Annotated in this window: 53 protein-coding genes, 1 pseudogene and 1 riboswitch (1 of these 55 running past the window's edge); of the genes and pseudogenes, 26 read left to right on the forward strand and 28 right to left on the reverse strand. The window is 73.2% G+C overall.

Features of this window, described 5'->3' with window-relative positions:
- Window positions 1-94: 94 nt before the first annotated feature.
- The 3 genes from PV342_RS11620 to PV342_RS11630 all read right to left on the reverse strand — a co-directional run bounded on the left by PV342_RS11620 (window position 95) and on the right by PV342_RS11630 (window position 3,967).
- On the reverse strand, window positions 95-640 hold the full coding sequence (locus PV342_RS11620) for a cupin domain-containing protein (RefSeq protein WP_400804063.1): 546 nt from the start codon (window positions 638-640) through the stop codon (window positions 95-97).
- Window positions 641-1,323: 683 nt separating this feature from the next.
- Window positions 1,324-2,784 (reverse strand): alpha,alpha-trehalose-phosphate synthase (UDP-forming), encoded by a 1,461-nt coding sequence (locus tag PV342_RS11625; RefSeq protein WP_400804061.1) that lies wholly within the window; start codon window positions 2,782-2,784, stop codon window positions 1,324-1,326.
- A gap of 211 nt (window positions 2,785-2,995) precedes the next feature.
- A complete protein-coding gene (locus tag PV342_RS11630) occupies window positions 2,996-3,967 on the reverse strand; it encodes a glucosyl-3-phosphoglycerate synthase (RefSeq protein WP_329191140.1) in 972 nt (323 codons plus the stop codon).
- Window positions 3,968-4,124: 157 nt separating this feature from the next.
- Window positions 4,125-4,252, forward strand: a riboswitch (SAM riboswitch).
- Between the two features lie 18 nt (window positions 4,253-4,270).
- On the opposite strand from PV342_RS11630, the gene thrC reads away from it, so the two are divergent.
- From thrC to groL, 4 genes are all read left to right on the forward strand, one after another.
- A complete protein-coding gene (thrC, locus tag PV342_RS11635; protein ID WP_361001550.1) occupies window positions 4,271-5,557 on the forward strand; it encodes a threonine synthase in 1,287 nt (428 codons plus the stop codon).
- A 44-nt stretch (window positions 5,558-5,601) separates the two neighbouring features.
- A complete protein-coding gene (locus PV342_RS11640; RefSeq protein WP_018560042.1) occupies window positions 5,602-5,880 on the forward strand; it encodes a ubiquitin-like small modifier protein 1 in 279 nt (92 codons plus the stop codon).
- A gap of 425 nt (window positions 5,881-6,305) precedes the next feature.
- The gene (locus tag PV342_RS11645) at window positions 6,306-6,512 is read left to right on the forward strand and encodes a cold-shock protein (protein ID WP_005486335.1); all 207 of its coding nucleotides are present in this window, start codon (window positions 6,306-6,308) and stop codon (window positions 6,510-6,512) included.
- A gap of 360 nt (window positions 6,513-6,872) precedes the next feature.
- Entirely contained in the window at window positions 6,873-8,495 is a 1,623-nt protein-coding gene (groL, locus tag PV342_RS11650) for a chaperonin GroEL (RefSeq protein ID WP_018560041.1), read from the forward strand.
- 93 nt (window positions 8,496-8,588) lie between these two features.
- Here groL and PV342_RS11655 read toward each other — a convergent pair whose 3' ends face one another.
- On the reverse strand, window positions 8,589-9,290 hold the full coding sequence (locus PV342_RS11655; RefSeq protein ID WP_361001544.1) for a copper homeostasis protein CutC: 702 nt from the start codon (window positions 9,288-9,290) through the stop codon (window positions 8,589-8,591).
- Window positions 9,291-9,342: 52 nt separating this feature from the next.
- On the opposite strand from PV342_RS11655, the gene PV342_RS11660 reads away from it, so the two are divergent.
- Together PV342_RS11660 and PV342_RS11665 are read left to right on the forward strand one after the other, a co-directional pair.
- Window positions 9,343-10,041: an HD domain-containing protein gene (locus PV342_RS11660; protein ID WP_500317146.1), complete on the forward strand. Its 699-nt coding sequence runs from the start codon at window positions 9,343-9,345 to the stop codon at window positions 10,039-10,041.
- Window positions 10,042-10,114: 73 nt separating this feature from the next.
- Window positions 10,115-10,726 (forward strand): maleylpyruvate isomerase family mycothiol-dependent enzyme, encoded by a 612-nt coding sequence (locus PV342_RS11665; RefSeq protein WP_500316873.1) that lies wholly within the window; start codon window positions 10,115-10,117, stop codon window positions 10,724-10,726.
- Window positions 10,727-10,761: 35 nt separating this feature from the next.
- On the opposite strand, the gene PV342_RS11670 is transcribed toward PV342_RS11665, so the two are convergent.
- From PV342_RS11670 to PV342_RS11680, 3 genes are all read right to left on the reverse strand, one after another.
- Window positions 10,762-11,175: a VOC family protein gene (locus PV342_RS11670; RefSeq protein ID WP_026251175.1), complete on the reverse strand. Its 414-nt coding sequence runs from the start codon at window positions 11,173-11,175 to the stop codon at window positions 10,762-10,764.
- Between the two features lie 73 nt (window positions 11,176-11,248).
- Window positions 11,249-11,521 (reverse strand): DUF4031 domain-containing protein, encoded by a 273-nt coding sequence (locus tag PV342_RS11675; RefSeq protein ID WP_386988034.1) that lies wholly within the window; start codon window positions 11,519-11,521, stop codon window positions 11,249-11,251.
- A 1-nt stretch (window position 11,522) separates the two neighbouring features.
- Window positions 11,523-11,909 (reverse strand): DUF8819 family protein, encoded by a 387-nt coding sequence (locus PV342_RS11680; protein WP_361001535.1) that lies wholly within the window; start codon window positions 11,907-11,909, stop codon window positions 11,523-11,525.
- 84 nt (window positions 11,910-11,993) lie between these two features.
- On the opposite strand from PV342_RS11680, the gene PV342_RS11685 reads away from it, so the two are divergent.
- Together PV342_RS11685 and murQ are read left to right on the forward strand one after the other, a co-directional pair.
- A complete protein-coding gene (locus PV342_RS11685; RefSeq protein ID WP_400804181.1) occupies window positions 11,994-12,890 on the forward strand; it encodes a MurR/RpiR family transcriptional regulator in 897 nt (298 codons plus the stop codon).
- Window positions 12,887-13,822: an N-acetylmuramic acid 6-phosphate etherase gene (murQ, locus tag PV342_RS11690; RefSeq protein WP_400804045.1), complete on the forward strand. Its 936-nt coding sequence runs from the start codon at window positions 12,887-12,889 to the stop codon at window positions 13,820-13,822. Before PV342_RS11685 ends, murQ begins: the two co-directional genes overlap by 4 nt.
- 54 nt (window positions 13,823-13,876) lie before the next feature.
- On the opposite strand, the gene PV342_RS11695 is transcribed toward murQ, so the two are convergent.
- From PV342_RS11695 to PV342_RS11705, 3 genes are read right to left on the reverse strand one after another with little or no spacing between them, the layout of a single operon-like run.
- Window positions 13,877-14,296: a PIN domain nuclease gene (locus tag PV342_RS11695; protein ID WP_391576574.1), complete on the reverse strand. Its 420-nt coding sequence runs from the start codon at window positions 14,294-14,296 to the stop codon at window positions 13,877-13,879.
- Window positions 14,287-14,490: a type II toxin-antitoxin system VapB family antitoxin gene (locus PV342_RS11700; protein WP_391576573.1), complete on the reverse strand. Its 204-nt coding sequence runs from the start codon at window positions 14,488-14,490 to the stop codon at window positions 14,287-14,289. The genes PV342_RS11695 and PV342_RS11700 overlap by 10 nt, the downstream gene beginning before the upstream one ends.
- Window positions 14,491-14,531: 41 nt before the next feature.
- On the reverse strand, window positions 14,532-16,619 hold the full coding sequence (locus tag PV342_RS11705; protein WP_400804039.1) for a HelD family protein: 2,088 nt from the start codon (window positions 16,617-16,619) through the stop codon (window positions 14,532-14,534).
- A gap of 261 nt (window positions 16,620-16,880) precedes the next feature.
- Between PV342_RS11705 and PV342_RS11710 the strand changes: the two genes are divergently transcribed.
- Both PV342_RS11710 and PV342_RS11715 read left to right on the forward strand, forming a co-directional pair.
- Window positions 16,881-17,054, forward strand: a complete 174-nt coding sequence (locus PV342_RS11710; RefSeq protein WP_386988043.1) for a hypothetical protein — start codon at window positions 16,881-16,883, stop codon at window positions 17,052-17,054.
- Window positions 17,055-17,358: 304 nt separating this feature from the next.
- Window positions 17,359-17,916 (forward strand): hypothetical protein, encoded by a 558-nt coding sequence (locus PV342_RS11715; protein ID WP_400804035.1) that lies wholly within the window; start codon window positions 17,359-17,361, stop codon window positions 17,914-17,916.
- Between the two features lie 57 nt (window positions 17,917-17,973).
- Here PV342_RS11715 and PV342_RS11720 read toward each other — a convergent pair whose 3' ends face one another.
- Both PV342_RS11720 and PV342_RS11725 read right to left on the reverse strand, forming a co-directional pair.
- On the reverse strand, window positions 17,974-19,605 hold the full coding sequence (locus PV342_RS11720) for a DNA repair helicase XPB (RefSeq protein WP_361001513.1): 1,632 nt from the start codon (window positions 19,603-19,605) through the stop codon (window positions 17,974-17,976).
- Window positions 19,606-19,756: 151 nt separating this feature from the next.
- Window positions 19,757-22,183 carry a helicase-associated domain-containing protein gene (locus PV342_RS11725; protein ID WP_500316877.1) on the reverse strand — a complete coding sequence of 809 codons (2,427 nt, stop codon included), beginning with the start codon at window positions 22,181-22,183 and terminating at the stop codon, window positions 19,757-19,759.
- Between the two features lie 707 nt (window positions 22,184-22,890).
- Here PV342_RS11725 and PV342_RS11730 point away from each other — a divergent pair.
- Both PV342_RS11730 and PV342_RS11735 read left to right on the forward strand, forming a co-directional pair.
- Window positions 22,891-23,736, forward strand: coding sequence for an HAAS signaling domain-containing protein (locus PV342_RS11730; RefSeq protein ID WP_500316879.1), 846 nt, complete (start codon window positions 22,891-22,893; stop codon window positions 23,734-23,736).
- A gap of 10 nt (window positions 23,737-23,746) precedes the next feature.
- Complete coding sequence (locus PV342_RS11735) at window positions 23,747-24,391, forward strand: HAD family hydrolase (RefSeq protein ID WP_386988053.1); 645 nt, start codon at window positions 23,747-23,749, stop codon at window positions 24,389-24,391.
- On the opposite strand, the gene PV342_RS11740 is transcribed toward PV342_RS11735, so the two are convergent.
- Window positions 24,361-24,606 (reverse strand): hypothetical protein, encoded by a 246-nt coding sequence (locus PV342_RS11740; RefSeq protein ID WP_026251172.1) that lies wholly within the window; start codon window positions 24,604-24,606, stop codon window positions 24,361-24,363. The genes PV342_RS11735 and PV342_RS11740 overlap by 31 nt on opposite strands.
- Before the next feature lie 183 nt (window positions 24,607-24,789).
- On the opposite strand from PV342_RS11740, the gene PV342_RS11745 reads away from it, so the two are divergent.
- Window positions 24,790-25,173 carry a cold-shock protein gene (locus PV342_RS11745; RefSeq protein ID WP_018560023.1) on the forward strand — a complete coding sequence of 128 codons (384 nt, stop codon included), beginning with the start codon at window positions 24,790-24,792 and terminating at the stop codon, window positions 25,171-25,173.
- A gap of 19 nt (window positions 25,174-25,192) precedes the next feature.
- Here the strand turns inward: PV342_RS11745 and PV342_RS11750 are convergent, their stop codons facing one another.
- From PV342_RS11750 to PV342_RS11765, 4 genes are all read right to left on the reverse strand, one after another.
- Window positions 25,193-26,053 carry a 1,4-dihydroxy-6-naphtoate synthase gene (locus PV342_RS11750; protein ID WP_400804028.1) on the reverse strand — a complete coding sequence of 287 codons (861 nt, stop codon included), beginning with the start codon at window positions 26,051-26,053 and terminating at the stop codon, window positions 25,193-25,195.
- Window positions 26,050-26,751 carry a futalosine hydrolase gene (locus PV342_RS11755; protein WP_400804025.1) on the reverse strand — a complete coding sequence of 234 codons (702 nt, stop codon included), beginning with the start codon at window positions 26,749-26,751 and terminating at the stop codon, window positions 26,050-26,052. The genes PV342_RS11750 and PV342_RS11755 overlap by 4 nt, the downstream gene beginning before the upstream one ends.
- A 20-nt stretch (window positions 26,752-26,771) precedes the next feature.
- Window positions 26,772-27,242 carry a hypothetical protein gene (locus PV342_RS11760; RefSeq protein ID WP_018560020.1) on the reverse strand — a complete coding sequence of 157 codons (471 nt, stop codon included), beginning with the start codon at window positions 27,240-27,242 and terminating at the stop codon, window positions 26,772-26,774.
- A 72-nt stretch (window positions 27,243-27,314) separates the two neighbouring features.
- The gene (locus PV342_RS11765) at window positions 27,315-28,694 is read right to left on the reverse strand and encodes an MFS transporter (RefSeq protein ID WP_400804023.1); all 1,380 of its coding nucleotides are present in this window, start codon (window positions 28,692-28,694) and stop codon (window positions 27,315-27,317) included.
- 214 nt (window positions 28,695-28,908) lie between these two features.
- Between PV342_RS11765 and PV342_RS11770 the strand changes: the two genes are divergently transcribed.
- The 3 genes from PV342_RS11770 to PV342_RS11780 all read left to right on the forward strand — a co-directional run bounded on the left by PV342_RS11770 (window position 28,909) and on the right by PV342_RS11780 (window position 34,327).
- The gene (locus PV342_RS11770) at window positions 28,909-29,811 is read left to right on the forward strand and encodes a DUF3027 domain-containing protein (protein ID WP_018560018.1); all 903 of its coding nucleotides are present in this window, start codon (window positions 28,909-28,911) and stop codon (window positions 29,809-29,811) included.
- Window positions 29,812-30,171: 360 nt separating this feature from the next.
- The gene (locus tag PV342_RS11775; RefSeq protein ID WP_500317148.1) at window positions 30,172-33,327 is read left to right on the forward strand and encodes a sacsin N-terminal ATP-binding-like domain-containing protein; all 3,156 of its coding nucleotides are present in this window, start codon (window positions 30,172-30,174) and stop codon (window positions 33,325-33,327) included.
- Window positions 33,328-33,481: 154 nt separating this feature from the next.
- Entirely contained in the window at window positions 33,482-34,327 is an 846-nt protein-coding gene (locus PV342_RS11780) for a calcium-binding protein (protein WP_400804020.1), read from the forward strand.
- A 33-nt stretch (window positions 34,328-34,360) separates the two neighbouring features.
- Here PV342_RS11780 and PV342_RS11785 read toward each other — a convergent pair whose 3' ends face one another.
- Entirely contained in the window at window positions 34,361-36,787 is a 2,427-nt protein-coding gene (locus PV342_RS11785; RefSeq protein ID WP_500316884.1) for an HAD-IC family P-type ATPase, read from the reverse strand.
- Between the two features lie 176 nt (window positions 36,788-36,963).
- On the reverse strand, window positions 36,964-37,248 hold the full coding sequence (locus PV342_RS11790; RefSeq protein WP_386988072.1) for a DUF2530 domain-containing protein: 285 nt from the start codon (window positions 37,246-37,248) through the stop codon (window positions 36,964-36,966).
- Between the two features lie 145 nt (window positions 37,249-37,393).
- Here PV342_RS11790 and PV342_RS11795 point away from each other — a divergent pair, with 145 nt between their 5' ends.
- Entirely contained in the window at window positions 37,394-38,854 is a 1,461-nt protein-coding gene (locus PV342_RS11795; RefSeq protein WP_500316885.1) for an NCS2 family permease, read from the forward strand.
- On the opposite strand, the gene PV342_RS11800 is transcribed toward PV342_RS11795, so the two are convergent.
- Window positions 38,824-39,033, reverse strand: coding sequence for a hypothetical protein (locus PV342_RS11800; RefSeq protein ID WP_018560012.1), 210 nt, complete (start codon window positions 39,031-39,033; stop codon window positions 38,824-38,826). The genes PV342_RS11795 and PV342_RS11800 overlap by 31 nt on opposite strands.
- Window positions 39,034-39,176: 143 nt before the next feature.
- Here PV342_RS11800 and PV342_RS11805 point away from each other — a divergent pair, with 143 nt between their 5' ends.
- On the forward strand, window positions 39,177-39,632 hold the full coding sequence (locus tag PV342_RS11805) for a MarR family winged helix-turn-helix transcriptional regulator (protein WP_018560011.1): 456 nt from the start codon (window positions 39,177-39,179) through the stop codon (window positions 39,630-39,632).
- 18 nt (window positions 39,633-39,650) lie between these two features.
- On the forward strand, window positions 39,651-41,117 hold the full coding sequence (locus PV342_RS11810) for an MFS transporter (RefSeq protein WP_400804005.1): 1,467 nt from the start codon (window positions 39,651-39,653) through the stop codon (window positions 41,115-41,117).
- Between the two features lie 33 nt (window positions 41,118-41,150).
- Here the strand turns inward: PV342_RS11810 and PV342_RS11815 are convergent, their stop codons facing one another.
- From PV342_RS11815 to PV342_RS11825, 3 genes and pseudogenes are all read right to left on the reverse strand, one after another.
- Entirely contained in the window at window positions 41,151-41,573 is a 423-nt protein-coding gene (locus PV342_RS11815) for a hypothetical protein (protein ID WP_386988079.1), read from the reverse strand.
- Between the two features lie 113 nt (window positions 41,574-41,686).
- Window positions 41,687-41,941, reverse strand: a pseudogene (locus PV342_RS11820) (winged helix-turn-helix transcriptional regulator); the annotation flags it as partial.
- Window positions 41,914-42,300, reverse strand: a complete 387-nt coding sequence (locus tag PV342_RS11825) for a hypothetical protein (RefSeq protein WP_500317156.1) — start codon at window positions 42,298-42,300, stop codon at window positions 41,914-41,916. The gene PV342_RS11825 and the pseudogene PV342_RS11820, both read right to left, overlap by 28 nt.
- Window positions 42,301-42,508: 208 nt before the next feature.
- Between PV342_RS11825 and PV342_RS11830 the strand changes: the two genes are divergently transcribed.
- Entirely contained in the window at window positions 42,509-43,087 is a 579-nt protein-coding gene (locus PV342_RS11830; RefSeq protein ID WP_400804000.1) for a Uma2 family endonuclease, read from the forward strand.
- Between the two features lie 27 nt (window positions 43,088-43,114).
- Here PV342_RS11830 and PV342_RS11835 read toward each other — a convergent pair whose 3' ends face one another.
- The gene (locus PV342_RS11835; RefSeq protein WP_500316888.1) at window positions 43,115-45,886 is read right to left on the reverse strand and encodes an FAD-binding and (Fe-S)-binding domain-containing protein; all 2,772 of its coding nucleotides are present in this window, start codon (window positions 45,884-45,886) and stop codon (window positions 43,115-43,117) included.
- A gap of 86 nt (window positions 45,887-45,972) precedes the next feature.
- Between PV342_RS11835 and serC the strand changes: the two genes are divergently transcribed.
- Window positions 45,973-47,091, forward strand: a complete 1,119-nt coding sequence (gene serC, locus PV342_RS11840) for a phosphoserine transaminase (protein WP_018560004.1) — start codon at window positions 45,973-45,975, stop codon at window positions 47,089-47,091.
- Window positions 47,092-47,166: 75 nt separating this feature from the next.
- Here serC and PV342_RS11845 read toward each other — a convergent pair whose 3' ends face one another.
- Entirely contained in the window at window positions 47,167-48,183 is a 1,017-nt protein-coding gene (locus tag PV342_RS11845; RefSeq protein WP_018560003.1) for a hypothetical protein, read from the reverse strand.
- Between the two features lie 25 nt (window positions 48,184-48,208).
- A complete protein-coding gene (locus PV342_RS11850) occupies window positions 48,209-48,814 on the reverse strand; it encodes a mycothiol-dependent nitroreductase Rv2466c family protein (RefSeq protein WP_400803992.1) in 606 nt (201 codons plus the stop codon).
- A gap of 242 nt (window positions 48,815-49,056) precedes the next feature.
- Between PV342_RS11850 and PV342_RS11855 the strand changes: the two genes are divergently transcribed.
- The 3 genes from PV342_RS11855 (at window position 49,057) to PV342_RS11865 (ending at window position 51,267) form a co-directional block, all read left to right on the forward strand.
- Window positions 49,057-49,749 carry a GDSL-type esterase/lipase family protein gene (locus PV342_RS11855; protein ID WP_500317150.1) on the forward strand — a complete coding sequence of 231 codons (693 nt, stop codon included), beginning with the start codon at window positions 49,057-49,059 and terminating at the stop codon, window positions 49,747-49,749.
- Window positions 49,750-49,783: 34 nt separating this feature from the next.
- Complete coding sequence (locus PV342_RS11860; protein WP_329187246.1) at window positions 49,784-50,779, forward strand: aldo/keto reductase; 996 nt, start codon at window positions 49,784-49,786, stop codon at window positions 50,777-50,779.
- 68 nt (window positions 50,780-50,847) lie between these two features.
- Window positions 50,848-51,267 carry a CBS domain-containing protein gene (locus tag PV342_RS11865; protein ID WP_018559999.1) on the forward strand — a complete coding sequence of 140 codons (420 nt, stop codon included), beginning with the start codon at window positions 50,848-50,850 and terminating at the stop codon, window positions 51,265-51,267.
- 152 nt (window positions 51,268-51,419) lie between these two features.
- Here PV342_RS11865 and thpR read toward each other — a convergent pair whose 3' ends face one another.
- Complete coding sequence (gene thpR / locus PV342_RS11870; protein ID WP_018559997.1) at window positions 51,420-51,989, reverse strand: RNA 2',3'-cyclic phosphodiesterase; 570 nt, start codon at window positions 51,987-51,989, stop codon at window positions 51,420-51,422.
- Between the two features lie 24 nt (window positions 51,990-52,013).
- Window positions 52,014-53,114 carry a citrate synthase 2 gene (locus tag PV342_RS11875; protein WP_026251166.1) on the reverse strand — a complete coding sequence of 367 codons (1,101 nt, stop codon included), beginning with the start codon at window positions 53,112-53,114 and terminating at the stop codon, window positions 52,014-52,016.
- Between the two features lie 285 nt (window positions 53,115-53,399).
- Here PV342_RS11875 and pdxH point away from each other — a divergent pair, with 285 nt between their 5' ends.
- Both pdxH and PV342_RS11885 read left to right on the forward strand, forming a co-directional pair.
- Window positions 53,400-54,023 (forward strand): pyridoxamine 5'-phosphate oxidase, encoded by a 624-nt coding sequence (gene pdxH / locus PV342_RS11880; RefSeq protein WP_361005030.1) that lies wholly within the window; start codon window positions 53,400-53,402, stop codon window positions 54,021-54,023.
- Window positions 54,024-54,423: 400 nt separating this feature from the next.
- A protein-coding gene (locus tag PV342_RS11885) for a PAS domain-containing protein (protein WP_386988108.1) crosses the window boundary here: on the forward strand, window positions 54,424-55,445 show its 5' portion. The gene runs 295 nt beyond the window's last position; the window shows 1,022 of its 1,317 coding nt (coding positions 1-1,022); the start codon lies at window positions 54,424-54,426; its stop codon lies beyond the right edge, outside the window.

A 55,445-nucleotide genomic window follows, 5' to 3' on the forward strand; every position in this document is an offset into this window, starting at 1 on the left:
CACCCGCTACGACAAGCGCGGCTACGTCTACCTCGGCACCGCCACCGCAGCGACACTCGTCATCTGGCTCCGCACATGATCGGCCGGACAAGTCCTAGTCTTCAGAAGGGAGGTCGCCCGGGAGGATGAATGAGCCGAACCGCTCCATGAGTTCCGGGTTGATGTTCGGGAGGTTGTCCATCATGTGCGGGACGGGTTGGCCGCGTTCGGCCTTGGGCGCTCCGTCGAAGAGGAGCTCTTCGTATCCTCCGGGGAGGAACATGAAGATCATCTTGGCGGCGTGAAGACTCTTGTTGAAGAAACCGTGCCGAGTGTCGCTGGGCACGTAGTAGAAGGAGCCGGGGCCGGCGGTGATGGTGTCGTCACCGTTGACGAAGTCCAGCTCGCCGGAGATCAGGTAGAACGCCTCCTGATGCTTGCTGTGCACGTGCGGGTACGCTCCGGCCCCGGCCGGGACGGTCGCCTCCACGAAGGTGAGCCGTCCGCCCGTTTCCGGGCCGCCGACCTTGAGGGTGTAGGTGTCTCCGACAATCCACCTCGTGTCGCCCTGCCCGGGCGGCACAAAGATGCCGTTCCTCTTCATGTAGCGGGAATCGTCCTGTCCAGCGGGATCGTTCTGGCTCGGCGCGACGATGCTCAAGGCTGCTCCTCGATAGGGCCGCCACCTGATGGGGCGGCAGGTGCAGGGACAGTTAAGTGGCAAATACTTGACGAGTCAAGCATATGTCTCCACTCCTGGGCTTGGCCGTGCAGAGCGCCCCGGGCTCCATGGGCAACCCTCGGGCTGCATTGGTGAGCAGTACGTGGTGCGCCTGGGCCGGTCATACCGTTGGAGGCGCGGCCTCGACGCCCAACGAGGAGTGAAGTGCCGCAACTCCGCGCCTCGACCATCAAGATCTCCGGTGAGCAGTCGCACGGGACGCTCGACTTCGTCCTCGCCACCGTCCCCCCGCCCGGGAAGCGGCCCGATCGCCCACATCCACACCGCCGGTGACGAGGCGTTCTACATCTCCGACGGCGAAATGGAGTTCCTGAACGGCGACGAGGCCGGACCTCCCGTAGAAGCCGTTCGCCGGAGAGGCCCGGGAGGTCACCGACTGGAACACCGCGAAGAAGATCTGCGGAGACCACCCCGAGGTTTTCGACGAGGACATCCGGTCCGCCGCCGCCGCGGGCTACGAACCCCCGAGGCCATCGCCGCCACCATCGAATGGTCTGGACGAGGTCGTGAAGGCCTTCACGACCTGACAACCGCCCCGACGGCAAGGGTGGATGGGGCCGTCGCCGGCCGGTGTGGCTCTGCTCCGGCCGTTCCGGCCGCGGTTACCCCAGCGCGCGCAGCTGGTCCAGGAACCACTGCTGCGGGGGGAGCGCCGTCGAGGCCGCCACGAGTCGTTTGGTGGCCTCGGCGCGCTCCCCGTGCGACACGGACAGCGCCTGGTGGAGGGCGTCGGCCGTGGCCCGGATGTCGTACGGGTTGACCACGAACGCGTCGTCGCCCAGCTCCTCGTACGCCCCCGCCTCGCGGGAGAGCACCAGCGCCACGCCGTCGTCGGAGACGACCGGGATCTCCTTGGCCACCAGGTTCATGCCGTCGCGGATCGGGTTGACCAGCGCGACGTCCGCCAGGCGGTAGGCGGCCAGGGAGCGCGCGAAGTCGTCCTTGACGTGCAGGACCACCGGCTGCCAGCCCGGCGTCGCGAACTCCTCGTTGATCTCCTCGGCCAGGTCGGAGACCTCGTCCGTGTACTCCCGGTAGACGGCCAGGTCGTGGCGGGAGGGGTAGGCGAAGGCGATGTGCACCACGCGCCCCTGCCATTCGGGGTGGTCGCGCAGCAACTGCGCGTACGCGAGCAGGCCGCGCACGATGTTCTTCGACAGCTCGGTGCGGTCCACGCGCACGACGACCTTGCGGTCCGGGCCGCCCACCGCCTCCCGCAGCGCCGCCAGGCGCTCGTCCACGTCCGGTCGGTGCGCCCGCTCCCGCAGGAAGTCGGCGTCCGCGCCGAGGCCGTGCACCCCGATGCGCGTGGTGCGGCCCCCGTGGGTGATCGTCAGGCTGCCCGCGTCGCGGATGACGGAGGCGCCCAGCACGTCCGCGCAGCACGCGGCGAAGGCGTCCGCCCAGCGGCGGGTCAGGAAACAGGCCCGGTCGGCGCCGAGGATGCCGCTCAGCACCTCCGCGGCGACGTCGTCCGGCAGCAGGCGGAAGTAGTCCGGCGGGGCCCACGGGGTGTGCGAGAAGTGGCCGATGCGCAGGTCGGGACGGCGCGAGCGGAGCAGCTGCGGCACCAGCGCCAGGTGGTAGTCCTGCACCAGCACGGCCGCGCCCCGGCCCGCCTCGTCGGCGAGCGCGTCGGCGAAGGCGGCGTTGTACGCCACGTACGCCGCCCACTGGTCCCGGAAGTCCTCGTCGAAGACGGGCTCCAGCGGGGTCTGGAACAGCATGTGGTGGACGAACCACAGGACCGAGTTGGCGATGCCGTTGTAGGCCGACGCGAAGGTGTCCGCCGGGATGTCCAGCATCCGTACGTGCTGCCCGCCGGTGTCGGCGATGGGCAGCCGGCCCGTGCCCCCGGCGCCGCGCAGTACGGCGGCCCGGTCCCCGTCGCCCAGGGCCGCGCAGACCCAGACGGCGTCCGCGTCCGGCCCGATGGCGCTCAGGCCCGACACGAGTCCGCCCCCGCCGCGGCGGGCGGTGAGCGTGCCGTCCTCGCGGAGGCTGTACGACACGGGGCCGCGGTTGGACGCGACCAGAACGCGCGCGGCATGCGATGCGACCATGCGGCCAGCCTAGCCATGCATCCCGGACCGCAAACGTACGAGCTAGCCCAGCCGGGGGTTTTCCGGCCGCGTCCCGTCGCGGGTCGCGCCGGGTACGGCCCGGGGGGTCGCGGGCGGTCGGTCCCTCCTCCGGCCGCCGCTGGGAGGTGCCCCCAGCACGGGGGCACCCCGGTTTCCGGCGAGCCGGCCGACCCGCGACCGGGTCACGGCGTCACGCCACGGCGCGGCGGTGGGCGTACTCGGGGATCGTGCGCATCGGGGGGCGCTCCTCCGTCGCGACCTCGTGGACGTGCGGCTCGAAACCGCCGCCCGGTGCGCGGTCGAACTGCGTGAGGAAGGGCCGCACGAGATGGCCGCGTGCCAGGCGGATCTGCGCCGTCCGGTAGATCGCCGCCGCCATGCGGCCCAGGGCCTGGCCGTCCTGGTGCCGGTGGTGCCGGACGCCGACGTCGACCTGCGCCAGGGCGTCGAGCCCGACCGTGCCCAGCGCGTCCACCAGCAGCCCGAGCTCCACCCCGTACCCCACGGGGAACGGCAGCCGCTCCAGCAGCGAGCGCCGCGCCGCGTACTCCCCGCCGAGAGGCTGGACGAACCCCGCCAGCTGCGGCCAGTGCAGGTTGAGCAGCGGTCGCGCGACCAGCTCCGTCACCCGTCCGCCGCCGGCCGGGACGACCGTCCCGCCGGTCTCCAGGGGCCGGTCGTACATCGCCTTGACCAGCCGCAGATCCGGATCCGTGAGCAGCGGCCCGACGATCCCCGACACGAACCGCGCGTCGAACTCCCGCAGGTCGGAGTCGACGAAGCAGACGATCTCCCCGTGCGTCACGAGCAGCGAGCGCCACAGCACCTCGCCCTTGCCGGGCAGTGCGGGCAGCCGCGGGAGCACCTCGTCCCGGTGCACGACGACCGCGCCCGCGGCCGCCGCGACCTCGGCGGTCCGGTCGGTCGACCCGGAGTCCAGCACGACGAGTTCGTCGACCAGCGGCACCGCCTCGCTCATCAGCTCGCGGCGGATCGTCCCGACGATCTCCCCGACCGTGGCCTCCTCGTCGAGGGCGGGCAGCACGACGCTGACCGTGCCGCGCGCGCCCGCGGCGCGCTTGGCGGCGAGCAGTTGCGGCAGCGGCCTGTGGTCGGCGGTCCAGGACCGTCGTTGCAGCCAGCCGGCCACCTCGTCGAGCACCGGGTTGCTCCGTTTCTGCCCGTCTCGCAGGACGGACGGCCCATGACCAGGTTCGAGGTCGTCGGTTACAGTCGTGAACACGAGGCACGACCATCGTATGTCCACGGTGATCGCGCCCCGTCCGACAAATGCCCGGGCAGTACGCTCGGCGCCATACCGCTCATCCAGAGGGGCAGAGGGAACGGCCCGTTGAAGCCCCGGCAACCCTCCCGCCGACCGCGAGGTCCAGGTGGGGAAGGTGCCAATTCCGTCTCACGGCGAGATGCGTCGTGAGGAAGATGAGGAGAAAGGGCCTCGCCTGACATGGCTGCGCAGACCGTTGCATCCGCGTCCACCGATTCCGCCTTCGGCCCCGCGTCCGCGCTCTCCTGCCGCGAGTGCGGCGAGCGCTTCCCGCTGGAGCCCCTCTTCGCCTGCGAGGCCTGTTTCGGGCCGCTCGAAGTGGCGTACGACCTTCCGAGCGGCGACCCCGAGACCCTCCGCAAGCGGATCGAGTCCGGGCCGAACAACATCTGGCGCTACGCGCCGCTGCTGCCCGTCCCCGCGGACGTGGCCTCCAAGCCCAACCTCAACCCGGGCTTCACCAAGCTGGTCAAGGCCGACAACCTCGCCCGCGAACTGGGCGTCACCGGCGGCCTGCACATCAAGGACGACTCCGGCAACCCGACCCACTCCTTCAAGGACCGGGTCGTCGCTATCGCCCTGGAGGCCGCCCGCACCTTCGGCCTCACCACGCTGTCCTGCTCCTCCACCGGCAACCTGGCCGGCGCCGTGGGCGCCGCGGCCGCCCGGGCCGGCTTCCGCTCCTGCGTGTTCATCCCGCACGACCTGGAGGAGGGCAAGGTCGTCATGGCCGCGGTCTACGGCGGCGAGCTGGTCGGCATCGAGGGCACCTACGACGACGTCAACCGCTTCTGCAGCGAGCTGATCGGCGACCCGATCGGCGAGGGCTGGGGCTTCGTCAACGTCAACCTGCGCCCCTACTACGGCGAGGGCTCCAAGACGCTCGCGTACGAGATCTGCGAGCAGCTGGGCTGGCGCCTGCCGGACAACATCGTCATCCCGATCGCCTCGGGCTCGCAGCTGACGAAGATCGACAAGGGTCTGCGGGAGTTGATCGAGCTCGGTCTGGTGGAGGAGAAGCCCTACCGCGTCTACGGCGCCCAGGCCGAGGGCTGCTCCCCGGTCTCGACCGCCTTCAAGGCCGGCCACGACGTGGTGCGCCCGCAGAAGCCGAACACGATCGCCAAGTCGCTCGCCATCGGCAACCCGGCCGACGGCCCGTACGTGCTGGACATCGCCCGGCGCACGGGCGGCGCCGTCGAGGACGTCACCGACGAGCAGGTGGTGGACGCGATCAAGCTGCTCGCCCGGACCGAGGGCATCTTCGCCGAGACGGCCGGCGGTGTGACCGTCGGCGTGCTGCGCAAGCTCATCGAGACCGGGCAGCTCGACCCGGCCGGCGAGACCGTGGTCCTCAACACCGGCGACGGGCTCAAGACGCTGGACGCCGTCGCCCCGACCTCCCGCCCCACGGCCACCATCCGCCCGAGCCTCGACGCGTTCCGCGCCGCCGGCCTGGCCGGCTGATCCCATCGCACCGGCTGACCCAGACTGAAGGTGAACCCCGCATCATGAGCGCTACCGTCCGCATCCCGACCATCCTCCGCACCTACACCGGCGGCCGGGCCGAGGTCCCCGCCGAGGGCGGCACCCTGGCCGACGTCATCGACTCGCTGGAGCAGAACCACCCGGGCATCTCCGCGCGGGTCCTGGACGACACGGGCAAGCTGCGCCGCTTCGTGAACGTCTACGTGAACGACGACGACGTCCGCTTCTCCCAGGGCCTGCAGACCACGGTGGGCGAGGGCGCGTCCGTCTCGATCATCCCGGCGGTGGCCGGCGGCTGCTGAGCCGCGCGGCCCGCGGAGGCGACAGGGGTGCCGGGGACTTCCCGGCACCCCTGTGTGTTCGAGGGGTAGTTGAAGGCCTGTACAGTTGCCCTGAACGGCTCGCAACCCCCTGCAACGCTCTGCGCGACCCCCTTCCCCGGGGCGGCCTTGTCGGCGATTTATCGCCAAATTCCCGCAGCGATTGTCTTGTTGGCCGCTTATGTCCGGTCCGAGTTGCCCCGGATTATTCGCCGATCAGGCTCTTCTTCCGATTCTTCGTGCCCGGAATTCTCGTCCGATTGACCTGTTGCAGACAGCGTCCGGGCAGATACATTCAGCCGCGGTCGACGCGTTCCGGCGCACGCCCCCTTGGCTGTAGGGGGTGAGGTCTGACCCGGGTCCGCGAGGTGCGGGTCTGCGAAGGGCCAGCAATAGGGGAGTTAGGAATGGCTCAGGGCACCGTCAAGTGGTTCAACGCGGAGAAGGGCTACGGCTTCATCGCGGTCGACGGTGGTGCGGACGTCTTCGTGCACTACAGCGCGATCCAGATGGACGGCTACCGCACCCTCGAGGAAGGTCAGCGGGTCGAGTTCGAGATCTCGCAGGGCCAGAAGGGGCCGCAGGCGGACATGGTCCGTCTCGCAGCCGGCTGACGCGCCGCGCATCGGCCACGGAGCACTTTCGCGTACGGCCGCTCAAACGTACGCGTCGAGGCCCGCCCCGCACAGGGGCGGGCCTTCGTGCTGTCCGGCGGCCCGCCGACCGGGACCTGCGGGTTGTCCACGGCACCGGCCAAGCGGCTTGCACTCTCCTAGGGCGAGTGCTAATCATTGGCGTTAGCACTCTGACGTTGAGAGTGACAAAGGACCGAGTGGGTGAGGCCCGCTCGACCGCCGGAAAGGAACCGGCGGGAGGGCAGGCCGTCCGTCGCGGGCGCCGGCACGGTCCTGGAGTAATCCTTCCCCGCAGCCGTGTGCCGCGGGGGGACCCCAAGTCCGGGAGGACCACTTCACATGGCCAAGATCATCGCGTTCGACGAGGAGGCACGGCGCGGTCTCGAGCGCGGGATGAACCAGCTCGCCGACGCCGTCAAGGTCACCCTCGGCCCCAAGGGCCGCAACGTCGTCCTCGAGAAGAAGTGGGGCGCCCCCACGATCACCAACGATGGTGTGTCCATCGCCAAGGAGATCGAGCTCGAGGACCCGTACGAGAAGATCGGCGCGGAGCTGGTCAAGGAGGTCGCGAAGAAGACGGACGACGTCGCCGGTGACGGCACGACGACCGCGACCGTCCTCGCCCAGGCGCTGGTCCGCGAGGGCCTGCGCAACGTCGCCGCCGGCGCCAACCCGATGGCGCTGAAGCGTGGCATCGAGAAGGCCGTCGAGGCCGTCTCCGCCGCCCTGCTCGAGCAGGCGAAGGACGTGGAGACCAAGGAGCAGATCGCCTCCACCGCCTCCATCTCCGCCGCCGACCCGCAGATCGGCGAGCTCATCGCCGAGGCGATGGACAAGGTCGGCAAGGAAGGCGTCATCACCGTCGAGGAGTCCCAGACCTTCGGTCTGGAGCTGGAGCTCACCGAGGGTATGCGCTTCGACAAGGGCTACATCTCGGCGTACTTCGCCACCGACCTGGAGCGTATGGAGACGTCGTTCGACGACCCGTACATCCTGATCGTCAACTCCAAGATCTCCGCGGTCAAGGACCTGCTCCCGCTGCTGGAGAAGGTCATGCAGTCCGGCAAGCCGCTGCTGATCATCGCCGAGGACGTCGACGGCGAGGCCCTGTCGACCCTGGTCGTCAACAAGATCCGCGGCACCTTCAAGTCCGTCGCGGTCAAGGCCCCGGGCTTCGGCGACCGCCGCAAGGCCATGCTCGGTGACATCGCCATCCTCACCGGTGGCACCGTCGTCTCCGAGGAGGTCGGCCTCAAGCTGGAGAACGCCGGCGTCGACCTGCTCGGCCGCGCCCGCAAGGTCGTCGTCACCAAGGACGAGACCACGATCGTGGACGGCGCCGGCGACCAGGACCAGATCCAGGGCCGCGTCAACCAGATCCGCGCCGAGATCGAGAACAGCGACTCGGACTACGACCGCGAGAAGCTCCAGGAGCGTCTGGCGAAGCTGGCCGGCGGCGTGGCCGTCATCAAGGCCGGTGCCGCCACCGAGGTCGAGCTCAAGGAGCGCAAGCACCGCATCGAGGACGCGGTGCGCAACGCCAAGGCCGCCGTCGAGGAGGGCATCGTCGCCGGTGGTGGCGTGGCCCTGCTCCAGGCGTCCAACGTGTTCGAGAAGCTCGAGCTCGACGGTGACGAGGCCACCGGCGCGTCGATCGTGAAGCTGGCCCTCGAGGCCCCGCTGAAGCAGATCGCCGTCAACGCCGGCCTCGAGGGCGGTGTCGTGGTGGAGAAGGTGCGCAACCTGACCCCGGGCCACGGCCTCAACGCCGCCACGGGCGAGTACGTCGACCTGATCGGTGAGGGCATCATCGACCCGGCCAAGGTCACGCGCTCCGCGCTGCAGAACGCGGCCTCCATCGCCGCGCTCTTCCTCACCACCGAGGCCGTCATCGCGGACAAGCCGGAGAAGGCCGCTGCCCCGGCCGGCGGCGGCATGCCCGGCGGTGACATGGACTTCTGATCCTCCGGGACCAGGACTCCGCACCACGGCAGAAGACCGAGGGCGGTACCCCGCAGGGGGTACCGCCCTCGGGCGTTCGCGGGTGCCGTCCGGTCAGGGGACGGCGACCGGCGCGTCCAGCAGTTCGCGCCAGGTGCGCACGGCCTGCGCGTCGACCGCCCCGGCCCAGCCGCCGGGGCGGACCGCGCCCCCGACGTGGAAGGCGTCGATGCCGGCGGCGAGGAGCCGCGGCAGGTGCTCCGCGCGGAGCCCGCCGCCCACCATGAGCTGCGGCTCGCCGGGACGCCCCGCCTCCGCCAGCAGCCGGCCGAGGCCGTCGTCCACGCCGTGTGCGGAGCCCGCGGTGAGGAAGGTGTCCAGTCCGGGCAGCCCGCGTACCGCAGAGCGCACGGCCTCCCGGTCGGCGGAGTGGTCGAGGGCGCGGTGGAAGGTCCAGCGGGCACCGGGACCGATCGCGTCGACGAGCCGCCGCACGGCCGCCAGGTCCGGCGCGCCCGAGCCGTCGAGGAAACCCAGCACGAACTCGTCGGCGCCCTCGCCGCGCAGCGCCGCCACGGCCGCGCAGAGCGCGTCCGCCTCACGGGCGCCGCCCACGGCGAAGTCGGCGCGGGCCCGCAGCATCACCCGGACCGGGATGTCCACCGCGGCCCGGACGGCGGCGAAGGTCTCCCGGGACGGCGTCAGGCCGTCCGCCGCCATGTCGGTGACCAGTTCGAGGCGGTCCGCGCCGCCCGTGCGGGCCGCGAGGGCGTCGTGGGCGTCGAGCGCGATCACTTCGAAAATTGGTCTAGACATATCTCCAGGGTGTCACATGCGCACGCGTACCCGCGACCCCCCGTACCCCACAATGACCTTCATGGCTGACACCGCACCCGAAACCGGCTCCGCCCTCCTCGCCCGCTGGTGCGACCTGCTGCGCCGCTGCCAGACGGAGTCCGTGGACCCGGTGCCGTACGGCAAGGACCTGATCGCCCGCTGGGCCGAGCCGCACCGCCGCTACCACACCGTCACCCACCTGACCGCGGTCCTCGACCAGGTCGAGGTCCTCGCCGGGCACGCTGAGGACCCGGACGCCGTGCTGCTCGCCGCTTGGTTCCACGACACCGTCTACCGGCCCGACCGCTCGGAGAACGAGGAGCGCAGCGCCCGGCTCGCCGAGCGCGCGCTGCCCGAGGCCGGGGTTCCCGACACGATCACCGCCGAGGTCGCCCGCCTCGTCCGGCTCACCGTCACCCACCACCCCGCCGACGGCGACCGCGACGGCGAGGTGCTCTGCGACGCCGACCTGGCCGTCCTCGCCGGCGACCCCACCGCCTACGCCGAGTACGCGGCGGCCGTCCGCGAGGAGTACGGCTTCGTCCCCGACGACGCCTTTCGCGCCGGCCGCGCCGACGTCCTGCGGCAGCTCCTGCGGCTGCCCCGGCTGTTCCGCACCCCGCAGGGGTACGAGCGCTGGGAGGCCACCGCCCGCCGCAACCTCACCACCGAGCTGGAACTGCTCGCCCCCGGCGACGTGGACGGGACCGCGGACGGTGGCCACCGATGACTTCGGCGCGTGCGGGCGGTCCTTGCCGGTGCGGGCGGCCGCCCGCGGCACCGGACGAAGGGGTACGGCAGCGATGACCGACGACACGCAGGTGCAGGCCGCCGTCGCGGCCGAGTTCCGGGCCCTGGCCGACCTGCTCGACGGGGCGCCCGACGCGTGGTGGGACACCCCCTCGCTCTGCGACGGCTGGCGGGTGCGCGAGGTCGTGGCGCACATGACGATGGCGGCGCGCTACTCGCAGGAGGACTTCATGGCACTCCTCGCCGGGCACGGCTTCGACTTCACCCGACTGTCCGACGCCGTCGCCGGGCGGGACGGCGCACTGCCCACCGGGGAACTGGTCGGCTGTCTGCGCTCCGAGGTGATGGGGCGGTGGCAGCCCCCCGGCGGCGGCGCCCACGGCGCGCTCAACCACGTGGTGATCCACGGGCTGGACGTCACCGTGCCGCTCGGCACGCGGCGCCGCGTGCCGGGGGAGACCCTCGGCATCCTCCTCGACGACCTCACCGCGGGCGGCGGGCACGCGCACTTCGGCGTCGCCGTCGAGGGCCGGCTGCTGCGGGCCACCGATCTGGACTGGTCGTACGGTTCCGGCCCCGAACTGCGGGGCAGCGGCGAGGACCTGGCCCTGACGATGTGCGGTCGCCGGCTCCCCACCGGGCGGCTGGAGGGCGAACCGCTCTGAGCGCGGGGCGCCGGTGCGGTTGGGCTCGGAGCGTCCTACTGGTCGTGCCCGGGCCAGACGATGCCCTGCTCGGTCCACACGACACCCTTGTTGCGGCAGAGGCAGAAGGGGTGGCCGATGGGGTCGGTGTAGACGCGGAAGCCGTAGCCGTCGGGGCCGGTGCAGTCCCGCTGCAGGGTCGCGCCGAGGGCCAGGACGCGGCGCTGTTCGGCCTCGATGTCGTCGACTTCGAAGTCGAGGTGGAACTGCTTGGGGTGCTCGCTGTCGGGCCACTGCGGGGCGCGGTAGTCCTCCACCCGGATGAAGGCCAGTTCGATCTCGCCGAACCGGATACCGGCCCAGTCCTGGTCACTGCCCTCCTTGACCGGGAGGCCCGTCACCCCGGAGTAGAAGGCCGCCAGCTTCATCGTGTCCGGGCAATCGATGATGAAGTCGGTTAGTCGTAGCATCCGGCGATCCTGTCACAAGATCATGAGCCGGACTCCGGAACAGCCCCACGCCCTGGGCCGACACCCTAGCTAGTTAGGCCCCGGAAGGCCTGTGTTTGGGGCGGCGCAGGCCCGCCTCGGTGAGGTGGCGCAGCAGTTCCTTGCTGCCGACCTCGACGGCGCCCGCCGCGACGGCGGAGGCGTAGCGCTCGCTGGGGACGTCGTAGTGGTCGCCGTCGAAGGCGCGGCGGGGCGCGCCGATGACGTCGGCGAAGGTGTGGAGCTCCTCGTACGAGGTGTCGCTCACCATGTGCGACCACATGCGGCCGTGGCCCGGCCAGGTCGGCGGGTCGATGTAGACGGTCACGTCAGCGCGGCCCGCCCAGAGCGGTGGACAGGCCGCCGACGGGGGCGACGGCCTCGCCGAGCGACTCGCACACCCAGTGCGGGTCGGGGCCGAGTTCGGGTTCCACGTCGAGGGCGTGGGGGTCCGCGCAGCGCGGGCAGAGCGGCCAGCGGCCCATCCGTTCCAGCAGGGCGTCCTTGACGTCCTGGGCGACCAGCCCCGCGACGAACCCCGCGCCGTCGGGCCACTGCTCCACCCACCAGCGGCGCTGGGTGACGGCCTCCTCGACGAGCGAGACGACCTCCGCGTCGGCGACGCCGGTCGCGGTCAGGTCGGCGAGGACGAGCGCGCGGGCACCGTGCAGGGCCGCCTCCAGGCCGGCGGAGGAGCCGGGTGCGTCAGGATCCATGGCCCCCATTGTGGACCAACCGCCGCCGCAGGCGTTCTTGACGCCGTCCGGAGCTGAAAATAGCTTTCGTCCGTGGCCGAGAAGATGAAGGAAACCTTCAATGCCGGGGGTCTGGCCGCCAAGGTCAGGACCATGACCCCGTCCATGACCCGGTCGATGCAGCGCGTCGCGGAGGCCGTGGCCGCGGACCCGGCGGGCTGCTCCCGGCTGACCGTGACGGCGCTCGCGGCCCGTACGGGCACGAGCGAGGCCACCGTGGTGCGCACCGCACGGCTGCTGGGCTACCCCGGCTACCGGGACCTGCGGCTCGCGCTGGCCGCGCTGGCGGCTCGCGAGGAGGCGGGGGCCCCGCCCGCCGTCACCCCGGACATCGCGGTCGACGACCCGCTGGCCGACGTGGTCGCCAAGCTCGCACTGGACGAGCAGCGGTGCCTGGCCGACACCGCCGCGCAGCTGGACGTGGTCCAGCTGGAGGCGGCGGTGGGCGCGCTGGCCGCCGCCCGCCGCATCGACGTCTACGGGATAGGGGCGTCCAGCCTGGTCGCCCAGGACCTGGTGCAGAAGCTGCTGCGGATCGGCCGGGTCGCACACGCCCTGGGCGACCCGCACCTCACCCTCACCAACGCGGTCCAGCTGCGGCAGGGCGACGTCGCCGTGGCGATCACGCACTCCGGCCACACCCACGACGTGGTCGAACCGCTGCGGGCCGCCTTCGACCGGGGCGCCACCACGATCGCCGTGACCGGCCGGCCGGACGGCACCGTCACCCACTACGCCGACCACGTGCTGCTCACCTCCAGCGGCCGGGAGAGCGAACTGCGCCCGGCCGCCATGGCCAGCCGCACCAGCCAGCTGCTGGTGGTGGACTGCCTGTTCGTCGGGGTCGCCCAGCGCACGTACGACACCGCCGCCCCGGCCCTGTCCGCCTCGTACGAAGCCCTCGCCCACCGCCACAGCCCGCGAAGGAACCACCCGCAATGACGCACACCGAGCTCCGCCGCGAGCTGGACCACCTCGCCACCGAGGCCTTCCGTGCCGAGCTCGCCGAGGTCGACCGGCTCCCGACGCTCGACATCGCCCGGCTGATGAACGCGGAGGACACCACCGTCCCGGCCGCCGTCGCGGAGCAACTGCCCGCCATCGCCGCCGCCGTCGACAACATCGCCGGGCGCATGGCCCGCGGCGGCCGCCTGGTCTACGCGGGCGCGGGCACCGCCGGACGGCTCGGCGTGCTCGACGCCAGCGAGTGCCCGCCGACCTTCAACACCGCGCCGGGCCAGGTCAGCGGGCTCATCGCGGGCGGCCCCACCGCGATCGTGGACGCCGTCGAGGGCGCCGAGGACAGCCGGGAACTGGCCGCCGCCGACCTCGACGCCCTCGGGATCGGCCCGGACGACACCGTGGTCGGCGTCTCCGCCTCCGGCCGCACCCCGTACGCCGTCGGCGCGGTGGAGCACGCCCGCGCCCTGGGCGCGCTGACCGTCGGGCTGTCCTGCAACCCGGGCTCCGCGCTGGCCGCCGCGGCCGACCACGGCATCGAGGTCGTCACCGGCCCGGAGTTCCTGACCGGCTCCACCCGGCTGAAGGCGGGTACGGCCCAGAAGCTCGTCCTCAACATGCTGTCGACGATCACGATGATCAGGCTGGGCAAGACCTACGGGAACCTGATGGTCGACGTCCGCGCCTCCAACGACAAGCTGCGCGCCCGGTCCCGGCGGATCGTGGCCCTGGCCACCGGAGCGCCCGAGGACGAGATCGAGGCGGCGCTCACCGCCGCCGGCGGCGAGGTCAAGAACGCGGTCCTCGTCATCCTGGGCGGCGTGGACGCCCCGGCGGCCGCCCGGCTCCTGGCGGAGGCGGACGGCCATCTGCGCGCGGCACTGCTCGCGGCCGTCGCCGACGGCCGCGGGTGAGGGCGGGGGCTGTCCGGGTGCCCGGGTGCCCCACGTGATCTCCCGCTCCGTCGGTCAGTCGGCCGAGCCGGGCGGCACGACCCATTGGACCGCCTGGTTCGTCACGGCCGCGATGGTGTCGAAATCCGCGTCGTAGTGCAGGACGGTGGCCCGGTACCGCTCGGCGGTGGCGGCGATCAGCAGATCCGCGATCGAAGCGGCGCGGTGATGCCCTTTCTCGGCCAGCAGTGCCTGGACCTCGATGGCGCGGGCGCCGATCTCGTCGGTGAGCGGCAGCCATTCGAAACCGCTGCGGGCGGAACGGGCGCGGGCATGATCGGTCGCGTTGCGCGTGCTGTAGAGGATCTCCAGGTCGACCACGGCGCACGTGCTGATCAGGCCGCGCTCGAGCAGGGGCAGCAGAGCCGTTCTCACCACTGGTTGCTTCGCGCGCGCCCAGGCGCTCTTGTCGACCAGATACCGGGTCACCGCCACGCGTCTGCCGTCACTTCGGCGTCCGTGAGGTCGTCGAAGGCACCCTCGTCGAGCATCTCGATGAACCGCCGCCGTTTGGCGGCGGCCACGAATTCCGCCAGCGCTCCGTTGACCGTCGCCCGTTTCGTCGTGGTGCCCAGTATGTCCGCAGCCTCTTGGAGCAGTGCGTCATCCACGTCGATCACTGTGCGCATGTTCGCCACCTCCGTGTATCAGGCATGGCCGCATTCGTATATCAGGGTAGCCGAAGGGCCTGCGGGAGGGGCGCCGCGTGGAGGACGGCCAGGCCCGAGACCGCGCGGGTGAGAGCGACGTACAGGCGGCGCAGGCCGGTGCGCTCGTCGGGCTCGCCGTCGACGACCGCGGCGGGCTCGTCCAGGACCACGTAGTCGTACTCCAGGCCCTTCGCCAGGGAGGCCGGGACCAGCGTGAGGCGGACCTCGGAGGTGGTCTCTCCCCCTGGCTCCGCCGGGGGGACCCCCACCCCGAGGGTCCGGTACGGCAGCCCGGCCGCCGCGAGCGCCTCGGCCAGCGCGGGCAGGCGCGCGTCGGCGGCGATCAGGCCGATCGACCCCTCGCGGTCCAGTGCCTGCCGGCAGGCGGCGAGCACGGCCGGGGTCAGCCCGTCCACCGGGACCTCGGTCACCGAGAAGGCGCCCGGGTTCTCCCGGACGGAGGTCGCCTCCTTCAGCCCGGGTGCGATCTCCGGCAGGAGCCGGGAGGCGTAGGCGATGACCTCCAGCGGGACGCGGAAGCCCTGGGTCAGCTCCTCGATCCGCGACCCCGGCTTGCCGAGGTGGGTGAGCGCCTCCTCCCAGGTCCCCGTCGCCCACGGGGTGGTGCCCTGGGCGAGGTCGCCCAGCACGGTCGCGGAGCCGGTGGAGCAGCGGCGGCCCACCGCCCGGTACTGCATGGGCGAGAGGTCCTGGGCCTCGTCGAGCACGACGTGGCCGAGCGAGGCCGTGCGGTGCACCAGGTCGTTGGCCTCGTCGACCAGCACGGCGTCGGCGGCCGACCACTTCGCGGAGGCGACCGAGCGGGCCGGCTTCTCCCAGAGGATCTCCTTCTGCTCCTCCTCCGTCAGCACGCCCTCCGCGCACGAGGCCAGGAACTCCGGGTCGGACAGCAGCCGCAGCACCGTCTTCGCCGGGTCCACCGGCGGCCACAGCTCCTTCACGGCCGCCTTGACCGCCGCGTTGCGCGCGACCGCGTCCTGCACCCGGTCGTCGGGTGCCTCACCGGCCGCCTCCATCCGGACCAGCACGGCGTGCGCGATCCGCCGCGGCAGCGCCTCGCGGGCGGCGCCGTAGCGGATGTCACGCTCCATCAGCTCGCGTACCAGCTCCTCCAGTTCGTACGCCGGGATGCGCCAGCGGCGTGAGCCGCGCACCACGACCACCGGTTCGGTGGGCATCCGGATGCCGGAGCGGACCGCGCGCCGCAGCACCTCGGCCATGCGCGCGTCGCCCTTGACGCCCGCGGCGGTCGCCGGGTCGGTGCCCTTGACCGGGACGTGGGCGACCAGGTCGTCGACCGTGGCCTGCTTGACGCTCAGCTCGCCCAGGGCGGGCAGCACCTGCTCGATGTAGTGCAGGAAGGACGCGTTGGGGCCGATGACGAGGGTGCCCGCGCGGGCCAGCCGCTCGCGGTGCGCGTAGAGCAGGTACGCCACCCGGTGCAGGCCGACGGCGGTCTTCCCGGTGCCGGGCGCCCCCTGCACGCACACGGTGCCGCCGAGCCCGGCTCGGACGATCTCGTCCTGCTCGGGCTGGATGGTGGCGACGATGTCCCGCATCGGGCCGACGCGCGGGCGCTCGATCTCCTGCTGGAGCAGCTTGCTGGAGGTCTGCGCCTCGGCCGGGTCGGTGAGGTGCTCGTCCTCGTAGGCGGTCAGCTCACCGCCCGTGTAGCCGAAGCGGCGGCGCAGTGCGACGTCCTGCGGGTCGGTGCGAGAGGCCCGGTAGAAGGGCTGGGAGACCGGCGCACGCCAGTCGATGACCATGGGGTCGCCGTCGGCGTCGTGGACGTGGCGGCGGCCGATGTAGAAGCGGTGGCCCACCTCCTCACCGCCGAAGGCCTCCCCTTCCTCGTAGTCGAGGCGGCCGAAGAAGAGCGGGGTGTGCACCAGATCGGCGAGCGCCTTGATGCGGGCGTCGATCTCGGACTGCAGCACCGCGGCGTTCACCCAGTTGGCGGTCACGTCCCGGATGTCGAGGGCCTCGACGTCGGCGCGCATCGCGCGCAGGGCGGAACGGGACGCGGCGAGGTGGGAGCGTTCGCGGTCGAGCGGGTTGTCGGCGGTGAGGGACTGTTCCCCTGGCACGGGTTGCCTCCGGCGGCACGTAGGGCATGGCTCAGCCGGCCCCGGACCGGCGCGCACGGCGGCGCGGGGCGGGGCGCTGTCCTGATACGGATCACGACTCGGGCCGACCGGTTTCCGTCCGGTCGGTGGCGCCGCCCCCTTGGGGGGCGGGCGGCAAGACGAGGGATCCTACGCCTCGGCGACGGGCGGCGCTAACCGCTTCTCCGCCCGTCCGTGGCCCCGACCTCTGCCCAAAGCGTCACACATGCGTACATTGGGGTCATGGCACGACCAGCGGACACCCGCGTCCACGGCAGCACCGCCATCGCCGAGGACACCGGGCACCGGCATCCGGTCCACCCCGTCGGGGACGCCCTGCGCGCGGTCCGGGTCTTCGTCGCCACGACCTTCCGGGTCGTGGTGATGGGCCAGGACGGCGCCGCCGCGCGCGACTGACGCGGCGGGCCGGCCGGACGGGCGCGTCGCCCGCCCAGAGCGAGAGCCCAGGCCGTGAAGCCGTGCCTCGGACGAAGGTGCCCAGGGGGTCTTGAGGTCCCGGTTCGCGACCACCGGAAGCGAGGTCCCGGCGTCACGACAGAACCTTCACCGATAAGGAATTCGGGGACGACGCCTCAATGGTGAGGGGCAGGACGAGGGGCTGAGTTTTATGCTGTCTCAATGGGAATCCGCACAGCTTGCGGCATATTGGCAGCCGATGAACAATGGTGGCATCAGAAATCCGTCCCGTGGGAGAGCAGTCGTGGCAGAAAACAGAGAGCCCACGCCGGAAGATAAAATCAAGGATGCGCTCAGCGCCGCCCCGCGCTTCATTGCCGAGACGGCGACGGTTTTGGACTCGGACATGAAGACGGTCCTCAGGGAAGGGTCACCTGACTGGATCTGCATGCCCACTCCGCCCGGCCAACCGGCCCCGGGCCCGATGTGCCTCGACCCGACCTGGATGCAGTTCGCCAAGGAGGTCATGGAGGGCAAGACGCCGACGATCGATCGTATCGGTATCTCCTACATGCTGATGGGTGAAACCGGTGCGGATTTCGATGATCTGATGGCGACGCAGCCTCCGCCAGGAAAGGACTGGTATCGAGCCGGTCCGCATGAAATGTTCTGCTTTCCTCAAGGAGCCGGTCATATCCTGAAAGGCATTGGGCGTGACCCTTCATCGGGGCAACCCTATGTGCGGCCGGTTCCCGGGGCAGAGCCCATGCTCGTCGTTCCCGTCGCCAAGCCGGGCGAATCAGTGTGCGGCTGTCGAAGCGACTGCCCTTGTTGCCGGAATTCGGCTCATTCCTCTGCTTGAGGCGTCCCTGGACGAGAAGCCTCAAGCAGAAGGCATGATGACGTCACGGCCTGGGAGCTAGAGCAGCTCGTCCGCGTCGACGATGCGGTACGCGTAGCCCTGCTCGGCCAGGAAGCGCTGCCGGTGCGCGGCGAAGTCCTGGTCGATCGTGTCGCGGGCGACCACGGAGTAGAAGCGGGCCTCGTGGCCGTCCGCCTTCGGCCGCAGCACCCGGCCGAGCCGCTGCGCCTCCTCCTGACGGGAACCGAAGGTGCCCGAGACCTGGATGGCGACCGTCGCCTCCGGCAGGTCGATCGAGAAGTTGGCGACCTTGGAGACCACGAGCACCGAGATCTCGCCCTGCCGGAAGGCCTCGAAGAGCTTCTCGCGCTGCGCGTTCGTCGTCTCGCCCTTGATCACCGGCGCGCCGAGGTGCTCGCCCAGCTCGTCGAGCTGGTCGATGTACTGGCCGATCACCAGCGTCTGCTGCCCCTTGTGCTTGGCCACCAGCGCCTCGGTGACCTTGCGCTTGGTCGCGGTCGTGGCGCAGTACCGGTACTTCTCCTCCGGCTCGGCGGTCGCGTACGCCAGCCGCTCGGAGTCGGTCAGGTTGACCCGCACCTCCACGCAGTCGGCGGGCGCGATGTACCCCTGCGCCTCGATCTCCTTCCACGGCGCGTCGAAGCGCTTGGGCCCGATCAGCGAGAAGACGTCCGACTCGCGGCCGTCCTCGCGCACCAGCGTCGCCGTCAGACCGAGCCGGCGACGTGCCTGCAGGTCCGCGGTGAACTTGAAGACCGGCGCCGGCAGCAGGTGGACCTCGTCGTAGACGATCAGGCCCCAGTCGCGGGAGTCGAACAGCTCCAGGTGCGAGTAGACGCCCTTCCGCTTGGTCGTCAGCACCTGGTACGTGGCGATGGTGACCGGACGGATCTCCTTGCGGGTGCCGCTGTACTCGCCGATCTCGTCCTCGGTCAGCGAGGTCCGCTTGACCAGCTCGTGCTTCCACTGCCGGGCGGAGACCGTGTTCGTCACCAGGATCAGCGTCGTCGCCTTCGCCTGCGCCATCGCGCCCGCGCCCACCAGCGTCTTGCCGGCGCCGCAGGGCAGCACGACCACGCCCGAGCCGCCGTGCCAGAAGCCCTCCACCGCCTGCTCCTGGTAGGGGCGCAGCTTCCAGCCGTTCTGGGCCAGCTCGATCGGGTGCGCCTCGCCGTCCACGTAACCGGCCAGGTCCTCCGCCGGCCAGCCCAGCTTCAGCAGCACCTGCTTGATCTGGCCGCGCTCGGAGGGGTGGACGACCACCGTGTCGGGGTCGAGCCGGGCCCCCACCAGCGGCGCGACCTTCTTCGAGCGGAGGATCTCCTCCAGCACCGGACGGTCCGTGGTGGTCAGCACCAGGCCGTGCGCCGGGTGCTTGCTCAGCGTCAGCCGGCCGTAGCGGGCCATCGTCTCGGCGACGTCCACCAGCAGCGCGTGCGGCACCGGGTAGCGGGAGTACTGCACGAGCGAGTCCACGACCTGCTCCGCGTCGTGCCCGGCGGCGCGGGCGTTCCACAGCCCGAGCGGGGTGATCCGGTAGGTGTGGATGTGCTCGGGCGCCCGCTCCAGTTCCGCGAAGGGGGCGATGGCCCGCCGGCACTCGTCGGCGAGCTCGTGGTCGACCTCCAGGAGCAGGGTCTTGTCGCTCTGGACGATCAGGCAGGACACACAAACCTCCGCGAAAGGGGCGGGCCGGGACCGGGAAGGGGGCCGGGCTGAACTATCCATGGTCCCGCATCCCGGAAGGGAAACGCCCCGCTCCCCGGGATCGATACCGGGGAGCGGCCCCGCGGCCGCCTCGCGACCGCCCCCGGGAGGGTCAGGCCAGGTCGTCGGCGAGCTCGGCGACACCGGTTATCCGGTGCAGCGCGAAGGTGCGGACCTCGTCGGCGGTGTGGTCGTACGCGGTGACGAAACCGCCCTCCACCCGCATCGGGCCGATCACGCGCTGGCTCGCCGCACCCTCCGCGTTGACGTAGCCGATCCACACGGACTCGCCGGTCAGCACCGCCGCCTGCATCGTCGCCAGGGTCTCGGCCGCCGCCGTGCGCGGAAGCCGGCCGTCGCCGTTGCCACCGCCCCCGCCGGGCCGGTCCGCGGGCTCCCGGCGGACCGCGGTCGAGGCGCGGTCACCGGCACGGATCGCCTTCACCGCCGCCCCGAGCAGGGTCCCGTCCGGGACCGGCGGCCCGTCCACCACGGGCACCGGCGCGCTGCGCGGCGGGGTCCGCCGGGCGTCCGCCCGGGTGATCAGCACGTCGCCCTCGGCGGACTCGGCCGCCGGCGCGTGGCCCAGCGCGCGCAGCCGCTCCAGCAGGGTCGCCGGGTCGCTCTGCGCCGCCAGCACTGTCGGCGCGAGGCGGCGCAGCCCGAGGCCGGCCGTCCGGCGGTCGGCCAGGATCTCGCTCAGCAGCGCGTCGTCGTCGCAGCGCACGTACGCCGAGGCCGCGCCCACGCGCAGCCGGCCGTGCCGGCGGGCGACGTCGTCCACGAGGTAGCTCAGCGGCTGCGGCACGGGAGTGCGGGAATGCGCCGCGAGGAAGGCGTGCAGGTCGGCGGCGGTCCGCCCGGCGTCCAGCGCCCGGCGCACCGACCCCTGGGTGAAGCGGAACACGGTCGCGCCGCCCTTGGACTCCACGTCGGCCAGCACGTGCAGGGTCTCGGCGAGGTGCGGCTGCAGCGGGCCCGGCGCGACCGCCGTCAGGTCGGCCTGGAGCAGCACATGGTCCAGCGGCTCGGGCAGCAGCGGCCCGAGCAGCGCGGCCGCCGCGTCCCCGGAGCGGCGCAGCAGCGCGCGGCCGTGCGCGGACAGCGCGCCGCGGCCGGTGATCCCCAGCAGCTCCGCCTCCGTGACCGTCCAGCGCACCAGGTCGGCGCGGAGCGGGTCCATCGCGGCGCCGCCCCGCAGCGGGCGCTCCCAGCGCAGCCGGACCAGCAGCGCGTCCTGGTCCGCCGAGGCGCCCTCGGGGAGCCCGGCCAGCAGCTCCAGCGTCCGCCGGCGCACCTCGGGGGCGAGCGAACGGTCCAGGTCGGGGCCGAGCGCGGCCAGCGCGCGGCCCTTCACGTCCCGCGTGCCGACGACACCCGGCACGCGGGTCGCGGCCAGCCACGCCGTGGCCAGGGCCGCCCACCGGTCCTCGGCGGGCAGCGACAGCCACCCGTCGGCCGCGGGGGTCGGCGCGTAGGCCTCGTCCACCTCCCCGTCCGCGGCGACCAGGCCGGCGGCGTACGCCACCTCGAGCCAGAACGCGGCCAGCGGCTCCGGCACGTCCAGCGCCGTGGCCACCCGCTTCAGGTCCCGCACGCTCAGCCCGCCCGCGCGCAGCACCGCGGGACCGCCGGTCTCCCACTGCTTCAGCAGTTCCTCGACCGTGCGCACCGCCGTGAAGGCCTGGCCCGCGGCCGTCCTGTCCACAACCTGTGGATCGTGCTCCTTCGGCGCCACGTGCGGCGCGACCGGCTCGGGAGCGCGGTGCGCCCGGCCCTCGCGCAGATGCAGGGCCACCTCGCGGGGGAGCACGACGTTGCGCGCCCCGGCCGGCAGCAGCAGCCCCCGCTCCAGCAGCCAGGCAACCGGCGGCGGCGGCACCGTCACGTCCGCCACCTCCCCGTACGGCGGGCCCCACGTCAGCCTGCGCAGCACCGCCCCTGCCTCCGGGGGCGCCCCGTCGAGCAGCGCCGCCATCCGCGGCCGGTCGGCGAACAGCGCCGTCACCGAGCCCACCGCGCTCACCGGGTCGTGCGTCGGCGGCAGCCCGAGCACGGCGAGGATCTGCTGCAGCCGCGTCGGCGACATGCCGGACGTCGCCTCCGCCACTGTCGGCCCGAGCCCGGTCGGCGACGGACTCCCCGCGGCCGGGGCCAGGATGTCGCGCGCGGTGCGCACCAGGCGCAGCCGGTCGTCGCCGCCCCACAGCAGTGCCTGCGCCCGCAGCGCCGCCACGGCCCCGGGCAGCGCCTCCGCCGCCTCCGGGCCCATCAGCGCGGCGAGCGCGTCGTACGGGGCGCCGTCCGGTGCGACGGCCAGGGCCTCCGCGGCCTGCAGCGTGAACCGGTCCAGGCGCTCCAGGGCGCGGACGACGGAGGCACGGGTGCCGGCGCGGGTCGCGAGTTGCGAGAGGTCGTTCGGGACTGGGTTCAGCAGGTCCGGGCGCGCCCGGAGCAGTGCGGACAGCGCGTCGTCGCCGCGGGCGCGCAGATCCTCCGCGAGCGTGCGCGGCGCCGCCGCGGGGCCGTCAGTGCTCATCTCCCCCACATTAGCCCTGCCCGCCCCCAACCCACCGTGGGCGTCGTCCTGCTTTTCCCCAAGCCGCGGCCGGGCGTGGGTGGGCAGGCCGATGTGCACCGTCGGTGGGCCGGGTGCGTCCACCCTTCCCCGGAGTCGGGCCGGTGGATGCCGGGGAGGGCGGGTGTGACCCCATGTCGGTACCGCACCGGTGCGGTACCCCGGGACGTCCCGGCTGCCCAACGGTCGGGGGCGGGTGTGCCACCCCGATGCCGACACGTCGGCGCGTGCGTGTGCGCCTTTCCGGTGGGTCGGTGCCGTCCACTCTTTACCGGCCTTCGGCCGACGCACCCAATGCCGGGGCACACCTCCCCCTGCGCATGGAGGGCTCGCGGCCCAGTGGGAACCCTCGACGGATGGTCGTGGAGTGTGGGCCGGCAATCCCCCAGGACGGCCGTGGTGCGGGGATTCCCAGGCCAGGCCCTGTACGCAAGGCCGGCCCCCTCACCACCCGGGGTGCACACGCCTGGAGCGTTTCGGCACCCCACAGGTGTGCGGCGCCATCGGGGGCTACGCCACCCCCGCGGACACGGCCCAGGGAGGTGCCCCCCATGCCGACGCTTGACGTGCGCGGATGTGTGCCAGGTCGGATGCCGTCCACCCTCCTCCCCGGGCCGCTCCCCGCAACCCCGCACCGGGGAACGCCCGGAGGGCGGTAGCGTCGGCGTATGGGTGCGGAGGAGAGCGACCGGTTGGTTCTGGACTACCTCAGCAAGGTGGGGGACCTGGCACAGACCGCCCTGCCGGCGGACCGCCGGCGGGACCTCGTGGCGCGCCTGCGCCAGGACATCGACCGGCAGCGGCACGGCAGCGACAGCCCCGCCGCGGTGCGGCGGATCCTGGGCCGGCTGGGCGCACCCGACGCGGTGGTGCAGGAGGCCGCCGCGGTGCCCGCGCCCCGCGCCCCGGAGGCGCCCGCACCGGCGGAGCCGGAGTGGTGGCGGCTGCCCGAGCAGCGCACGCAGGCCCCGTCCCCGTCGCCGGCGCGGAAGCCCCGGCCAGGGGACGAAGTGGATGGGCTGCCCGGCATGACCGGCGGCCTGCTCATCCCCCTCACCCCCGAGGAGGACCCGGAGGCCGCCCCCGACGGCGGTCCGGAGAAACCCGCGCCCGAGCCCGAGGCCCGGCCGGAAGCCGCCCCGGCCGCGGTCAAGCGCCGCAGGCGGTGGCGGGCCGGACTCCTGGAGACCGCCGCCGCGCTCCTGCTGCTCGCCGGCGCCGTCCTCGGCTCCTGGATCGCCCTCCTCGCGGGCTGGGCCGTGGCGTACGGTTCACGCCGCCTGTCCCGCCGCGCGTCCCGGTTCGCGGCGCTGGGCCTGCCGGGGCTGATCGCCGGGGCCGCGCTGGTCTGGATCTGGGGCCGCTTCGCAGGCCGGTGGGGCGAGCCGATACCCGAGGGGGGCCTGGACTCCGCGATAGCCGACGTGCTGCCCACGGTCGTGCGGATCGCGGCGGTCGCCTCCGCCGCCTTCCTGCTGTGGAGGGGGAGCCGGGCCGGCCGGCCGCCTCGTTAGAGTGACTGCCATGCCCGCCTCCCTGCCGACATCCCCGATAACGGTCGGTTTCGACCTCGACATGACCCTGATCGACTCACGACCCGGCATCCGGGCCACGTATGAGCGCCTCAGCGAGGAGACCGGGGTCTTCGTCGACGCCGCGCTCGCGGTCACCCGCCTCGGGCCGCCGCTCGACTGGGAGCTGGCGCACTGGTTCCCCGCGGAGGACATTCCCGCGGTCGCCGACCGCTACCGCGCGCTGTACCCCGAGTACGCCGTCGCCCCGACCCCGGCCATGCCGGGGGCGCGCGAGGCCGTCGCCGCCGTGCACGCCGCGGGCGGCCGGGCCGTCGTGGTCACCGCGAAGCACGAGCCGAACGCCAAGCTGCACCTCACGCACCTGGGCATCGAGGTCGACGAGGTGCGCGGCTGGCTGTGGGCCGAGGCGAAGGCGGAGGCCCTGCTCGAGTACGGCGCGGCGGTCTACGTCGGGGACCACGTCGGCGACGTCGTCGGGGCCCGTACGGCCGGCGCGCTGTCCGTGGCGGTGGCCACGGGCCCGGTCGCCGCGGACGAACTGCGCGCCGCCGGGGCGGACGTCGTGCTCGCAGACCTGACGGAGTTCCCGGCCTGGTTCGCCTCCTACGCCCCGGACCCAGACGCCGTCGCCTGACGGCTCTGCGCCCGCGCGGAGCGCAGCAGCCCGGCCAGGGCCAGCGCGAAGCCGACCCCCATGAGCATCGACACCAGGTAGGCGGCGGTCGGCAGCGGGTCGGAACCCAGGAAGAGCGGGGCCACGGTGGCCAGAGTGCCGAGTGCGCCGAGGACGAAGACGGCGGCGCCGGCGCGCACGAGGAGATCGCCGGGTTTCCGGGTTTCGTTGGTCACCCGACCAGGGTAGATCGCCGGGGAAGTCGCTGCGCACCGGCCGGATGCCGGCTGGAGCAGTAGGACCACGAAGTCTTGTCACACGCCCCTGGGCCATTAGCCTTATGGCGGCGGGTCTGCCAAGGGACCCGCTGTCTTGCTATCCAAGAGCTTTTTCTGTCTACAGCGAGGACGAGGTCGGACGTGCCTACCGGCAAGGTCAAGTGGTTCAACAGCGAGAAGGGCTTCGGCTTCCTCTCCCGCGACGACGGCGGTGACGTCTTCGTCCACTCCTCCGTCCTGCCGGACGGCGTGGCCACGCTGAAGCCGGGGCAGCGAGTCGAGTTCGGGGTGGTCGCCGGGCAACGCGGTGACCAGGCGCTGTCGGTGACCCTGCTGGACCCGGCGCCGTCCGTGGCGGCCGCGCAGCGGCGCAAGCCCGACGAACTGCTGCCCATCGTGCAGGACCTCACCACGCTGCTGGAGGACGTCGCCCGCTCGCTGCAGCGCGGCCGTTACCCGGACAAGGCCCACGGCCACAAGATCGCCTCCGTGCTGCGCGTCGTCGCCGACCAGCTGGACGTCTGACCTCCGCCCGGGCACCCGCTCACAAATCGAGCGCGTGCGGTCCGAGGGGCGGTACCAGCCCCTCGGCCGCGGCCCGGGTGAGCAGCCCGCGGATCGCCGCGTAGCCCTCCTCGCCGAGCGCCGAGGTGAACTCGTTGACGTACAGCCCGATGTGCTGGTCCGCCACCTTCGGGTCCATCTCCTGCGCGTGCTCCATGACGTAGTCGCGCGAGACCTCGGGCTCGTCCCAGGCCATGTGGACGGAGGTGCGGGCCGCGGCCGCCAGCTCGCGCAGCCGCTCCTCGCCCAGCGAGCGCTTGGCGATGATCGCGCCGAGCGGGATGGGCAGGGTGGTCGTCCGCTCCCAGTGCTCGCCCATGTCCGCGAGCTTGTGCAGCCCGTAGTCCTGGTAGGTGAAGCGCGCCTCGTGGATCACCAGGCCCGCGTCGACCCGGCCGTCCCGCACCGCGGGCATGATCTCGTGGAACGGCAGGACGACGATCTCCCCGACACCGCCCGGCACTTCGGCGGCCGCCCACAGCCGGAACAGCAGGTACGCCGTCGAGCGCTCGCTCGGCACCGCCACCGTCCGTCCGCTCAGGTCGGCGCCCTTGCCCGTGGCCTCGTCCCTGGTCAGCACGAGCGGGCCGCAGCCGCGGCCCAGCGCGCCGCCGGCGGGCAGCAGCGCGTACTCGTCGAGCACGTAGGGCAGCACCGCGTACGACACCTTCAGCACGTCGAACTCGCCGCGCTCGGCCATGCCGTTGGTGATGTCGATGTCCGCGAACGTCACGTCGATCGGCGGCGCGCCCGGGACCAGGCCGTGCGCCCAGGCGTGGAAGACGAAGGTGTCGTTGGGGCACGGGGAGTAGGCGATCCGCAGTGCGCGCTCTTGGCTCATGTCCGGTCTCCAACGTCGAGTACGGCGGGTTGCTTCCCGAGCCGGGCGAACGCGTCGGCGAGCGCGTCGAGCGCCTCCCCGATCCGCCAGGCCGCGCGGTCACGCGGACCCACGGGATTGGACACCGTGCGGACCTCCAGGACCGGCAGCCCGTGTGCCGCGGCCGCCTCCGCGACGCCGAAGCCCTCCATGGCCTCGGCCAGCACCCCTGGATGACGGTCCGTCAGCTCGGCGGCGCGTACCGCCGTCCCGGTCACCGTCGACACCGTCAGGACCGGCCCGTACGCCGCGCCGAGCGCCTCGGCGACACGGCGGGACAGCGGTGCGGGCGGACGGTGCTCGGAGGTGCCGAAGCCCAGCTCGGCGACCGGGAGGAAGCCCCCCGGGCCCTCCGCGCCCAGGTCGGCCGCCACGACGACGTCGGCGACGACCACCGAACCCACCGGCGCACCGGGCTGGAAGCCGCCGGCGATCCCGGCCGAGACGACCAGCCGGTACTCGGCCGCGGTGAGCGCGGCCGCGGTGCCGGCCGCGGCCGCCGCCGGTCCGACCCCCGCGGCCAGCACGTCCGCGAGCGCGGTGCGCAGCAGGACACGGCCACCGGGTACGGGTGTCTCGGCGGCCGTGCCGCCGAGGCCGCGGACGACCGCGTCGCGTTCCGCCGGGACGGCGGTGACGACGAGGAGGCGGGGCGTCATGTCCGTCGTTCGCGGGCGGTTCAGTCCGCCGTCTTCAGCTTGAACTGCCAGACGCCGAGGTAGTCCTGGGCCTTGCCGGTCTCGATGATGTTGAGGGTGACCTCGCTGGCCGCGGCACCGGACTGCGCGTCGGCGAGCAGCGTCTCGGCGTCGAAGGAGCGGTAGGTGGTGTCCTTCAGCAGCCCCGACTTGCCGGAGGTGCCGGCGGCCACGACCCAGCCCTTCTCGGCGATCGCGGGGTCGACGCCGATCCGCACCTTGTCACCGGGCCGGACCGTGATGGTCTTCTCGGGCTTGCCCTGCAGGCAGGACAGGAAGGCCTGCTCCGTCAGCTTCTTCCCGTCGAGGTAGCACTTGCTGGTGGCCTCGGTGGTCACGGTCCTGTCGCCGACGGTGACGGTCGCCAGGGGGGTCGGCTTCTCGCAGGCGGAGAGGGCGATCAGCCCGAGGGACACGGCACCGAGGGCGGCGGCACGGCGGCGATTGCTCATGAAGGTGAGGCTACCGGGCGGTCGCGCTCCCGCTACGCGGGGGGCCCGCTCGTGTCCCCCGGCCCACCCCGCTCACACCGCGCGAGGACGTGCCGCCCGTCCCCGGGCGCCCGTCATCAGGCCGCGGGCCGAGAAGGCGACGCCGAGCGCCACCAGGGCCGCCGCCACCGCCATCCCCAGCGTGCCGTTGAGCGGCAGGACGATGCCGATGGCGCCGCCGATCACCCAGGCCATCTGGAGGGCGGTCTCCGAGCGGGCGAACGCCGAGGTGCGCACCTCCTCCGGCACGTCGCGCTGGATGAGGGCGTCCAGCGAGAGCTTGCCCAGCGCCTGCGCGATGCCCGCCGCGGCCGCGACGACGGCGATGGTCGGCACCCCGTACCAGGCCGCGGCCAGGCACGTCGCCGCCAGGGCGGCCGCCAGCGCGCTGATGATGATCCGCTCGGGCCCGCGGGCGCGCAGCCAGGAGCCCAGCGCGGTGCCGAAGGCGTTGCCGGTGCCCGCCGCGACGGCGACCAGGCCCAGCGACACGGGCCCCGACAGGCCGCCCAGCGGATGCTCGCGCAGCAGGAACGCGAGGAAGAGCGTCAGGAACCCCGACAGGGCCCGCAGCGACGCGTTGGCCTGCAGGGCGTGCAGCACCGGACCGCCGACGCTCCGCAGCCCGGGCCGCTTCTCCCGCCACTGCCGGCCCACGCGGTGCGGCTCGACGTCCTCGCCCGCGCTCAGCTCGGCGCGTGCCTCGCCCTTGGCGGAGTCCACCTTGTGCGGGAGCGAGAAGGAGAGCAGCGTCCCGCAGACGAAGACGGCGAAGGCCCCGTACAGCGGCACGCCCGGCCCGATCAGATGGAGCAGCCCGCCGATCGGCGCCGCCACGGCCGTGGCCAGCAGGCCGGTCAGGCTCACCCGGGAGTTCGCCTTCACCAGCGTCGTACGCGCCGGCAGCAGCCGCGGCACCACCGCGCTGCGCACCACGCCGTACGCCTTCGACGCCACGAGCACGCCCAAGGCCGCCGGATACAGCTCCAGTCCGGCGGTCGACACCACCCCGGCCATCGTCCAGGCCAGGATCGCCCGGGCCAGCATCGACATCGCCATCGCGGCGCGCCGCCCGTGCGGGATGCGGTCCAGCAGCGGTCCGACCACCGGGGCCAGCAGCGCGAACGGTGCCATCGTGACGATCAGGTAGAGCGCCACGCGGCCGCGCGCCTCGCCGGTCGGCACGGAGAAGAAGATCGTGCTGGCGAGCGCGACGGTGATCAGCATGTCGCCCGCCGAGTTCACCGCGTGCAGCTCGATGAGCTTCGCGAGGCCCGACTCGCCCGCCCCGCCCGAATGCGTGTGACGCCGCACGCGGCGCACCACGGCGGACGACGTACGCTGCGTGGCACGCGCGACGGCGTTCCCCGCCCTGCGAACCGGTCCCGGGCCGGACGTCACTGTGCGTGCCACGCTCGCCAGTCTGCCCTACCGGGCGGCTTTCCGAACGGGGCGCGCACCGATAGCGTGCGATCGCGCAGAATGGAGTCATCAGGTGCGCCCGTGGACGTACGGGCAGGCAGCGTTTGAAGCGGTCCTCCGGTCCGCTCCGCCACCGCCCCGCCCGACCCTCGGCGGCGCACGCGTAAGACGGCGTAGGAGAGAATCGATTCTTGTGAGTGCTGCGATGCGAAGCCGTACCCCTGACCGCCTGTGCGCCGAGGCGGTCGACCTCGCCCTTGAAGCCGCCGTCGAGGCCTTCGGCGAGAAAGCGGTCGGCGAGCACCTCGGCGCGGTCGCCGAGGCCGACCGTGTCGTGACGCACCTGTTCGACTGCCGCGAGGCCGGCTACCGGGGCTGGCGCTGGGCGGTCACGCTGACGCGCGCCTCCCGCGCCAAGGCGATCACCCTGGACGAGACGGTCCTGGTGCCCGGGCCCGAGGCCGTTCTCGCTCCCGAATGGGTGCCGTGGAGCGAGCGCCTGCGCCCCGGCGACCTCGGCCCCGGCGACCTGCTGCCCACCGAGGCGGAGGACCTGCGCCTGGAGAGCGGCTTCTCCGGTGAGGACGTCCCGCCGCCGAACTCGCCGGTCTCCGAGGAGATGGCCGAGCTGGTCGAGGCCGAGGACGCCGACGTCTCCGGCGGCCCCCCGGCGACCCTGCCGATGGCGCCCACGGTCGGCACGATCGCCGCCGTCGCGGAGGAGATCGGCATGGCGCGGCCGCGCGTGCTGTCCCGCTACGGGCTGCACGTCGCCGCGGACCGCTGGGAGGACGAGTACGGCCCCAAGGCCCCCATGGCCCAGGCCGCCCCCGCCCAGTGCGTCTCCTGCGGCTTCCTCGTCCCCATCGCGGGCTCCCTGCGGCAGGCCTTCGGCGTGTGCGCGAACGAGTTCTCCCCGGCCGACGGGCGCGTCGTCTCCCTCGCCTACGGGTGCGGCGCGCACTCCGAGGCCGCGGTCATGCCGAAGACCCCGCGCCCGGCCCCGCCCGTCCTGGACGAGACCGCGGTCGAGCCGCTCCCCCTCCACCCCGACCGCCACGGCTCCGTCGAGGACACCACGCCGGCCGAGGAACTCGGCCACAGCTGACGCCTGACGGCGGCTGGGCCGCGCCCGCGGTGGCGGTTCTCCGGTTCTCCGGTTGTCCGGTTGCCACGCGCCGCGCCGCGGGCTGCGCCCATGGCCGAGCCCGGGCGCGGCCCCTGCGGGCACCGGCCGCTGGGGCCGCCTGGCCGGGGCTGACCGGTGCCGTGCGGCCGGGCTCGCGGTGGGGGCGGCCCGTGGGTCCGGGCTGCCGCCGTCCCCCGGGGCGCCGGTCCGGTGCCGGTGCTCCCGTCGTCCCCGGGTGCCGCCCGCGCGGTACGACCGGCCGGGGGCGCACGCGGTAGCGTCACTCGCACAGGGCATGCGACAGCGCGTGAGGGAGAAGACGACGTGAGCGGGACCGCGATGGACCGGGGCGCAGATCCGTTCGGGACCGCACGGCTGCGGCGGGCCGTGCTGGACGCGTGGGCCGCGTCGCCCGCCCGGTTCCGGGAGGACGCCAACGCGGAGGAGGACCTCGCGCTCGGCGGCTACCGCGACCGCCTCGTCGTCGAACTGGCCCAGAACGCCGCCGACGCGGCGACCCGCGCCGGGGTGGCCGGCCGGCTGCGGCTGACCCTGCGCGAGGGGGTGCTCGCGGCCGCGAACACCGGGGCACACCTGGACGCCGTGGGCGTGGAGTCCCTGTCGACGCTGCGTGCCAGCGCAAAGCGCGAGGACGGCGACCTGGCCGTCGGCCGCTTCGGTGTCGGCTTCTCGGCCGTGCTCGCGGTCAGCGACGAGCCCGCGATCCTCAGCCGCAGCGGCGGCGTCCGCTGGTCGCTGGCCGAGGCCCGCGACCTCGCGCGGGAGACCGGGGGGCGCTCCTCCGGGCTCACCGACGAACTGCGCCGCCGGGACGGCCACGTACCGCTGCTGCGGCTGCCGCTGCCCGCGGAGGGCACCGCCCCGGACGGCTACGACACGTGCGTCGTGCTGCCGCTGCGCGACGGCGCCGCCGCGGACCTCGCGGCGCATCTGCTCGCGGCGATCGACGACGCCCTGCTGCTGTCCCTGCCCGGCCTGGCCGAGGTGGTCGTGGAGACGCCGGAGGGCGTCCGGACGCTGACCCGCCGTCAGGAGGACGGGCTGACCGTCGTCGAGGACAGCGTCAGCGGCACCACCCGCTGGCGCACATTGAGCGAGGCGGGTCCGCTGGAGGCGGCACTGCTGGCCGACCGCCCGGTCGAGGAGCGGCTGCGTCCGGTGTGGTCGGTGACCTGGGCCGTCCCGGTGGGCCGGGACGGCGCGCCCGAGCGGCCGCGGACGGCGCCCTTCGTACACGCCCCGACGCCGACGGACGAGCCGCTCGGGCTGCCCGCGCTGCTCATCGCCTCGCTGCCGCTGGACCCGAGCCGGCGCCGCGCCGCACCCGGCGCCCTCACCGGCTTCCTGGTCGCGCGGGCGGCCGAGCTGTACGTACGGCTGCTGGCGGACTGGCGGCCGGTCACCGCGGGCATCGTGGACCTGGTGCCCGGACCGCTCGGCAAGGGCGAGCTGGACGCGGAACTGCGCCGCCACGTGCTGGAACGGCTGCCGCGCACCGCATTCCTGCCGCGCGCCGCCGACCTCACGGGCACCGGTGAGGAGGACGAACTCCCGCCCGCGCTGCGACCGGTGGAGGCCGAGATCGTCGAGGGCACCGGCGCGGAGACCGTCGGCGTGCTGGCGGAGGTCTTCCCGACGCTGCTTCCGCCCGGGCTGGAACGCCGCCCCGAGCTGCGTGTCCTCGGGGTGGCCCGGCTGCCGCTGGGCGACGCGATCGACCGGCTCGCCGGGGTGGAGCGGCCCGCGGCCTGGTGGCACCGCCTGTACGACTCGCTGGCCGGCACCGACCCGGACCGGCTGAGCGGGCTGCCCGTACCCCTCGCCGACGGGCGTACCGTCGTCGGCCCGCGCCAGGTGCTGCTGCCGCTGCCCGAGATGGACAGCGTCTACGCCGAGGAGGCCGCCCCGGTCAGCACCGGCCTGCCCGCCGCCTCGGAGCTGGCCCGGCTGGGCCTGAAGGTGGCCGACCCGCAGGCCGCGCACCCGCTGCTGGAGAAGCTCGGCGCCACCCCGGCGACCCCGCGCGCCGTCCTCACCACCCCGCAGGTGCGCGCGGCGGTCGCCGCGTCCCTGGACGCCGACGAGGTCTGGGACGAGGACGCGCCCGCGCTGGACGCGGAGGAGCTGGCCGAGGTCGTCCTCGGCCTGGTCCGCGCCGCGAACCTCGCCCCTGGCGACGAGCCGTGGCTGGCCGCGCTGGCCCTCACCGACGACGAGGGCGAGCTCGCCCCGGCCGGTGAGCTGGTGCTGCCGGGCAGCGCCTTCGAACAGGTCATCCGGGAGGGCGAACTCGGCTCCGTCGACGAGGACCTGGCCGCCCGCTGGGGCGAGCAGCCGCTGACCGCGGTGGGCGTCCTGGCCACCTTCGCCCTGGTGAGGGCCACCGACGTGGTGCTCGACCCGGACGAGCTGGAGCCTCGCGAGGGCGACTGGGCCGAGCCGGACGACGCCGGGCTGCTCGACGCTGTCGACGTCTGGTGCGAGGACGTCCTCGACCAGCTGCCGGACACCGACGTGCCGCCGGTCGCCACCGAGATCGTCGCCGTGCGCGACCTCGACCTCGTCGACGACGACGCGTGGCCGCAGGCGCTGGCCATGATCTCCGTGCCGCCGCTGCGCGACGCGGTCACGCAGCCGGTGCGGGTCCTGCTGCCGGACGGCCGCACGGAGTCCGTGCGGCCCTACACCGCCTGGTGGCTGCGCGACCACCCGGTGCTCGACGGCCGCCGCCCGGTCGGCCTGCGCGCCGCCGGCGGCGACCCGCTGCTCGCCGGGCTGTACGAGGACGCCGAGGCCGGGGCCGTGGACGACCAGGTGCTGCGTGCCCTGGGCGTGCGCACGTCCGCCGCCGCCCTGCTGGACGAGCCGGGCGGCGGCGCCGAACTGCTCGCCCGTCTCGCCGACCCGGACTCCGCCGTCACCCCGGCCCAGCTGCACCGGCTCTACTCCGAGCTGGCCACCCTCGACCCCGAGCAGGTCACCCTCCCCGAGGAGCTGCGGGCCGTCGTCGACGGGCGCGAGCCGCGGGTGGCGGACGCCGGGGACGCCCTCGTCGCGGACGCGCCCGACCTGCTCCCGCTCACCGCGGGCGTGCCGCTGCTCCCGGTGCCGCCGGTCCGCGCCGCCGCGCTGGCGGAGCTGTTCCAGGTGCGCCGGCTCAGCGAGGCCTTCGACGCCCCGGTCGTCTCGGAGGGGGAGCCGCACGACGTCGCGGACGCGGTCCGCGAGCTGCTGCCGGGCGTCCCCGTCTCCTATGTCGAGCACGAGGAACTGCTGGTCAGGGCCCCCGACGGCAGCACCGTCGAGCTCGACTGGCGGTGGACCGAAGGCACCTTGCACGCCGCAACGCTGGAAGGCGTCGCCGCCGGTCTGGCGTGGGCGGCCGGCGCCTGGCAGCGCCGCTTCGAGGTGGCCGCGCTCCTGGAGGACCCGACGCGCACGGAGGAGCTGGCCCGGGACCGCTGGTTCGACTGAGCCGGCAGGGACCGGAGTGTCCGTCGTCACACCGGGACATGTGGAGAAAAGGTGTTCATGGAACAGCGGTTCGCGCGTATGTTCTCTCTCACCATTTGAGACGCCGCGTCAGGGGGAGTACGACGGGCGTCGCTTCTTCTGGGGGTTCTCACGCATGCGTATTCGCGCCATTGTGGCGGCCGTTTCCGGCGCCCTGGCCCTCGCCTCGCCGGCCGTCCCGGCCGCGCAGGCCTCCGGCAAGCCGGGCGCCTCCGACCTGCGGACCTTCGCCGCCAAGGCGGCGGCGGACGAGGTCGTGGGGGATACCAGGATCACCAAGGTCGTCGTCAACGGCGGCAACGAGATCGTCCTCGGGACGACCGCCACGAAGACCGTCACCGTCGCGGTGACCGCCACCGACCCGTCCGGCATCGACGACGTGTTCGCCGTCCTCTGGCACGGCACCGACCTGGAGACCCCCGGGACCGTGGACGGCGGGGTGGTGCAGAACGAGGACCGGGCCAAGTGCTCCGTCTCCTCCACTTCTCCCGCGGTCTCGACCTGCAAGCTGACCTTCACGTTCGACCCGGTGGTCGACCTCTGGAAGAACGAGCTGGCCGGCACCTGGAAGGTGGCCGTCGGCGCCCTGGCCAAGGACGAGGACGGGGTCCTCGAGAACGCGGTCACCACCACGAAGGTGAAGCGCAACGCCAGGGTCACGGTCAACGCCTCGCCGGAGCCGGTGAAGAAGGGCAAGACCATCACCGTCACGGGCAAGCTCACGCGGGCCAACTGGGCGACGTCCAAGTACGCCGGCTACACGAGCCAGTCCGTGCAGCTGCAGTTCCGCAAGAAGGGCACCAGCACCTACAAGACGGTCAAGACCGTCAAGTCCAGCAGCACCGGTGCCCTGAAGACGACCGTCAAGGCGTCCACCGACGGTTACTGGCGCTACAACTTCCTCGGCACCTCGACGACCGGCAAGGCGGTCAGCACGGCCGACTTCGTCGACGTGAAGTAGCCCCGCCGCGGCACCACGAGGCGCCGGGACCCCTCAGCGGGGTCCCGGCGCCTCGTGCTCGTCCGGCGCGGCGGCCCCGTCGTCCGTGCGGCGGACGCGGCGCCAGACCAGCTCCAGCAGGACCGAGGCGGCCGCCGCCACGGCGACGGCCGTCCAGGGGCCCCGGGTGCCGACCAGACGGAGGGCGAAGAACTCCTGCAGCCACGGGGTGACCAGGACGACCAGGAAGCCCGCGGCCATGGCGAGGACCAGGCCGATCCGCCCCCAGGTGTAGGGGCGCGCGACGAGTGCCAGCACCCACATCGCGACGAGGAAGAGGGTCAGCGTCGCGGCGCTGGTCTCCGCCTCCAGCGCCCCGGCGCCGCGGTAGTGGTGGCGGGCGAGGATATACGTCACGAAGGTGGCGACGCCCGCGATCACCCCGGCGGGCAGGGAGTAGCGCATGACCCGGCGCACGAAGTGCGGCTGGGCGCGCTCCTTGTTGGGGGCCAGGGCGAGGAAGAAGGCGGGGACGCCGATGGTCAGCGTGGACAGCAGCGTCAGGTGCCTCGGGAGGAACGGGTAGGGCGCGTGCCAGATGATCACCAGCAGGGCGAGCAGCACCGAGTAGACGGTCTTGGTGAGGAAGAGCGTCGCCACGCGTGTGATGTTGCCGATGACGCGGCGGCCCTCGGCCACGACCGAGGGCAGCGCCGAGAAGCTGTTGTCGAGCAGCACGATCTGCGCCACCGCCCGGGTCGCCTCGGAGCCCGAGCCCATGGCGACGCCGATGTCCGCGTCCTTGAGGGCGAGCACGTCGTTGACGCCGTCCCCGGTCATCGCCACGGTGTGGCCGCCGGACTGGAGCGCGCCCACCATCTCCCGCTTCTGCTGCGGGGTGACGCGCCCGAAGACCGTGCCCCGGTCGAGTTCGGCCGCCATCCGAGCGGGCTCGGCCGGCAGCCTGCGGGCGTCGACCGTCCGCTCGGCGCCGGGCAGCCCCAGTTTGCCGGCGACGGCGCCGACGGAGACCGCGTTGTCGCCGGAGATGACCTTGGCGTGCACGTTCTGCTCGGCGAAGTAGCGCAGGGTGTCGGCGGCGTCGGGGCGCAGCCGCTGCTCCAGGACGACCAGCGCGGCAGGGGCGGCCGAGGTGCCCACCGCCGGGTCGCCCAGGTCCGTCCCCGCCCGGGCGAGCAGCAGCACCCGCAGACCCTGGGCGTTGAGGCCGTCGACCTCGCCGAGCGCCCGGTCGCCGGAGGGGAGCAGCACGTCGGGGGCGCCGAGCAGCCAGGTGCTGCGCTCCCCGCCCGGTTCGGTGAACGCGGCGCCGCTGTACTTGCGGGCGGAGGAGAAGGGCAGCGCGTCCGTGACGTGCCAGCCGTCGTCCGGGGCGGGGAAGGCCGCGGCCACGGCGGCCAGCGTGGGGTTGGGACGAGGGTCGGCGGAGCTGACCGCGCCGAGCACCTGCCGTACGTAGGGCTCCGCCACGCCGTCCAGCATCCGCAGCTCGGCGACGTCCATCCCGCCCTCGGTGAGCGTGCCGGTCTTGTCCAGGCACACCACGTCCACCCGGGCCAGCCCCTCGATCGCGGGCAGCTCCTGGACCAGGCACTGCTTGCGGCCCAGCCGGACCACACCGATGGCGAAGGCCACCGAGGTGAGCAGGACCAGTCCCTCGGGCACCATCGGCACGATCCCGCCGACCATGCGGCGGACCGCCTCGCGCCAGTCGTTGTCCTCCAGCACGAGCTGGCTGACGATCAGGCCGATCGCGGTGGGGACCATCATCCACGTGACGTACTTGAGGATCTGGCTGATGCCGCTGCGCAGTTCGGAGTGGACGAGGGTGAAGCGGCTCGCCTCCTCGGCGAGTTGCGCGGCGTAGGCCTCCCGGCCGACCTTGGTCGCGGTGAAGGCCCCGCCGCCCGCGACGACGAAGCTGCCGGACATCACGGGGTCGCCGGGGCGCTTGACGACCGGGTCGGCCTCGCCGGTGAGCAGTGACTCGTCGACCTCCAGGCTGTCGGCCTCGGTCACCTCGCCGTCGACCACCACCTTGTCGCCCGGCCCGAGTTCGATGAGGTCGCCGAGGACGATCTCGGAGGTGGAGACCCGGGTGGCGACCCCGTCCCGGCGGACGGCGGGTTTCGCCTCCCCGATCACGGCGAGTCCGTCCAGGGTCTTCTTGGCGCGCCACTCCTGGAAGATGCCGATGCCGGTGTTGGCGATGATGACGAAGCCGAACAGGCCGTCCTGAATCGGGCCGACCACCAGGATGATCAGGAAGAGCACCCCGATGATCGCGTTGAAGCGGGTGAAGACGTTCGAGCGGACGATCTCGGCCAGCGAGCGGGAGGAGCGCACCGGGACGTCGTTGACCTCGCCCCGCGCGACCCGCTCCGCCACCTCGGCAGCGGTCAGCCCGCCGGGCGTCGCCGGTCGCGTCCCGGCCGCCTCCCGCTGCGTACGTTCCGTCATGGCTTCGACGGTACGTGGGGGGCGGCGCCCGCGGCGCGGTGAGGGGCCGCTCTCGGGGACATCTCCGGGGCGCTGTACGACCGGGGGCGTAGCCGCCGGGGAGGGCCCGTGCGGACGGGCCCGGAAGCCGAACCCCGACGCGGAGCACGGCGGTGCCCGGACGTGCGGGTCCCGGCTCAGTCCTGTCCGGCGTCCTCCGCGGCGCGGGCCCGCGCTATGGCGTCCCGGCGGGCGCGCACGTACCAGAGGCCGACGAGCCCGAGGCCGCCGCCGGCGAGGCAGGTCCAGATCCACCAGGTGTGGCCGTGGTCGGAGTACCAGCCGTAGAAGGGGAGCTGGACGAGGAAGAGCGCGAACCAGACGACCGTCCCGACGGTGACGGTCGCGACGTCGTTCGCCTCCAGTGGCTCCGGTGCCTCACGCAACCCGGTCGTCCCCTTCTCGGGGCTGCTGCTGCTCATAGCGCACAGCGTACCCAGTGCCCCAGAAGGGTCTACGCGCGGAGATAGCGTTCGCCGTGCTCATATGTTCATACTGAAACAGTCCGAGACTGGCCGGTTTCAGTCGTAGGAACATCCAAAAGCTCCCCCCCACGCAAGGACCCGCATGTCCCCGTCGACCACCGCCAAGGTCGTGCCCAGCTCCCCGACCCCGCCCCCGGCGGCCGCCCACGGCGCGCTCGACCGGTTCTTCCGGATCACCGAGCGGGGGTCCTCGATCCCCCGGGAGATCCGCGGTGGTCTGGCCACCTTCTTCGCGATGGCCTACATCATCGTCCTGAACCCGATCATCCTCAGCTCGGGCGTGGACAAGTACGGCCACCACCTCGACGGCGGCCAGCTGGTCACCGCCACCGTCGTGACCGCCGCCTTCACCACCCTGCTCATGGGCGTCATCGGCAACGTGCCGATCGCGCTCGCCGCGGGCCTCGGCGTGAACAGCATCGTCGCGCTCCAGCTCGCGCCCAAGATGAGCTGGCCGGACGCGATGGGCATGGTGGTCCTCGCCGGTCTCGCGATCATGGTGCTGGTCGCCACGGGCCTGCGGGAGCGGGTGATGAGCGCGGTGCCGCTCGGTCTGCGCAAGGCGATCGCCATCGGCATCGGCCTGTTCATCGTGCTGATCGGCCTGGTCGACTCCGGCTTCGTGACCCGCATCCCGGACGCCGCGCACACCACCGTCCCGCTGCAGCTGGGCGCTGGCGGCCATCTGACCGGCTGGCCGGTGCTGATCTTCATCCTCGGTGTGCTGCTGACCCTCGGGCTGATCATCCGCAAGGTGCCCGGCGCCATCCTGATCAGCATCGTCGCGATGACGCTGCTCGCGCTCGTCGTGGACGCCGTGGCGGACGTCAAGGGCGCCGCGTGGGGCCTCACCGTCCCGCAGTGGCCCGGCAACCCGGTCGCGAGCCCCGACTTCGGGCTGATCGGCAAGGTGAGCCTGTTCGGCGGCTTCCGGGAGGTCGGGGTCCTCACCGGCGTCCTCTTCGTCTTCACGGTGCTGCTGAGCTGCTTCTTCGACGCGATGGGCACCATCCTCGGCGTCAGCGACGAGGCGCACCTGCTGGACTCCAAGGGCGACCTGCCCGGGATGAGCCGGGTCCTGATGGTCGACGGCGTCGCGACCGCGGCGGGCGGCTTCGCCTCCTGCTCGGCCAACACCTGCTACGCGGAGTCCACCGCCGGCGCCGGCGAGGGGGCGCGCACCGGCCTCGCCTCGATCGCCACCGGGCTGCTCTTCGTCGTCGCCCTGTTCTTCGCGCCGCTGGCCACGATGGTCCCGGCGCAGGCGGCCACTCCCGCGCTGGTCGCGGTGGGCTTCCTGATCATGGCTGGCAGCGTCCGGGAGATCGACTGGAGCGACCACACGATCGCGATCCCGGCGTTCCTGACGATGCTGCTGATGCCGTTCACCTACTCGATCACCAACGGGATCGGCATCGGGTTCATCACCTTCTGCGTGCTGCGGCTGGTGGCGGGGCGCGGCCGTGAGGTGCCGCCCGCCCTCTACGCGGTGTCGGCGGTCTTCGCCTTCTACTACCTGATGCCGGCGCTGGGGCTGACGTAGCCGGCCGTGTAGAACTGCTCGGTCTCGTCGACGGAGGCCTTCAGCCGCTCGTCGAAGTCATCGCGGATGAGCGTCCGGACGATGTAGTCCTGGACGCTCATCCCGCGTTTCGCGGCGTGAGCCTGGAGACGGTCCAGCAGGTCCCCGTCTATGCGCATGCTGAGCACTCTCGAAGCCATGGCCCAAGGGTCCGGCGGGCCCCGTGGAGCATGCGTCGTTTTCGGGGCGGAACTCACCCGGATGGGTGACTTCCTTGACGAATGTGTTTGGACGCGGCACCGCTCCGGCAATTTTTATTTAGCGTAAGTAATGAGCTAGTCTAATGAACGTGACCGAACTGTCCGAGGACGACCGCACAGCGGTGAACACGCTGCGCGGTGCCGTGATGCGGCTCTCCCGCAGACTGCGCCACCAGCGGGTCGACGAGTCGCTGAGCCCGACGGAGATGTCCGTGCTGGGCACCCTCGCGCGCTGCGGCTCCGCCACCCCCGGTGAGCTGGCCCGCAAGGAGCACGTACAGCCGCCGTCCATGACGCGGATCGTGGCCATGCTCGAGTCCAAGGGCCTGGTGCACCGGGACCCGCACCCGGACGACCGCCGCCAGGTCGTCGTCCGGCAGACCGAGCAGGCGGAGACGATGCTCGAGGAGAGCCGGGCGCGTCGCAACGCGTTCCTGGCCGAACTCATGGCCACCCTCTCGGAGGAGGAACGCGCCGTGCTCAGGGAGGCGGCGCCCGTCCTGGAGAAGCTCGCTCACGCCGACGCAAGGAACCGATGACGAGGAGGCGAGACCGGATTGAGTTCGGCAGCCGCATCAGAAGCCGCACCCGAACCGAACACCCCTGAGCGGGCCGGACCGGCCGACACCGCCGACCCGGCCGACCTGCCCACCGCGGCGGGCGCCGACGCCGCCGCGGGAGCGGCCGGAACCCCGGGAGCGCCCGGGACTCCCGGTGCAGCACGTCCCGCCGCGCCGCCGGCGCCCGGGGGCATGTTCAGCTCGCTCCGCAACCGCAACTACCGGCTCTTCGCCGGCGGCGCGATCGTCTCCAACACCGGCACCTGGATGTCCCGCATCGCGCAGGACTGGCTGGTGCTGAGCCTCACCGGGTCCTCCTTCGCCGTCGGCATCACGACCGCGCTGCAGTTCCTGCCCATGCTCCTCTTCGGGCTCTACGGCGGCGTCCTCGCCGACCGCTACCCCAAGCGCCGCATCCTGGTGGCCACCCAGGCCCTCATGGGCCTGCTGGGCCTCGGCCTCGCCGCGCTGACCCTCAGCGGCGCCGTGCAGGTCTGGCACGTGTACGCCATGGCCTTCGCCGTCGGCATGGTCACCGTCGTGGACAACCCCGCCCGCCAGGCCTTCGTCGTCGAGATGGTCGGCCCGGCCGACGTCCGCAACGCGGTCTCGCTGAACTCCGCCAACTTCCAGAGCGCCCGCCTCGTCGGCCCCGCCGTCGCGGGCGCGCTGATCACCGCGGTCGGCAGCGGCTGGGCGTTCCTCTTCAACGGCCTGTCCTTCCTGGCGCCGCTCGCCGGGCTGCTGCTCATGCGCGGTTCCCAGCTGTACAAGGTGCCCACCGCGCCGCGCGGCAAGGGGCAGCTGCGCGAGGGGCTGCGCTACGTCGCCGGGCGGCCCGAGCTGATCTGGCCCATCGTCCTGGTCGGCTTCATCGGCACCTTCGCGTACAACTTCCCGATCTGGCTCACCGCCTTCGCCGACGACGTCTTCCACGGCGACGCCGGCATGTACGGCCTGTTCAACTCGCTCCTCGCGGTCGGCTCCGTGGTCGGCGCGCTGCTGGCGGCGCGGCGCGGAAGCAGCCGGCTGCGGCTGCTGGTCGGCGCGGCGCTGGGGTTCGGCCTGCTGGAGGTCGTGGCCGCGCTGGCGCCGACGTACTGGATCTTCCTGGTGCTCATGCTGCCGATCGGCATCTTCGGGCTGACCTTCAACACCACCGCCAACGCCAGCGTGCAGCTGGCCACCGACCCCGCCATGCGGGGCCGCGTCATGAGCCTGTTCATGATGGTCTTCGTGGGCGGCACGCCGCTGGGCGGACCGCTCGTCGGCTGGATCACCGACGTCTTCGGGGCCAGGACCGGCTTCCTGGCCGGCGGCCTGGTCGCCGCCGCGGCGGCGGCCTGCGTCGGACTCGTCCTGGCGCGGCTGGGCGGGCTGCGGCTCAAGATCGACCTGCACCGCGGCAAGGACCACAAGCTGATCGAGTTCGTCCCGCGGGAGTCGGAGTCGGTGGCCGCCTGAGCCCGGCCCCGGCCCGGGCGCCCGCCCGGGCGGTCAGGCGACGGCGAGGCGGCGCTGGTTGCGGAACTGCCGCATCAGCTCGGCCCACACGAGCATGCCGGTGACCGGGGCGGTGGCCGCGAAGAGCATGTGGACGTAGTCCTCGCCCAGGCTCGACGAGGCCCACAGGCTCCAGGCCAGCGCGCCCGCCACGCCCACGGCGGTCAGGAACCAGGAGGGCAGCTCGCGGCGGTCGTCGACGATCGCCGCGGCCGTGCCCAGCCCGCCGCCGATGACCAGGCCCATGACCAGCACCGCGCGGGTCCAGTCCGGTGCCCCGATGACCTCCTGCAGCACGGGTTTGGCGTGCAGCTGGCGGTAGGTGATCAGCAGGCTCGCGACATAGACGGTCACCAGCGTCACCAGGCTGAGCGCTCTCACGAGCCGGCCGAGCGTGCCCCGCTCTCCGTCGGGCATGACGTCCCCCCATTGCCGTAACCCGGCCGAAATGGCCGATTATGGCTCAACAGAATGCCGGAAAACGGATGAACGGCACAGGGGATCGGTGAAACCGGGGGCCCGGCGCCGGCTCAGGGCGACTGCGCCCCGGCCGCCGCCACGGCCGCCGCCACGGCCGCCGCCACGGCCGCCGCCACGGCGCCCGCCTCCGTGTCGTAGCGCTCGCGGGCCTCGACGACCTCCTCGATGTGCTCCTTCGCCCACTCCTTCACGGCCGAGAACAGCGTGGCCAGGCTCGCGCCCGGCGGCGTCAGCGCGTAGTCCACCCGCACGGGGACGGACGGTGTGAGGGTCCGCGTCACCAGGCCGTCCCGCTCCAGGGTGCGCGGGGGTCCGGGGCTACGCCGTCCAGCTGGCCCGCCACGCGGGGCTGCGCGTCGTCGCCCTGGCCCGCCCCGCCGACGCGCCGCTGCTTTGCGGGAACCGGGCGCCGACGAGGCCGTGTCGTCCCTGGACGGCGTTCCGGGCCGACGCCGCTCTCGACGCGGTGGCGCTCGGCGCCCCCGCCCTGGCCGCGGCACGGGACGGCGGCGCCTACGTCACAGCCCGGCCCGAGGCTGTGCCCGCCGCCGGGCGCGGCGTCCGCGTCGCCGCTGTCCAGGTCCACCCGGACGGGGAGCGCCTCGCGGAGCTCGTGGCCCTGGTGGACGGGGGCGTGCTCACCACGCGCGTGGCCGAGACCCATGCCTGGCCGAGGTCGCCAAGGCCCACGCCCGCCTCGCGGAGGGCGGACTGCGGGGGAGGCTCGTGCTGGTGCCGTGACCTCGGTGTCGGCGACCGGAGGCGCTTCATCGTTTCGAGTGAATGTGCGATCGGGGTGACCCGGGTGGGCGGCGGTTGCGTGAGAATCGGAGGTGTCGTCAGTCGCGTGCACGGAGCCCCCTGGAGGACCGATGAGCTCACAGCCCCACTGGGCGCCTCGGGCGGCCGCCGGCTCGTACGCGCCGGACGATCCGGAAACCGCGCTCAAGTACGCGATCCGGCACCACGGAGGGGACCGGGTGCAGATCGTCGAGGGGGTCATCCAGCAAGTGGTGCCACCTACGTGGGGGCATGAGAAGGCCGCGGCCCTGATCCGTCGGCAGATCGATCCCGTCGTGCAGAAGATGGGCTGCCTCTCAGGCTCGGGGAACCTGGACCTTCCTGGCAGTGGCAACTGGTACGTGCCGGACCTGGCCGTCGTGCCGGAAGACGTGGCGGAAGCCGACGCTCTCGTCCCCCATCAGACCCTGCTGGTGGTGGAGGTCACCTCCGAGTCCAACGGCGACACCGACCGCATCGTCAAACGCCGCCGCTACGCCGAGTACGGCGCCCCGCTGTACCTGCTCGTCGACCGGCAGGAACGCAGCTGCACCCTGTACGCGGAGCCGGGGGAGCTCGGCTACCGGTCGGTGGACGGACCGCACCCCTTCGGCACGCCGCTGCGGCTGCCCGAGCCCTTCGGACTCGACTTGGACACCGCGGAGTTCTGAGGCCGCTCACCTTCTCGCGGCCCGCGCTCACAGCCCGTCGGACAGCAGCTCCGCCAGGTGCCGGGCCCGCACCCCGGCGAGCTGGGCGAGCTGGGTGCGGCAGGAGAAGCCGTCCGCCAGGACGGCCGTACCGGGGCGGGCGGCGCGGACGGCGGGGAGGAGGCGGTCCTCGGCGCAGGCGACGGAGACCTCGTAGTGGCCGCGTTCGAAGCCGAAGTTCCCGGCCAGGCCGCAACAGCCGGAGGCCAGCCCGCCGTTGAGCCCGGCGCGGGCGCGCAGCCGGCGTTCGGCGGCGTCACCGAGGACGGCGTGCTGGTGGCAGTGGGTCTGGCCGGTGACGGCCCGGTCGAGGCGGGGCGGCGTCCAGCCGGGCGCCGCCTCCTCCAGCACCTGCGCGAAGGTGCGCACCGAGCCCGCCAGGGCCGCCGCCTCGCCGGTGCCGAGGAGTTCGGGAAGATCGGTGCGGAGCGCCGCCGCGCAGCTCGGTTCCAGGACGACGACGGGATGCCCCGCGGCCACCACCGGCGCCATCCGCCGTACCGTGCGGCGCATCACCCGTCGGGCCCGGTCGAGCCGGCCGGTCGAGACCCAGGTCAGGCCGCAGCACACCCGACCGGGCGGCAGCACGGCCCGCAACCCCGCCGCCTGGAGGACGCGTACGGCCGCTCGGCCCACCTCGGGGGAGAAGCGGTCGGTGAAGGTGTCCGGCCACAGCACCACGGTCGCTCCCGCCCCCGGCGCGGGCTGCTCCTCCTGCCGCCGCCACCAGCGTACGAAGGACTCCTCGGCCAGCAGCGGCAACTCCCGTTCGGGCGCGACCCCCGCGGTCCGCTTGGCCAGAGCCGCCAAGGGCCGTACCCGGGCGAGGGCGTTGACGGTCCCGGCCGCCGGGGCCGCCGCGCGCAGCCAGGTCGGCAGCCCGCCCATCAGGTAGTGGGAGGCGGGCCGCGGCCGCCGCCGGTAGTGGTGGTGCAGGAACTCCGCCTTGTAGGTGGCCATGTCGACGCCGACCGGGCAGTCCGTGCGGCAGCCCTTGCAGGACAGGCACAGGTCGAGGGCGTCCGCGACCTCCGGCGAGCGCCAGCCGCCGGTGACGACCTCGCCGGCGAGCATCTCGTGCAGCAGCCGGGCCCGGCCGCGCGTGGAGTGCCGCTCCTCGCGCGTCGCCCGGTACGAGGGGCACATGACGCCCTCCCCCGGACCCCCGCCCGTGTCACGGCACTTGGCGACGCCGACGCAGCGGCGCACCGCCGCCGAGAAGTCGCCGCCGTCCTGGGGGTAGCCGAAGGCGACGTCGACCGGCCGGCGCGGCAGGACCGCGAAGCGCAGGTTGCCGTCGAGGGGGGCGGGCCGCACGAGCATGCCGGGGTTGAGCCCGCCCGCCGGGTCCAGCGCGTCCTTGAACCGGCCGAAGAGGGCGACGAGTTCCTCCCCGTACATCCGGGGCAGCAGCTCCGCGCGGGCCTGCCCGTCTCCGTGCTCCCCGGACAGCGAGCCGCCGTGGGCGACGACCAGGTCCGCGACGTCCTCGGAGAAGCGCCGGAAACGGGACACGCCGGCGGCGCCGAGCAGGTCGAAGTCGATGCGCACGTGGATGCAGCCGTCGCCGAAGTGGCCGTAGGGGGTGCCGTGCAGACCGTGCTCGCGCAGCAGCGCGCGGAAGTCGCGCAGGTAGGCGCCGAGCCGCGCGGGGGGCACCGCGCAGTCCTCCCAGCCCGGCCAGGCCTCCGCGCCCCCGGGCGTGCGGGTGGCCGTCCCGGCGGCCTCCTCGCGGACGCGCCACAGCGCGCGCTGCGCGACGGGGTCGGTCACGACGACCGAGTCGCCCGCGTCCGCGAGCCGCCGCAGCGCCTCCGCCTCGCCGGTGCCGGGCATCTCGACGAAGAGCCACGCGCCGCCCCGGGGCAGCAGTTCGGCGGCCTCCCCGCCCACCAGGTCGGCGGCCATGCCCTCCACCGTCAGCGGACCGTACGGCAGCAGGCCGTGCGCGGCGTCGGCGGCGGCGCCCTCGTCCGGGTAGCCGAGGACGACCAGCACACGCACCGGGGGCGCGGGCACCAGGCGGACCTCGGCCTCCGTGATCACGGCGAGCGTGCCCTCGCTGCCGGTCAGGGCTCGGGCCAGGTCCCGGCCGCGTTCGGGGAGCAGCGCGTCCAGGGCGTAGCCGGAGATGCGCCGGGGGAGCTGCTGGGGGTAGCCGGTGCGCAGCAGGGCGAGATGGCCGTCCACCAGTTCCCGCAGGTCGGCGCGGAGCGGCCCGGCGGTGCGCAGCGGCTCGCCGCCGTAGGTGAGGCACTCCAGGGCCCGGACGTTGTCGGCGGTGGTGCCCCAGGCGACGGAGTGCGCTCCGCACGCGTTGTTGCCGATCATCCCGCCGAGGGTGCAGCGGCTGTGGGTGGACGGATCGGGGCCGAAGGTCAGCCCGTGCGCGGCGGCGGCGCGCCGCAGATCGTCCAGGACGACCCCCGGCTGCACACGGGCCGTCAACGCCTCGGGGCTGAGTGACACGATCCGGTGCATGTGGCGGGTGAAGTCGAGCACGACGCCGGTGCCCGTGGCCTGCCCGGCGATCGACGTCCCGCCGCCGCGCGGCACCACCGGCACCCCGTGCGACCGGCACACGGCGAGCGCCGCGGCCACGTCCTCGGCGTCGTACGGCGCGACCACGGCCTCCGGGACGCGCCGGTAGTTGGACGCGTCCATCGTGGTCAGCGCCCTGCTCTGCGGGTCGAAGGAGACCTCGCCCCGTACGGCCCGCTCCAGGTCGCGGCGCAGTGCGTGCCGCAGATCGTCCGCCATGCCCCTCAGCCTGCCCCACCGCGGCGCATGTCTCACCGGATGGAACGCAGCCCCGTGACGGGGTCGTCACGCACTACGCTGCGAACGTGGCCGAGATCCAGATTCCCGCTGACATCAAGCCCGCCGACGGACGATTCGGTTCGGGCCCCTCCAAGGTGCGGCCCGAGGCGCTCAGCGCGCTGGCCGCGACCGGCACCTCGCTGATGGGCACCTCTCACCGGCAGGCGCCGGTGAAGGACCTGGTCGGCAGGGTCCGGGACGGCATCCGCGAGCTGTTCGCGCTCCCCGAGGGCTACGAGGTGGTGCTCGGCAACGGCGGCTCCACCGCCTTCTGGGACATCGCCACCCATGGCCTCGTCGAGCGCAAGTCGCAACACCTCAGCTTCGGCGAGTTCTCCTCCAAATTCGCCAAGGCGGCCAAGCTGGCGCCGTGGCTGGACGAGCCGACCGTGATCTCCGCCGACCCGGGATCGCACCCCGAGGCCGTCGCCGAGGCGGGCGTGGACGTCTACGCCTTCACCCACAACGAGACCTCCACCGGTGTCGCGATGCCGCTGCGGCGCGTCGCCGGCGCCGACGAGGGCGCCCTCGTCCTGGTCGACGCCACCTCCGGCGCGGGCGGCCTGCCGGTCGACATCGCCGAGACCGACGTCTACTACTTCGCCCCGCAGAAGTCCTTCGCCGCCGACGGCGGCCTGTGGATCGCCGCGTTCTCCCCGGCCGCGCTGGAGCGCGCCGAGCGGATCGCCGCCTCCGGCCGGCACATCCCGGCCTTCTTCGACCTGCCGACCGCGATCGACAACTCGAAGAAGAACCAGACGTACAACACCCCCGCGCTCGCCACCCTGTTCCTGCTGAACGACCAGCTGGAGTGGATCAACGGCCAGGGCGGCCTCGACTGGGCGGTGGGCCGCACCGCCGCCTCCTCGCGCAACCTGTACGGCTGGGCCGAGGACTCCAAGCACGCGACCCCGTTCGTCACCGACCCGGCCAAGCGCTCGCAGGTCGTCGGAACGATCGACTTCAACGACGACATCGACGCCGCCGCGATCGCCAAGGTGCTGCGCGCCAACGGCGTCGTCGACACCGAGCCGTACCGCAAGCTGGGCCGCAACCAGCTGCGCGTCGCGATGTTCCCGGCCGTGGAGCCGGCGGACGTCGAGGCCCTGACCGCCTGCGTCGACTTCGTCATCGAGCGGCTCTGATCCCCGGCCCCACCACGGGGCCACCACCGCCGACGGGCGGGGCGACCGCCCCGCCCGTCGGCGTTCCCGGGCGGCTCAGCGCTCCCGGCGCAGCAGCCGGCGCACCCCGATCAGCAGCGCGGCGATCGCGGCCAGGGTGACGGCGCCCAGCGCGAACTGCCGGGTCGAACCGGGCTCGTCCGCGCCGGAACCCGCGGCGTCCGCCGAGGAGCTCCCCGGGGACCCGGGCGAGGAGGGGGCGTCCCGGCGGGCGGCCTCCGGCAGGTCGTCCCCGCTCAGCGGCGAGCGCCAGACCTCGCTGTCGGTGCCCTCGCTGCCGTACATCAGGGACCGGCCGTCCGGGGTGAAGGCCACGGACTCGCCCTGCCGCTGCAGCGGCACGTGCATCTGGTCGATCCGGCGGGCCGTGCCGTCCGACCAGCGGTACATCAGGGCGCCGAAGTAGCCGCGCAGCACCAGCCGGCTGCCGTCCGGGGAGAAGGCGCCGTCGGTGATCCACAGCGGGATGTCCGCGATGCGCCGGAAGACGTTGGTGCCGCTCGCGGAGAGCTTCGCCGGGCCCTCGTAGAGGCCGCCGCCGTCCTCGTTCTTGCTCGCGATGTAGACCCGCCCGGACTTCGGGTCGACCATCATCGCCTCGGCGTTGCGCGGGCCCTTGTCGTAGGTGACGGTGAACTGCGTCGCGGTCACCGTCTGGTCGGCCAGCCGCTTCGGTTCCGGGAAGCGGTAGATCCACACGTGCGGCCAGGAGCCGTCGAGGTTGTCGCCGATGTCGCCGACGTAGAGGGCGCCGTCCGGGCCCATCGAGATCGCCTCGACGTCGCGCGGGCTGCCCACGCCGCGCAGGGTGACGGTGGCGACCGTCCGGCCCGTCGCGGAGTCGACGGCGTAGACGTAGGGGCCGTCGTCGCTGTCGTTGTGCGTCCAGTAGACGCCCTTGTGGAGACGGCTGGCGACCAGGCCGCTCGACTCGGTGATCCGCGGGTCCGACATCGTGAAGGCCACGGACTCCCCGTCGTCGGCGGCCGCGGTGCCGACCAGGGGACCCATGACGAGGACGGAGGCCGCGGCCGCGGCGAACAGTGGGCGCATGCGCCAAGCCTGCCAGGTCGGCGGCTCAGGCGAAGTCGAGGCCGCCGGTGCGGCTGCGCTTCAGCTCGAAGAAGGCGGGGTGGCCGGCCAGCGCCCGCACCCCGTCGAAGAGCCGCGCCGCCTCCTCGCCGCGCGGGATCGAGCTGAGGACGGGGCCGAAGAAGGCGGCCCCGTCGACGTGCAGCGTGGGCGTGCCGACCTCCTCCCCGACCGGGTCCATGCCCTCGTGGTGGCTCCGGCGCAGCTCCTCGTCGTACGCGGTGCCGCCCGCGGCCTCGGCCAGCTCCGGCGGCAGGCCCGCCTCCGCCAGCGCCTCGCGCAGCACCTCGTCGGAGGCCGGGCGGTCCTGCACGTGCAGCCGGGTGCCGAGCGCCGTGTACAGCTCGCCCAGCACATGCTCGCCGTGGTGCCGGGCGGCGGCGACGCAGACGCGCACCGGGCCCCAGCCGGTGCTCAGCAGCCGCTCGTAGCGCTCGGGAAGGCCCTCGCGGCCCTCGTTGAGCACGGACAGGCTCATCACCCGGAAGCGCAGGCGCAGTTCGCGTTCCCGCTCCACCTCCAGGATCCAGCGGGAGGTGATCCAGGCGAAGGGGCAGATGGGGTCGAAGTAGAAGTCCACCGAGTGCGTCATGCCCGCCACCCTAGGAACGGAACGGCCCGCTCAGCAGGGCCATTCAAGGATGCAGGCACTGGGCCAATCCCCGCGGCGGGCCGTGCGTGCCGGGCCCTTTGCAGTGACAGTCCTAACAACGCCGGACCCAAGGTCAGGGCCCTTGCGACGGGCCCCCGGGCCATAGGATCCCCTCCATGTCCAGTGCTCCCCACGGCCCCGGTGACGAGCCCCGCCGCACGCCAGGACGCCGCACGGCGTGGATGTTCGTCGGCGACTCGATGACCATCGGCAGCGCGGGGGAGCACACCTGGCGCTACCGCATGTGGCGGCACCTTCGGTCGCTGGGCACGGAGGGCGAGGACTTCGCGATCGTCGGCCCGCGGACCGCGCTGTACGACCCCGCGGCCGACGCGGCCGTCTCCCAGCACTACGCCGACCCCGACTTCCCCCTCTCCGCGCGCCGCCACCTCGCGGGCTGGGGCGAGGGATGGCTGCACATGGCGCCGCTGATCGAGGGCGCCGTGCGGGAGCACCGTCCCGACGTGCTGCTGGTGTCGCTCGGCCTGATCGACCTCGGTTTCTACACCAACCCCGGGCAGACCGAGGCCAACGTGCGGCTGTTCGTCGCGCGGGCGCGGGCCGCCAACCCCCGGGTCGCCGCGGTGCTGCTGCCGGTCATACCCAACTCGCGCTGCGATCAGGACCCCGGATTCGGTTCGCAGTGCGAGGAGTTCAACACCCGCCTGGCCAAGGCGGTCGCGGACCTGGACACCCCGGCCTCGCCGCTGCTGCTGGCCTCCCGCCCGGCCGGGTACGACATCGCCCGGGACACCTACGACGGCACCCACCCCAACGCCTCCGGGGAGCACCGGCTGGCCGCCGCGTTCGCCGACGCCGCGCACCAGGCGTGGGGCCTGGGGGCGCCCTACCGACACCCCCGCAACTCCGCTTGATTCGAGCGCACTCCAACGGCTTGGCTGGTGTCCCATGGAGTACACACAGCTCGGACGCACCGGACTCAAGGTCAGCCGGCTCGTACTGGGAACGATGAACTTCGGCCCGCAGACGGACGAGGCCGACAGCCACGCCATCATGGACGCCGCGCTCGACGCGGGCGTCAACTTCTTCGACACGGCCAACGTCTACGGCTGGGGCGAGAACAAGGGCCGCACCGAGGAGATCATCGGCAGCTGGTTCGCCAAGGGCGGCGGCCGCCGTGACAAGACCGTCCTGGCGACCAAGGTCTACGGCAACATGGGCGCCGACGGCGCCCCCTGGCCGAACGACGACAAGCTCTCCGCGCTCAACATCCGGCGTGCCGCCGAGGCGAGCCTGAAGCGCCTGGGCACCGACCACATCGACGTCTACCAGTTCCACCACATCGACCGCGCGACGCCGTGGGAGGAGATCTGGCAGGCGATCGACGTCCTGGTGCAGCAGGGCAAGGTGCTCTACGCCGGGTCGTCCAACTTCTCCGGCTGGGGCATCGCCAAGGCCAACGAGGCCGCCGCCAGGCGCCACTCGCTGGGTCTGGTCAGCGAGCAGTGCCTGTACAACCTGGTCGAGCGCCGCGCCGAGATGGAGGTCATCCCGGCCGCGCAGGAGTACGGCCTCGGCGTCATCCCCTGGTCGCCGCTCCACGGCGGCCTGCTGGGCGGCGCACTGCGCAAGGAGCGCGAGGGCGGCGGCTCCCGTTCCACCTCCGGCCGCAGCGCCGACTCGCTGAAGGACAGCGCCCTGCGCGAGCAGGTGCAGCGGTACGAGGACGCGGTCGACAAGGCCGGACTGCAGCCCGGTGACGTCGCCCTGGCCTGGCTGCTGGGCCGTCCCGGCGTCACGGGCCCGATCGTGGGCCCGCGCACCCGTGAGCAGCTGGACTCCGCGCTGCGCGCGGTGGAACTGGAACTGCCCGCGGAACTGCTCGCCGAGCTGGACGAGATCTTCCCCGGTCCCGGCCCCTCCCCGGAGGCCTTCGCCTGGTAGGCGTCAGCGGTCCCCGCCCCGTCGTGCGCCCGGTCGCAGATTCACCCGGTCGGGCGCACGATGAGGGTATGACCACAGCCAAAGAGATCATGCACCCCGGCGCCCGTGCGATACCGGCGACCGAGACTCTCGACCGGGCCGCGCAGCTGATGCGCGAGCTCAACGTCGGCGCGCTGCCGGTCCACGACGTGAACGACCGGATGTGCGGCATCATCACCGACCGGGACATCGTCACCAAGTGCATCGCCGCCGGACGCGACCCCTCCAAGGTGACCTGCGGCGACCTGTGCGAGGGGACCCCCCGCTGGATCGACGCCGGCGCCGACGTCTCCGACGTCCTGACCGAGATGGAGTCGCACCGCATCAAGCGGCTCCCGGTCGTCGAGGACAAGAAACTGATCGGCATCATCACCGAGGCCGACCTGGCCCGCCACCTCACCGACGAACAGGTCGCGGAGTTCGTCGAGAGGGTGTACGCCGGCGCCTGAGGCGCCCGGCCCCCTCCGGCCGTCCGGTCGCCCGGCCCGCTAGCCGCGCACGAACGTGCCGACGATCACCACGACCACCAGCAGGGCGAGGGCGGCGGTCATTACTCGGGTACGGGTCTTCGGGTCCACGCATCGAGGTTAACGGGGCGGCCTCAGTGCCCCAGCGGGCAGGTCCGCACCGTCTCGTACCGCGGCTGGGCCCCCGGCACCCCGGGTGTGGGCGGATGGCTCCGCACCAGGGAGACCGCCGCCGCCGTCCACGGTGTCCCCGCGAACTGCGTGAGGGCGGTCGTGAACGGCCGCAGGCCCACTCTGGTGCGCCCGGCGCGCTGCCGGGCGAGTGTGAGGTGGGCGTGGAAGCGGCCGTGCCCGTCCTCGTGGCGGACGCCCGCCCGCCGGGCGGCGGCCTCCGCGGCCGCGGCCGCGCGGCCCAGGTCGTCGCCGTCCACACCGGCCCACAGCGTGCGGTCCCCGAAGCGGCCGCCGCCCGTCAGCGAGATCCGGCAGGGCGGGTGGCGGCGCGCCGCCCGCTCCAGCCGTTCGACCAGGACCGGCAGCAGGCCCTCGTCCACCTCGCCCAGGAACGCCAGCGTCACGTGCCACCCGGCACGGTCCGTCCACCGCAGCCCGTCCGCGCCCGGCAGGTCGCGGAGCGCGTCCACAGCGCCCCCCAGTTCGGCGAGGGCGGACCCGGGGGGTACGACGGCCACGAACAGCCTCATGCCCCCAGGGTGCACCGCACCGGACTAGTGTGCGATGTCCGCGTAGCCCTCGACCTCGCGCGGGTCGCGGGAGCCCGGGCCGACGTAGCGGGCCGACGGGCGCACCAGGCGGCCGGTGCGCTTCTGCTCCAGGATGTGCGCCGACCAGCCCGCGGTGCGGGCGCAGCTGAACATCGAGGTGAACATGTGGGCCGGGACCTCGGCGAAGTCCAGGATGATCGCGGCCCAGAACTCCACGTTGGTCGCCAGGACGCGGTCCGGGCGGCGGGAGTGCAGTTCCTCCAGGGCGGCCTTCTCCAGGGCCTCCGCGATCTCGTAGCGGGGGGCGCCCAGCTCCCTGGCCGTGCGGCGCAGCACCCGCGCCCGCGGGTCCTCGGCGCGGTAGACGCGGTGGCCGAAGCCCATCAGGCGCTCGCCCTTGTCCAGGGCCTGCTTCACGTACGCCTCGGCGTCACCGGTGCGCTCGATCTCCTCGATCATGCCCAGCACGCGCGAGGGCGCGCCGCCGTGGAGCGGGCCGGACATGGCGCCGACCGCGCCGGACAGCGCGGCGGCCACGTCGGCACCGGTGGAGGCGATCACCCGGGCGGTGAAGGTGGACGCGTTCATGCCGTGCTCGGCGGCGGAGGTCCAGTAGGCGTCGACGGCCGCGACGTGCTTCGGGTCGGGCTCGCCGCGCCAGCGGATCATGAAGCGCTCGACCACCGACTGCGCCTTGTCGATCTCCCGCTGCGGCACCATCGGCAGGCCCTGGCCGCGCGCCGACTGCGCCACGTACGACAGCGCCATCACGGCCGCGCGCGCCAGGTCCTCGCGGGCCTGCTCGGCGTCGATGTCCAGCAGCGGCTGCAGACCCCACACCGGCGCGAGCATCGCCAGCGCCGACTGGACGTCGACGCGGATGTCGCCGGAGTGCACGGGGATCGGGAAGGGCTCGGCGGGCGGGAGGCCGGGGTTGAAGGCACCGTCGACCAGCAGGCCCCACACGTTCCCGAAGGAGACGTGGCCCACGAGGTCCTCGATGTCCACCCCGCGGTAGCGCAGGGCGCCGCCTTCCTTGTCGGGTTCGGCGATCTCCGTCTCGAAGGCGACGACTCCCTCGAGTCCGGGTACGAAGTCGGACATCAGGCGGCTCCTCTTGATGCGGTCGACGATCGAGTGGTGCTTGTGGCACACGGGGTGGGGCATGGGGGTCGGCACTGGGTGCCCCGCACGATATCCCCCGATGTCGAGAGGGCACAGATACCCGGCCTGTAAGTCTGTCCCCTCCCGCAGGTGACGTGAAGCGTGAGGTCCGGCACATGTTGCGGCGGGCCTCCCACGCGGCGTCCGGCGCACCGTTCGGCACACGGTGCCGCCGCCGTGCTGCAAGATGTGCGGGTGCAGCACAGCCACCACGACCCCGCCGCCATGCGCAAGCAGTACCGCGCCCACGGACTGACCGAGGCCGAGCTGGCCGGCGACCCGTACACGCAGTTCGCGCACTGGTTCGCCGACGCCGTCAACGCCCGCGTCGACGAGCCCAACGCCATGGTGGTCTCCACCGCGGGGGCCGACGGGCTGCCGAGCTCGCGGACGGTCCTGCTGAAGAGCTACGACCACCGCGGTTTCGTCTTCTTCACCAACTACGGGTCGAGGAAGGGCCGAGAGCTCACCGAGCGGCCCCACGCCTCGCTGCTCTTCCCCTGGCACCCGATCGCACGCCAGGTGATCGTGGCGGGCGCCGCCGAGCGCGTCTCCCGTGAGGAGACCGAGGCGTACTTCCGCACCCGGCCGCACGGCTCGCGGATCGGCGCCTGGGCGAGCGAGCAGTCCTCGGTGGTGGGCGCACGGGAGGAGCTGGAGCGCCGCTACGAGGAGCTGGCCGCCCGCTACCCCGAGGGCACGGACGTGCCCGTGCCGCCCCACTGGGGAGGCTTCCGGGTGGTCGCGCGCAGCGTGGAGTTCTGGCAGGGGCGGGAGAACCGGCTGCACGACCGGCTGGTGTACACGGCCGCGGAGGGCGGCTGGACGGTGCGGCGCCTGTCACCCTGAGGGGCGGCCCGGGCCCGGGGGAGGGTGCCGGCGGGTGAGGCGCACAGGGGCGTCGGCGGGTGAGAACGCAGACGACCCGCGGGCTGCTTCCCGGACGGCGAACCGTCCGGGCATCGGCCGGACGAATCCGACGAGCCCGCGGGTCGGGTGACTGCGATGGAATTGGCCCGCTACGCACATCGCGCGCAGGCGAGGAGCGCAGGCGTCAGCCCGCAGTCACCTCACGCGTCCGATGGGAACTCATTCTCCGGACCACCTCCCTTCATGTGTGCTCGCAACCCTAAGAAACGGTCCGCCGGACGACAAGTGGTTTTTTTCGCCCCGCGCACCACGGCGCCCCGGCCACCCAATTTCGTGAAGTTCCTGTGTCGCCGGTCACACAAGGGTTGAATGTCCAGACGTGCAGTCATTTGATGCGACGCCGCAGCTGCTCGCCGCGCTCCTCGACGGCATGGAGGCCGGACTCTGTGCCCTGGACCGCGACGGAGTGATCACGCACTGGAACTCCGAGGCCGCCCGCATCCTGGGCTGGACGGCGGAGGAGGCCGTCGGCCGGCGCGGATTCGCCGGCTGGGCCGCGCGCACCGCCGACGCCGACGAGGTGCGCGAACGGCTGCTGGGGGCCATGGCCGCGGACGGCCGCCAGGTCCACGAGTTCGCGCTGCTGACCAAGGACGGCCGCCGGGTGCTGGTGCGGACCCAGTCCGCCGCCGTGCACGGCTCCGACGGGCGCCCCGCGGGGGTCTACTGCGCGTTCTCCGAGGTGCACGCCCAGATCGACCTGGAGCGCTCGATAGCCCTCAGCGAGGCCCTCTTCGACGACGCGCCGTGCGGGGTCGTCCTCGTCGACGCCGACCTGCGTCCCGTCGTCGTCAACGCGTACGCCGCCCGGGCGCTGCGCACCAGCCGGGACGCGCCGCTCGGGCGGCCGCTGGGCGACTTCCTCGACCAGGGCGTCGAGGAGCTGGAGAGCGCCCTGCAGCACGTGCTCGCCGAGGGCGCGCCGCCCGCGCCCAGCGAGCTGTGGGTGGGTCTGCGGACGGACGGCGGCACCCGCTGCTGCTGGCGCAGCGGTTTCGTGCGGCTCGGCTCGCCGCTGGGGGAGGAGCCGGTGCCGCTCGGCGTCGGGTGGCTCTTCCACGACGTCACCGACACCAAGGTCGCCGAGCAGGAGGCGGCGCGGCTGCGCTTCCGCAGCAACCAGCTCCACCGGGCCGCGCTGGCCGTCGCCGAGTGCGAGGAGCCCCTGGAGGCGGCCACCTGCTACGTGGACTTCTCCCTCGCCGGGTTCGCCGAGCACGCGCTGCTCGACGTGCTGGCGCCTGACGGCGCGCGCCTCGTCCGGGCCGCCGCCACGCCCTCCGGCGGGGCGGGGCCCTGCCTGCCGGTGTCGGGCGGCATCCCGGTGCGGTACGGGGAGGG

It is taken from the genome of Streptomyces sp. PA03-3a (genome assembly GCF_033792735.1).
GTDB lineage: Bacteria > Actinomycetota > Actinomycetes > Streptomycetales > Streptomycetaceae > Actinacidiphila.

Bases quoted from the DNA above. Each gene is read 5' to 3' on its own strand.
- PV342_RS11775 (WP_500317148.1), top strand. From the start codon at position 30,172: ATGGACCGGGGCGCAGATCCGTTCGGGACCGCACGGCTGCGGCGGGCC.
- PV342_RS11670 (WP_026251175.1), bottom strand. From the start codon at position 11,175: ATGCTACGACTAACCGACTTCATCATCGATTGCCCGGACACGATGAAG.
- PV342_RS11850 (WP_400803992.1), bottom strand. From the start codon at position 48,814: ATGACGCACTCGGTGGACTTCTACTTCGACCCCATCTGCCCCTTCGCC.
- PV342_RS11755 (WP_400804025.1), bottom strand. From the start codon at position 26,751: ATGACGCCCCGCCTCCTCGTCGTCACCGCCGTCCCGGCGGAACGCGAC.
- PV342_RS11815 (WP_386988079.1), bottom strand. From the start codon at position 41,573: ATGCCCGACGGAGAGCGGGGCACGCTCGGCCGGCTCGTGAGAGCGCTC.
- PV342_RS11865 (WP_018559999.1), top strand. From the start codon at position 50,848: ATGACCACAGCCAAAGAGATCATGCACCCCGGCGCCCGTGCGATACCG.
- PV342_RS11855 (WP_500317150.1), top strand. From the start codon at position 49,057: ATGTTCGTCGGCGACTCGATGACCATCGGCAGCGCGGGGGAGCACACC.
- PV342_RS11760 (WP_018560020.1), bottom strand. From the start codon at position 27,242: ATGAGCAATCGCCGCCGTGCCGCCGCCCTCGGTGCCGTGTCCCTCGGG.
- PV342_RS11735 (WP_386988053.1), top strand. From the start codon at position 23,747: ATGCCCGCCTCCCTGCCGACATCCCCGATAACGGTCGGTTTCGACCTC.
- PV342_RS11730 (WP_500316879.1), top strand. From the start codon at position 22,891: ATGGGTGCGGAGGAGAGCGACCGGTTGGTTCTGGACTACCTCAGCAAG.
- PV342_RS11655 (WP_361001544.1), bottom strand. From the start codon at position 9,290: ATGTCTAGACCAATTTTCGAAGTGATCGCGCTCGACGCCCACGACGCC.
- PV342_RS11660 (WP_500317146.1), top strand. From the start codon at position 9,343: ATGACCTTCATGGCTGACACCGCACCCGAAACCGGCTCCGCCCTCCTC.
- PV342_RS11640 (WP_018560042.1), top strand. From the start codon at position 5,602: ATGAGCGCTACCGTCCGCATCCCGACCATCCTCCGCACCTACACCGGC.
- PV342_RS11785 (WP_500316884.1), bottom strand. From the start codon at position 36,787: ATGACGGAACGTACGCAGCGGGAGGCGGCCGGGACGCGACCGGCGACG.
- PV342_RS11830 (WP_400804000.1), top strand. From the start codon at position 42,509: ATGAGCTCACAGCCCCACTGGGCGCCTCGGGCGGCCGCCGGCTCGTAC.
- PV342_RS11800 (WP_018560012.1), bottom strand. From the start codon at position 39,033: ATGGCTTCGAGAGTGCTCAGCATGCGCATAGACGGGGACCTGCTGGAC.
- PV342_RS11700 (WP_391576573.1), bottom strand. From the start codon at position 14,490: ATGCGCACAGTGATCGACGTGGATGACGCACTGCTCCAAGAGGCTGCG.
- PV342_RS11780 (WP_400804020.1), top strand. From the start codon at position 33,482: ATGCGTATTCGCGCCATTGTGGCGGCCGTTTCCGGCGCCCTGGCCCTC.
- PV342_RS11665 (WP_500316873.1), top strand. From the start codon at position 10,115: ATGACCGACGACACGCAGGTGCAGGCCGCCGTCGCGGCCGAGTTCCGG.
- murQ (WP_400804045.1), top strand. From the start codon at position 12,887: ATGACGCACACCGAGCTCCGCCGCGAGCTGGACCACCTCGCCACCGAG.
- pdxH (WP_361005030.1), top strand. From the start codon at position 53,400: ATGCGCAAGCAGTACCGCGCCCACGGACTGACCGAGGCCGAGCTGGCC.
- PV342_RS11710 (WP_386988043.1), top strand. From the start codon at position 16,881: ATGGCACGACCAGCGGACACCCGCGTCCACGGCAGCACCGCCATCGCC.
- thrC (WP_361001550.1), top strand. From the start codon at position 4,271: ATGGCTGCGCAGACCGTTGCATCCGCGTCCACCGATTCCGCCTTCGGC.
- PV342_RS11875 (WP_026251166.1), bottom strand. From the start codon at position 53,114: ATGTCCGACTTCGTACCCGGACTCGAGGGAGTCGTCGCCTTCGAGACG.
- PV342_RS11725 (WP_500316877.1), bottom strand. From the start codon at position 22,183: ATGAGCACTGACGGCCCCGCGGCGGCGCCGCGCACGCTCGCGGAGGAT.
- PV342_RS11790 (WP_386988072.1), bottom strand. From the start codon at position 37,248: ATGAGCAGCAGCAGCCCCGAGAAGGGGACGACCGGGTTGCGTGAGGCA.
- PV342_RS11680 (WP_361001535.1), bottom strand. From the start codon at position 11,909: ATGGATCCTGACGCACCCGGCTCCTCCGCCGGCCTGGAGGCGGCCCTG.
- PV342_RS11825 (WP_500317156.1), bottom strand. From the start codon at position 42,300: ATGGGTCTCGGCCACGCGCGTGGTGAGCACGCCCCCGTCCACCAGGGC.
- groL (WP_018560041.1), top strand. From the start codon at position 6,873: ATGGCCAAGATCATCGCGTTCGACGAGGAGGCACGGCGCGGTCTCGAG.
- PV342_RS11770 (WP_018560018.1), top strand. From the start codon at position 28,909: ATGCGAAGCCGTACCCCTGACCGCCTGTGCGCCGAGGCGGTCGACCTC.
- PV342_RS11795 (WP_500316885.1), top strand. From the start codon at position 37,394: ATGTCCCCGTCGACCACCGCCAAGGTCGTGCCCAGCTCCCCGACCCCG.
- PV342_RS11805 (WP_018560011.1), top strand. From the start codon at position 39,177: ATGAACGTGACCGAACTGTCCGAGGACGACCGCACAGCGGTGAACACG.
- PV342_RS11645 (WP_005486335.1), top strand. From the start codon at position 6,306: ATGGCTCAGGGCACCGTCAAGTGGTTCAACGCGGAGAAGGGCTACGGC.
- thpR (WP_018559997.1), bottom strand. From the start codon at position 51,989: ATGAGGCTGTTCGTGGCCGTCGTACCCCCCGGGTCCGCCCTCGCCGAA.
- PV342_RS11845 (WP_018560003.1), bottom strand. From the start codon at position 48,183: ATGCGCCCACTGTTCGCCGCGGCCGCGGCCTCCGTCCTCGTCATGGGT.
- PV342_RS11625 (WP_400804061.1), bottom strand. From the start codon at position 2,784: ATGGTCGCATCGCATGCCGCGCGCGTTCTGGTCGCGTCCAACCGCGGC.
- PV342_RS11860 (WP_329187246.1), top strand. From the start codon at position 49,784: ATGGAGTACACACAGCTCGGACGCACCGGACTCAAGGTCAGCCGGCTC.
- PV342_RS11835 (WP_500316888.1), bottom strand. From the start codon at position 45,886: ATGGCGGACGATCTGCGGCACGCACTGCGCCGCGACCTGGAGCGGGCC.
- PV342_RS11685 (WP_400804181.1), top strand. From the start codon at position 11,994: ATGAAGGAAACCTTCAATGCCGGGGGTCTGGCCGCCAAGGTCAGGACC.
- PV342_RS11750 (WP_400804028.1), bottom strand. From the start codon at position 26,053: ATGAGCCAAGAGCGCGCACTGCGGATCGCCTACTCCCCGTGCCCCAAC.